We start from the raw sequence: 56979 nt of genomic DNA on the forward strand, positions 1-56979 counted from the left end.
CTCGACAAGATCGACGTCCTGGTGCCCCGCCTGCGCCGCCTCCGCTCCACGGGCTGCGCCCGCATCGTCCGTACGCCGTCCCTGCCGGCCCCGTCGTACGTCACCGGCGTCCCGGTCGCCCCCGTCCCCCGCGCCCTCGCCGACGCCGTCGCGGAGTTGTCGGACGCGAACGCCGTACGCCGTCTGCTGACGGAGGCGGTACGCGGCGGGCACTGCGAACCGGCCGCGGTCGTACGGGAGTTGACCCAGGCCAAGCTGCTCTCGCGCCCCCATGTGGTGGACGCGGTGGACTCGCTCCTCGCGGAGGGCCGCTCGATCGCGGAGGACCGGCTGTACCGGATGGTCGAGGAGTTCGGCCTGCCCGACCCGGTCTGGAACGTGGACCTCCGTCTCCCCGGCGGCCCCCACCTCGGCGGTCTCGACGCCTACTGGCCGGAGCAGGCGGTGGCCGTCGAGCTCGACACCCGCGCCCCCCGCCAGGACGAGGACGCCCTCTGGTCGGAGTACGCCCGCAAACGCGAGCACCTGGAGCGCCTCGGCATCACCGTCGTGTACATCACCCCGAAGAAGCTGCGCGACACGATGGAGCAACAGGCGACGGTCGTCCGCACGGCGCTGATGGCGTCGAACGACCGCGATCCGGCGGCCTATGTCGTGGTGCTGCCCCGGTAGTGACGGACCGCGGCCGCATCAGGAGGGGAGAGGAGGGACCGCCGGGGTGCCGGGGGTCCCTCCTCACATGCGGTGCAGCAAGGTGGCAGTTTGAGTTCGTTCAGGGCTACTTGTCGCAGTACTCTCCCTCGATCAGCGGCACGACGTCTCCCGACCAGTCGCCGTTGAAGTTGAAGGAGAGGGCGTGGCTGCCGTCGGGGGTGGTCAGGGCGACGGAGGACGAGCCGTGGATGCCTCCGTCGTGGCCCCAGAGTTCGACTCCGCAGCTGAGTTCCAGGCCGACGATGCCGAGGCCGTAGCCGGTGTTCGTGCTCTCGTCGATCAAAATGGTGGTCTTCATCTCCTTGAGCTGCTGCGGCGGGAGGAGCTTGCCGCGGAGGAGGGCCGTGTAGAAGCGGTTCAGGTCGGAGGAGTTGGAGATCAACTCGCCCGCGGCGGAGGCCAGGGAGGGGTTGAGCTCCGTGACGTCGTACGTGGGTCCTGTCGTCGTCTCGGCCAGCTTCCCGTAGGCGCGACTGCTCGGCTGGGGCATCTTGGGATTCGTGCCCGGGAGGAGCGTGGCGTGCAGGCCCAGGGGCTTGATGATGCGGTCGGTGATCTCCGAGCCGTAGGAGTTGCCGGTGACCTGCTTGATCACCATGCCGGCCAGGACGTAGTTCGTGTTGGAGTAGTTCCACGAGGTGCCCGGGGCGAAGTCCGGCTTGTGGGTCATGGCGACCGCGACCAGCTGGGCCGGGGTCAAGGTGTCGTAGCGGTGCTCGAAGAAGCCGTCCTTGAAGAGGTACGTACGGGCGAAGTCCTCGTCGTCCGTGTAGTTGCTGATACCGCTGGTGTGGTTGAGGAGTTGGCGGATCGTGATCAGGCGTCCGTCGTGACCGTTGCCCCGCACCACGCCCGGAAGCCACTCCTCCACCTTGTCGTCCAGCGACAACCGCCCCTCCGCCTCCAGTTGGAGCAGGACGGTGGAGACGAAGGTCTTGGTGATGCTGCCCACGCGGTAGCGGTCGGCCGTGCTGCGGGGCTCCTTCGTCTTCAGGTTGCCCACACCTGACGTGGCGGACCAGGTGCCGTTCTTGTCCTTCACCGCCGCTGTGACGCCCGGTACGCCGTCCTTCACGACGGCGTCCATGGCCGCACGGGTCGCGGCATGGTCCCCTCTCACGGGAGCCGCCACCGCGGGTCCCGCCAGAGTCACCGCCACCGCCACCGCGGTCGCTCCCACCAGTCCCGTACGCACTGACATGTCTTCCCCCTTCGTCGACGAACACGATCGAGGAGAGGGACCCGGCGGGCGGGCGCGAAGGTTGCCCGGCCGTACGCCAGTTGGGCCTGTTTCAGCCCTTCTGGCCGCCCGCGTCCTCGTGGTGGATGTGGATGTCGCCGTTCGTGACGCCGTAGAGCGTGCCGTTTCCCTTCGCCGTGTTGGTCTGGGTCGTCTCGGCGGGCTGAGTCACCTTGACCTGATTGTTGTCGCCGACCACGACGGGGGCGGAGACATCGCCTCCGATGTGGATCTCGTTGTGGCTGGGACGCTTGCGTGCCATGGGTAGAACTCCTCGGGTGAACTCGGGTGAAGAGGAAGGCGTCGGCTACAACTCGCGGGTCAGGGTGAACGACCCGCAGGAGTAGCACTCCGCCACCTGGCCGGTGTCCGACGTCAGTTCAATGGTGAGGTCGGCGGTGTCTCCGTCCGGGTTGAGCGTGACGGAGACGAGGACGTCCCCGAGCGGGGCCGCGCCGCACGAGTTGTCGTCGGCGTCGTAGAGCGGCTCCGTGGCGGAGTAGGTGCCGCCGCTGCCGGTGTATTCCGAGGTGTAGGAGCCGCCGCAGTTGTCCTCCCACTCCACTGTGTAGGTCTCGTATCCCGCCTCGACGAATTCGTACGTCCCTCCCTCGCTGCTCCACCACACCCCCGCGAGGCCGGTCGGCGTCGGTGTGGGCGTGGGCGTGGGTTCCTCCTCGTAGAGACCCGTGTCCGGCGGATACGGGTCCACCGGATCTGTGTCGTACAGTCCCGTGTCCGCCGTGTCCGCCGTGGAAATGTCGAGGGCCGAGCTCTCCGCACGGTTCTGCTCGTCCTGGTACTGGTTGACGGCGACTCCGCCGATGGCGACGGCGATGATGACCGCGGCCACCTTGAGGGCCGCGGCCACCCCGGTGGATGCCGGTGCTGCTCCCGCGGCGCCCACACCCGTGGAGGCCGCGTGGGTGCCGCCCGCCGCCGAGTGCGCGGTTGCGCTGCCGACCTCCCCCACTCCGGGCGGGGGCGTCGCGACCACGTGATGGGCGGCCGTCACGGGATCGGCGGGGACGCTGGTCCCCTGTGTCGCCGCGCTTTGCGCAGAGGACAGGTCCGGCGGGGAACTCCCGCTCTGAAGAGACGACGGATCGACACTCGGGGAACCCGCGCCCTGCACGGACGACGGATCCGGACCTGAACTGGTCAGCGCATTCCCGCCACCGTCCGTGTGCGGCGTCGCGGCCGACGCCGGGTCGGCGGGCGATGGCTGCGGCACGTACTGCTGTGCCGTCGACGCGGCATCCACTCCGTGCATGTCGCCCAACTGCCGCCAGAGAATCGCTGCTTCGGCGAGCAGCACCCCGGCGAGGACGCGGTTGCCGACCAGGAAGTTGCGGATGCCCCGCTCATGCGTGAAGTACGCGACGGCTTGCCGGTCGCCCGCGTGCTGAGCGGCGGGGAGCCCCTGGTCGAGGAGGCGGCCCCAGATCCCGAAGCGGAGGGAGCGGGCGAGGGCGGGTGACGCGGCCCGTACGACCTGGACGGCGAGGTCCGCCCGCCCGGCCCGCTCGGCGAGCTCGGCGACCACCTCCAGGGCCCTGGCGTGGCCCGCGATCTCGGCCGGAGTGGTCGTCGGGCGGGTGATCCACGTGGTGAAGTGATGACAGAGCCGGTCGACGGGTACCGGCTCGGAGCCGCCGCGCCGCCGCAGCTCCGGTACGACGTCGGAGACGACGCGGTAGCCCAGTTCCGTCTCCTCGGCCAAGCCGAGTTCGGTCAGGTTCGCGCACAGCTCGGACGCGTCCGACGCGTCACTGAGGGCGCCGATGTGCTCCGGGGCGAGTTCGGCGTCACCGAGGGTGGCCAGGAGATGCAGTGCGCGGATCGACGCGCCGTCGAGGCTGTCGAACAGCAGGGGGAGCAGCTCCGCGACAGCGCCGGGCCTGGGCAGTACGGACTCGCCCGACGGGTCGAGACGGGTGAGGGCCGCCGCGCGGAGCAGCAGCAGGGGGCGGCCGTGCGCGGTCTCCCAGAGGGTGGACGCGGTGTCCTGCTCGTCGGGTGCCGTCACGGGCCGGCCCAGCTCCCGGGCCAGCAGCAGCATCGCGGCGGCCCGGTCGATCCCGTGGAGCCGCAGCGCCGTGCCGTCGCCCAGCAGCGCCCTGTCCCGCGCGGCGAAGACGAAGGTGGCCTTCGGAGCCGTGTCCATGAGGGTGCTGAGCTGTTCCCGGGTGAACGTGGCGTTGTCGACGTACACCGTGATCTTGAAGTCGGCCATCAGCCGGCACAGCTCAGTGCGCGAAGGGGCGTAGCCCCGGGACTCGTAGCAGGCTTCGAACATGTCCTGGGCGAGATCCTCAGGCTCGCGCCGGGCGGCGTCGAGGAAGAGCACGCCGTGCCGTCCAGGAGGAAGTTCGTGGGCCGCGTACCGCAGGAGTGCGCTCTTGCCGATTCCGGGCGGACCCCACAGCTGAACCGCGTTACCGGTCCGCACGGCGTCCTTGAGCGCCTGGAGGTCGGCTTCCCGGCCCAGCGGGGTGTCCTGTCGACGAGGAAACAGCTCGACGCGCTCGCGGGGCGTCGGCTGCGGCCGCTCGCCCTCCATGAGCAGGGTCAATGTGGACCCGTGGTCCACGCCGATGACCAGGTTGTTGGACCCTACGACCACGGGCGCGTTGGCGTCCCCGCCGACGTCCGCCCGGTTCTCGGTCCGCCCGTTGTCATCGCCGTCGTCGCTCGCCATGGCCACCCCGTATTCGTGCTCGTGCCGATCTGCCGAGGCGTCACGGTAGCCACCGGCGGTCACCGCACCACCATCAAATTACGGTTTTCTCTCGGGCCCATCCATCTTCAACACCGATTCCTCACAGCAGGCCTCAACTCCCTTTGAGAACAACGAACTTCACCGATTGGCGTAGGCGATCCCGTGGAGCCGGTCGAGGTCGTCGACGCGGATGGAGCGGTAGCCCGGGGTGACCGCTCCCGCCTTCTTGAGCCCGCGCAGGGCCTTCTGCACGCTGGGTTCCGACGCGCCCGCGAGGGTGGCGAGTTCGGGTTGGGTGATCGGCCAGCGGATCTCGGCGCCCGCGCCGACCGGATCCCCGTACGTCATCGCGAGATGGTGCAGCACCCGGGCCACCCGGGTAGCCGCGTCGCAGCCGGTGAAGGTGACACGGTGGGTGGTGGCGGCGCGCAGCTTGGCCACGACGGTCTGCTGGAGGGCGTGGGCGATCCGGGGCTCACGCCGGGTGCAGGCGACGAGGTCGGCCCGGGTCACGCTCCGTGCGAGGACCGGCCCGCAGGCGGTCACCGTGGCCGAACGGGGTTGTCCGTCCACCGCGGCGAGTTCACCGACCACATCTCCTCCCACCCGTACGGCCAGCAGGGCGTCACGGCCGTCGTCGGCGCGCCCGGTGACCTTGACCAGCCCGTCGAGCAGGATCAGCACGAAGTCCGTCCGGTCGCCCTCCCGCATGAGCACCCGCTCGGCCGGGTACCGCATCCGCGCCCCCAACATCAGCAGCCGGTTCCGTTCGGCCCGGCCAAGGCCGCCGAGCAGGCTCGACGACGGCCAGTCCCGCTCCTCACCCGGCCGCCGCCCGGTCTCCGCGCGGCTCGCGTCTGCGCCGTCCATGGCCCCAACCTCTCCCGAGGTACCGATCACGTCACCCGGACCCAGTGTGCGTCCCGGAACCCTGCTGCGTCAGGATCACGCACACCGGCGTACGCACGGTTCCCACCGAACCCTGTATTCCTACGAGTTGTGCGCAAGGAACCAGGGGAACAGTGGGGTACGGGGGATACGGCGCGGAGCTCGCACACCCGCGCTCCGCGCCGTGCGCCACCCGCAACCGATCCGGAGAAGGGCCGCATGGAAGCACAGTGGGAGTACCGGGCCGTCCTGGCCGTGGACATCGAGAAGTCGTCGGGGCGGGGAAACGTGGCACTGCTGCGGAACCGCGACGCGCTGCGGACGATGCTGGGCGAGGCGTTCCGGCGCAGCGGCATCGAGTGGGACGCGTGCGTACGTGACGATCTGGGCGACGGTCTGCGCGTGACCGCGCCCGCCCTGACGCAGAAGGCGAGTCTGGTCCACCCGCTCGTCCACGAGCTGGCGGATCTGCTGCGCGAGCACAACCGTGCCCAGTCCCACCCGCAGACCCGGATCCGTGTCCGCGTCGCACTCCACGCCGGAGAGGTCTGCCTCACGTCGTCCGACGGGGTCGCGGGAAGCCCGCTCGAAATCCTGGCCCGGCTCCTCGACGCCCCTCCGGCGCGCACGGCGCTTGCCCGGGCTCCGGAGTCGGTGCCCGTCTCGCTGCTGATGTCGCAGCACTTCCACGACGAGACGGTGCGGCACGGCTACCCGGGCATCGATCCGGCCGCCTTCCGCAAAGTGGGCTTCACCCTCAAGGAACTCACCGCCGACGCCTGGCTCCACACGCCCGGATGGACGCCCCCGCAGGAGCCGGAGGCCAAGGCCTCCGCCAAGAAGGACGCCGCCAAGAAGCGGGACAGGCGGCAGGGCAATACGAAGATGGTCAACAAGGCTTCGGGGAACGGCGTCATCTACGCCGCGCAGAACGGCGACCAGCACATCCGCATCACCCCAAGGCCGTGAAGGAGCCTCTGTGAACGAGGAATTGACCGTACTGGCGGAAGCGAGCGCCGCCGCGCTCGTCACGGCGATGGCCACGGATGTCTGGCAGGAGACGAGGAGCGCGTTCGTCGGGCTGTTCCACCGCTCCGACCGTGACCGCCGGGCCGCAGTGGCGGCCCAACTCGACGGCAACGCCGCGCTGGTGGGGGAGTCCGCGGCCCCGGACGACGTACGACGGACGCTGTTCGACTACTGGACCATGGAGTTGGCGGCACTGCTGGACCGTGATCCGTCCTGCCGGGATTCCCTCGCCCGGCTCGCGGCCGCCGCCGACGGCGCCCTGGTGGACGGCCTCCGGGCGTACGTACTCGTGCAGACGAACACGGCCCGGGATTCCGCGACCGTGTTCGCCGTGCAGCGCGGAACCCAGCACGCCCACGGCCGGGTCAGCCCTTCTTGAGGACCAGCTCCGTGTTGCGGTCCCGCGACGTGCCCGCCATGTTCGTGACGTCGCCCGGCCTGTTGAAGGACAGCTCCCGGTAGAGGGCGGCAAGGCCCGTCTGGGTGAGGTCGGTGAAGTCCGTGGCCTGCGGGGCGGCGGCCTCGATGAGGGTGGTGAACAGGGAGATCGTGCCGTCCTTGTTGTCCACCAGCTCGATGATGCGGGCGAGTTGGGGGAAGTCGACGTGCGAGGCGGTGGAGATCTCCCAGAAGGAGCGGCCGCCGGGCTCGGAGTGCGGGGTGATCTCGTTGCGGTGGATGTGGCCGTTCACCCAGGCCACCACATTGGCGTGGCCGGCGAGCGTCGCGAGGACGTCGTCGCCGCCGTGGCGCTTCTCGTCCGGGCGGGCCGGGTCGCGGAGGGTGTTGCTCATCGACCCGCTGGTGTGGTGGCTGAAGACGACCGCGTACGAGTCCTTGTTGTCGCCGAGCGTCCTGTCGAGCCACTTCAGCTGGGCCGACCCGAGGGAGCCCAGGTAGTGGCCGCCCGGGTCGGTGGTGTCGAGGCTGATGCCGATGACGTCGTCGGAGATGCGGAAGGAGTAGTACTGGGTGCCCGCGGTGAGGTTCGCCGACGAGTAGCCGTGTCCGACGGGGCCGACGCCCGCGTACGCCGGATCGAGGTGCGTCCTGAGGTAGTCGGCCGGGGTGAAGGGGGCGCGCTTCTCGTCCGGGGTGACCGAGCGCAGGTCACGCGCGTGCGCCTGGAGGAACTCCCGGTACCGCACACCCTTGGGGTCCGTGGCGTTCCTGATGGCGTCCTGGAGGGGCTTGCACTGCGCCGCCGACGCGTTCATCAGTTTCTTGCCGCCGACCGCGAAGTCGGCGAGGAAGGGGTCGCTGTGGGAGGCGTAGCAGCCGAGCGGCAGGGAGTCGTGGTTGCCGACCGTGGAGTACCAGGGGAGGTTGAGGCCGGGGCTCTGCAGTTCGGCGGTCGCGGCTTTCAGGAAGCCGTCGAGGTGCGGGAAGCCGCGCTGCTTGTCGGCGTCGCGGATGCTGGAGTCGGGCTGCCAGTACTGCGTGAGACCGCTGTTCTGGACGCCCTCGTAGGCACGCGGATCACCGCTGTTGGGGGTGATGCGGCCACCGCTCATCACCTTCATGAACCATTCCAGCTCGGACTTGGCGTTGTTGTCCGTGTTGTCGCCGGTGGTCATCGCGAAGTGCAGCGGGGAGCCTGTGACGGGGGCTCCCGGCAGTGAGTTGACCCGCTCGACGAGCGAGACCGCGCCCTGCACGGAGAGGATCTCGTGCGGTCGCCAGGCGTGGACGTCGGCCGAGCGCACGAACTCCAGGCGCAGCGGGTGCTGGGTGTCCATCAGGTGCAGGTCCGTGAGCTGCACGAACGCGGCGAGCGCGGTACGCCGTTCCGCCCGGCCCGACTTGGCCGAGGCCAGCTCGCTGCGCACGACCCGCTTCCAGCCGGGGCCGTCGCCGAGCCGCCGGTATCCGGTGGAGCTGTTGCGCGGGGTGGCGACGCTGCTCAGGGTGGTGCCGCGCTCGTAGGGGTCCAGCCGGCCGATGGGGGCCCGGCGGGACACCGCCACCGGCGCCTCGGCCGCATCGGCGGCGGCCTCCGTCGCGGCGTGCGCGTCGGGGCCGGGCCGCAGGGCGATGCCGATCCCCGCGGAGAGGGTCACCGCGCCGGTGGCTGCCAGCAGGGTGCGGCGGTTGAGGTCGGATGCGGCGGCGACAGAGCGTATGCGTGACATGGCGCGATCTCCCCGATTGCGAACGCGTCGACAGTGGTCGCGGGAGGCTCGCCTCGCGAACTCCCCGCTCATACTGGATCGTTGACACCAGGAATGACCTGCGCGTTAACTGTGCCACAACGGGCAACGCCGATCATCATACGTGGATCTTGGACCACCCCGTGCACCCACGGGCGTCCATGGAGCCCACCTCGAACGGCCTGGAGGCGGTCACTCCGTGTTCATCTTGCGGGGTAACACGGGTATGGGCGAGCGGTCATGGAGGAGCGGTCGCGAGCAAGCTGACGCGGATGAGCGGTCACAGGCAACCGGTCCCGGATGAGCTACTTCACCACGCGACCCACCGCCGGACGCTCCCGCCACAACGCCAGCCCGATATCAACCAGTCCGATCCGGTTCAGCCCGGATACGGCATCCAGTGGGTGCCAGGCCGCGAGATCGGTCGAGCCGTTCGTCTCGGGGCGCAGTTCGCCGCCGGTGATCCGTCCCTCGTAGACGAGCCGCAGGGCGTGATGGTCGGCGATGACCCCGAGGCGGCGCGGAATCTGTCGCCGGAACGAGTCCACGCCGAGCAGGCCGGTGGCCTCGAAGACGTACCCCGTCTCCTCCTCGACCTCGCGGACGACGGTGTCGTACGGGTCCTCCCCGTGGTCCATGCCGCCGCCGGGCAGCATCCACTCGGGCGTGCCGTCGTCGTCCCGGCCGCGGGCGAGCAGCAACTCCCCGTCCCTGACGCATATGGCGTAGGCCGCCACCCTCAATTCGTCGCGCACTCCGTGACGTTAACGCTCCAGGCCCGGATTGGCAGCCGAATACTCGGGGGCGGACCAGGTCAGCGGGCTGTGGGCGGGTGTCTCGACGACCTCGTCGACGAGGAAGCGGACCGTACGCTCACCGTCGCGGTCGAACTCGGTGCGCGCCGTGCCGGTGAGCTGGAGTACCGACCCCGACACCCAGTCCAGGAAGAGCAGCCCGGCCCGCGGGTCGACCGTCAGGTTGCCGAGGCTCAGGAACATGGCGTTGCCGGGATAGTCGGGCCAGCTCAACTCGCGGGGTGAGGTGGCGCGCACGAAGCCGGGGTTGCCGCCCCGATGGCTGGCGTCGGCGCCGTGCTCATGGACGGTGGAGAGGAAGAAGGTGTCGGAGGACTCGACGAACTCCCGCTGCCCCGGGGTGAGTTCGGGGCCGCGCAGAGCTGTCGCGGAGACGCGGTCGACCGTCTCGTACGACTCCCTGCGCTGGAGGTACTTCGGGCAGTTGGAGAAGACCTGGTCGGCCACGATCGCGAGGCCGCGGGAGGTGGGGCGCGCCCTGCCGTTGAGGCGCATACGTCGGCGGGTGCGCGGGTCGAGCGCGATGGTGCCGACCGGGGTGTCCGGTGCGGCGAGCGCGGTCGTGAGCGGGTCGCCCGCACGGACTCCGCCCACCACCGAGATCTGGTGAGGAGCCGTGGCCCGGACGAATCCGGGCTCGCCGGTGAGCAGCGAGGCCCATACGGCGCCGCTCCCCGGGTCCGCGGCGCCGAGAACCAGCATCGGCTGCTGCTCCAGGAAAGCCGCGGCCACCGGCCGGATGCCCTGCCCGACGGCCCGGTCCATGTGGTCGGCGGCCTCGCGGACGCCGACCCGGTCCTGCATGGCGCGCGAACCGGGGTGATACGTCACGGCACATCCCTCTCGTGGAAGTAACCTCTAGAAGAAACCGCAGGTCGGAGCGGACTCGGACGGTGCCGGCGCCCCTTCGGCGCCACTCTCCGCGTAGATCTCCAGGCGGATGCCGTCGGGGTCGTGGAAGAAGATGCCGCCGGAGGTCCCGCCCTCGTGGTGGGCGACCACACCCTCGTACGCGAACTCCACGCCGTACTCGCGCAGAGCCGTCTCGTACGTCCTCACCTGGTCGATCGAGTCCACTTCCAGCGCGAGGTGGTGCAGGCCGGCGCGGCCGCTGTCGTGCGAGCCCTGCGCCTGCTGCCACAGCGTGAGGACGAGGCCGCTGTCGCCTCCCAGGAACGCGTATCGCCGGTCCTCCTCCTTGCCCTCGCCCATCACGCCGAAGCCCAGCACGTCGCGGTAGAAGCCGAGTGAGCGATCGAGGTCCGTGACGTTCAGACCGATGTGGCCGGTGCGCGGAGTCATGACAGTCCCCTCTGTCGTTGGGCAGGCCCCCCAAAGAACCTAACCCCTGTAATGGAGATTAGAGGTTAGACTCACAGAGCGCAACCGGTCACCTACCCTTGAGCGGTTAGCAGTGAAGGGAGCCTCCGCCATGTCCGCCGCCCGTGACCCGCGCCCGCTCGCCGGGGAGCCGGTCTCACTCGACCTGCTCAACACCCGTTGGATGCATGAAGGGACCGCGCGGGATCTACTGACGGACACCGACGGGCTGGCGGTGTGGCTGGCGGCCAACCGGCTCGGCTTCCCGGCGAGCGGGGCCGTCCTGCGGCACACGCTCCAGGCGCGGGACGCCCTGACAGCCGTCGTCGACGGATCCCTCGCCTCGGGTGCCGCCGGCCTCGACGCCGTCCTCGCGCACGGGCGGGTGCGGCTCACGCTGACCGCCCAGGGGCAGGGCGAGAACCCCGAGTTCAGCGACCCGTCCTGGGGGCCGGCCTGGCTCGCCGCGCGCGACTACCTGGAGCTGCTGCGCACCGCCCCCGACCGGATCCGCGGATGCGCGCACGAGTCGTGCGTCCTGCACTTCTTCGACACCTCACGGAACGGCACCCGCCGCTGGTGCTCGATGGCGGGGTGCGGAAACCGCGCGAAGGCTTCACGCCATTACGCGCGCCACACGAAGGGCGACTGAAAAGGGGCAAGTCGCCGCCATTCGGGATTGATCCCCCTCGGTAGACAGGGGGTTTTCCCCACACCCCCATATCGATTCGGTCAACTCTCCCTAAACATCCTTCCCATGAGTAAAGCTGAGCGATCATCCGGGATCACCTCCCGGACGTCCGTGGCCGAAACAGATCGGCCCCGGTCGCTCCACGCTCGCTCCTTTACCTACAGGGATGCTGATGACCCCCGACTCTCAGCGCGCTCCGATATCGGGCGCGAGACGCGTGGCCCGGATAGCCGTGGCCGCGGGACTGGTGGCCGCGCTTTCCGCGGCCGGGCCGATACCCATGGCCTTCTCCGCTGGAACCGACACTCCGGTCGCGGACCCCGTCGTCAAGTCCGCGAGCGAGAAGCTCGGTTCGGACGACGCGGACCTCCTCGCCGACGCCAAGGCGGCCGGCGACAAGAACGTCACGATGATGATCGCCACCGCTCCCGGCCAGACCGAGCAGGTCGCCGGCCAGCTGGACGCGGTGAAGGGCGGCTCGGTAGGCGAGACCTACGACGAGCTCGGCTACGTCCGCGCCACCGTCCCGACGGCCAAGGCCGACTCCGCCATCGAGGCCGCGACGAAGCTGTCCTCCGTGCACGGGATCGACCTGCGCCAGGAGATCGCGCTCGACGACCCGACGCCGAGCGCCGACACCGCCAAGACCTCGGGCAACGTCTCGACGGCGGCCACCTACCCGGCCCCCTCCAAGACCACGCCCGCCGAGAACCCGTACAACCCGTCCTTCGAGACGGGCGCCGTCGACTTCGTGAAGAAGAACCCGAAGGCGGACGGCCGGGGCATCACCATCGGCATCCTCGACTCCGGTGTCGACCTCGGGCACCCGGCGCTGCAGAAGACCACCACCGGCGAGCGCAAGATCGTCGACTGGGTCACCGCGACCGACCCGATCCTGGACGCCGACGCGACCTGGCGCCCGCAGGTCACCCCGGTCTCCGGGCCCACCTTCACCTACAGCGGCAAGACCTGGACGGCGCCCGCGGGTTCGTACCAGGTCAGCCTCTTCCGGGAGTCCTCGACCGCGGGCGGCGACGCCGCGGGCGACGCGAACCGGGACGGCGACACCACCGACACGTGGGGCCTCCTGTACGACGCGGCGGCCGGCACGGTCCGCGTCGACCTGAACAACAACGGCGACTTCAGCGACGACACGCCGCTGAAGCCGTACAAGGACGGCTACCAGATCGGCTACTTCGGTACGGACAACCCGTCCACCGACGTCGTCGAGCGCCAGCCCTTCGTCGTGGAGATCCGCAAGGACGTCCCGATGGACCCGTACGGCGGGTCCTGGGTCGGCAAGAAGGCCGACTTCGTCAACATCGGCGTCATCGAGTCCGAGCACGGCACGCACGTGGCGGGCATCACCGCCGCGAACGGCCTGTTCGGCGGCAAGATGAACGGCGAGGCCCCCGGCGCGAAGATCGTCTCCTCGCGCGCCTGCACCTGGAGCGGCGGCTGCACCAACATCGCGCTCACCGAGGGCATGATCGATCTCGTCGCCAACCGTGGCGTCGACATCGTCAACATGTCGATCGGCGGTCTGCCCGCGCTGAACGACGGCAACAACGCGCGCGCCGAGCTCTACACGCGTCTCATCGACACCTACGGCGTCCAGCTGGTGATCTCCGCGGGCAACTCCGGCCCCGGTGCCAACACCATCGGCGACCCCGGCCTGGCCGACAAGGTCATCTCGGTCGCCGCGTCCATCTCCAAGGAGACCTGGGCCGCCAACTACGGCTCGCAGGTGGAGAAGGACTACGCGCTGCTGCCCTTCTCCTCGCGCGGACCGCGTGAGGACGGCGGCTTCACGCCGACGCTCACCGCGCCCGGCGCCGCGATCAACACCACGCAGACCTGGCTGCCCGGCAGCCCGGTCGCCGAGGCGGGCTACTCGCTGCCGGCCGGTTACTCGATGCTGCAGGGTACGTCGATGGCGTCCCCGCAGGCCGCGGGCGCCTCGGCGCTGCTGCTGAGCGCCGCCAAGCAGAAGGGCATCGCCCTCACCCCGGCGACCCTGCGCACGGCGCTGACCTCAACCGCCGATCACATCAAGGGTGTTCAGGCGTACGAGGAGGGTGCGGGCCTCATCAACATCGTGGACGCGTGGAGCTCCATCAAGGACGGCGCGACCGCCCACGACTACACGGTGAAGGCGCCGGTCGACACCGCGATCGACTACGCGCTGGCGACCCCGGGCTTCGGTACGGGTCTGTACGACCGTGAGGGCGGCCTCAAGGCGGGCCAGAAGAAGACGTACGACGTCACCATCACGCGTACGTCCGGCGCCGACAAGGCGCTCACCCACGAGCTGTACTTCGAGAACAACGCCGCCGGCACCTTCAAGATCGTCGGTTCCGACGTGGTGAAGCTGCCGCTGAACCAGCCGGTGACCGTCAAGGTCCAGGCCGCGCCGAAGTCGGCCGGTCTCAAGAGCGCGATCCTTGAGGTCGACGACCCGAAGACCGAGGGCGTCGACAAGCAGATCCTGTCGACCGTCGTCGTCTCCGCGCCGCTCAACTACACGTACGCGGCGTCGGGTTCGGTGCAGCGCAACAGCAGCACGTCGTACTTCGTCACCGTCCCCGAGGGCGCCAAGTCCCTCGAGGTGGCGATCAGCGGGCTGAAGGCGACGAGCCAGACCCGGTTCATCGCGATCCACCCGTACGGCGTTCCGGTCGACAACACCTCGACCCCGTACTGCTACAACAACTACCTCAACGGCAACGGCTGCAAGCCCGACGTGCGTTCGTACGCGGACCCGCAGGCCGGCGTCTGGGAGATCGAGGTCGAGTCGCGCCGTACGTCGCCGCTGCTCGACAACCCGTACAAGCTCGACGTCTCCGTGCTCGGCGTGGCCTTCGACCCGGCCGTCGTCACCGTCCCCGAGGCCAAGGTCGGCACCCCGGCCCCCGCCTCCTGGACCGTGCAGAACAACTACGCCGCGCTCGACGGCACCCTGAAGGGCGGCCCGCTCGGCTCCTCGCTGACCGCGCGGCCGACCATCGCCGACGCCGAGACGCAGACGACGACGGTCGAGGTGCCCGCGGGCGCCGCGTCCCTCGACGTCGCCATCGGCAATGTCTCGGACCAGGCGGCGGACCTTGACCTGGCGGTGTACGACGCTACTGGCAAGCAGGTCGGCCTGTCCGCGGACGGCGACTCGGAGGAGGCGGTCTCCATTCCCAAGCCCGCCGCCGGTACGTACACCGTCGAGGTCGTGGGCTACGCGATCCCGTCCGGCTCGACCGCGTACGACTACCAGGACGTGTTCTTCTCGTCCGCGCTCGGCACGGTCAACGTCGACGAGTCCACTCCGGTGAAGCTCGCCACCGGCGCCTCGGCCCCGGTGTCCGCGTCGGTCACCGCCGCGGCCGCGGCGCCCGAGGGACGCGAGTTCTTCGGCCAGGTGCAGCTGGTGAACGCCCGCGGCACGGTCGCGGGCCTCGGCAGCGTGAAGATCGAGAAGGTCACTCCGTAGCTTCTACGGTTCTGGGGCGGGCGTCCGGTTTCGGGCGCCCGCCCTTTCTCATGCGCCCGGGCAGACGCAGGCGAGTCTCCTGCGCCCGGTCATTCGCAGGCGAGGTCGCCGAGTTCGCGGGAGTCGGGCAGCGCGTCGAGGATCCAGGTCCGTTCCTGGGCGATCTCCTGCTCACTCGTCGACCAGGTGTCGGGCGAGGCCTCGCCCCGCGCGATGCCGACCAGGACGTGGTCGCCCTTGTGGAGCCCGGGCTCGATGTCCTCGTCCATCAGGAAGGTGATCTGGTCCTTCCCCTTGTCCGGCTTGTAGTAGCGGCTCACGTCGAGCGTGATGCGGTCCTGGGCGGCGGCGGGGAGCGGCTCGACCTGCGCGACCGTGCCCTCGACGATGAGGCGGGAGCAGGCGATGTAGCCCGGGGCGCTCAGCTTGGATCCTCCACTGGTGTCGTCCTGAGCACCGGCGGCCTTGTCCGCGCTCGACGACCCTGCGTCGCCCACGCCCTGCCCGGCCTGCACCACGAGCCAGCCCGTGCCTGCCAGCAGGGCGGCGGCGCACGTGACGGCGAGGGCGCCGAAGGCGATCCTCAGGGGGCGTCGTTTCCTGGGAGAGCGTACGTGCACCGGTTTGACCGCCGTGGCCGTCTTCGCTCCGTCCGCCAGCGCGTCGCCGATGAGCGTCAACTGCTCGCGCAACAGCGCCACATCGGCGAGCGCCGACCCGTGCTCCGCCATGAACTCGGCGTCGTCCTGGGCTCCTTCGGGCAGCGGTTCGTCCGTGATCGCGGCCAGGAGCGCGTCGACACCTTCGTACTCGGCCACGTCACACCACCTCGTCCTCATGCAGGCGGGCGCGCAGAGCCCGTACCGCCGTGTGCAGCCTGCTCTTGACCGTGCCCTCCGGGATGCCGAGCTCCTCGGCGATGCCTCGGACGGGCAGGTCGGCGTAGAAACGCAGGACGAGGACCTGCCGCTGGGAGTCGGGCAGTTCGTCCAGGCCCCGGGCGACGGCGAGCGAGAGCACGTTGGAGTCCTCGTCGGAGGAGTGCTCCGGCTGCCGCAGCGAGGCCAGGCGTTCGCCTATCCGCTCCTGGCGGCGCTTGGCCCGGTGCCAGTCCATCGCCAGGTTGGAGGCGACGACCGCCGCCCACGCGGACACGTCACGCGGCGCCTCGTCCCCCTTCGCCGCGCGCTCCAGCAACCGTAGGCGGACCTGCTGTACCCCGTCCGGCAGGTCCGCCTGCGGTACCCCGCCGAGTGCGAGCACCGCACGCACCCGCCGTTCCTGCGCCGCGTCCAGGGGATCGTCCACCTCGTGGCCGCCCCCCTGGCCGCGACGGGTCTTTCTGCGCAGCACAGCCACCCCTCCCCTCCCGCGTTTCCCCTACGACGCCGGGGCGGGCGGAAACGTTCGCCGGATCCGGCGTTCTTTTTTCCAGGTTTCCCTCCGGCGCCCTCCTTGGAGAGGTACGTCACACCGGTCCGGACCCGGCGTCCCACTCCTCGGGCGACCGGGCGAAAGAATTGGACACGCGGGCACCGGTCGGACGCATCATGGAGGCGCCGGACCACGTCATACGCAAGCAGAGGGAGTCGCCGTGAGGGTCGGAATCGTCGGAGCCACCGGTCAGGTCGGCACAGTCATGCGCAGGATCCTGGTCGAGCGGGACTTTCCGGTCGACGAGCTGCGCCTGTTCGCCTCGGCCCGCTCGGCCGGGTCGGTCCTGGACGGTGTGACGGTCGAGGACGCCGCCACGGCGGACTACTCGGGCCTGGACATCGTGCTGTTCTCGGCGGGCGGCGCGACCTCGAAGGCGCTGGCCGAGAAGGTCGCCTCACAGGGCGCCGTCGTGATCGACAACTCCTCGGCCTGGCGCAGGGACCCGGACGTACCCCTCGTGGTCTCCGAGGTGAACCCGCACGCGATCGCCGACCGCCCCAAGGGCATCATCGCGAACCCGAACTGCACGACGATGGCCGCGATGCCGGTCCTGAAGCCGCTGCACGCGGAGGCGGGCCTCGAAGCGCTCGTCGTCGCCACCTACCAGGCGGTCTCCGGTTCCGGCGTCGCGGGCGTGGCCGAACTGCACGGCCAGGCCGTCAAGGTCGTCGCGGAGGCCGACAAGCTGGCCCATGACGGTGATGCGGTCGACTTCCCCGAGCCGCAGGTCTACAAGCGGCCCATCGCCTTCAACGTGCTCCCCTTCGCGGGTTCGCTCGTCGACGACGGCCTGAACGAGACCGACGAGGAGCAGAAGCTCCGCAACGAATCCCGCAAGATCCTGGAGATCCCCGCCCTCAAGGTCTCCGGCACCTGTGTCCGCGTCCCGGTCTTCTCCGGGCACTCCCTCCAGGTGAACGCCCGCTTCGCGCGTCCGCTGAGTCCGGAGCGCGCCACGGAGCTGCTGGCCGGCGCCCCCGGCGTCGCCCTGTCCGACATCCCCACCCCCCTCCAGGCTGCCGGCAAGGACGTCTCGTACGTCGGCCGTATCCGCGCCGACGAGACCGTCGACCACGGCATCGCGCTGTTCGTCTCCGGCGACAACCTCCGCAAGGGCGCGGCCCTGAACGCGGTGCAGATCGCGGAGCTGGTGGCGGCGGAGCTGCGGGGCTGACTCCTCTGCCGAAGGGGCGGCCACCGTTTTCCGGTGGCCGCCCCCTCTCATGCGTCCCGTGCGGCGCGCCGCACGGCTTACAGGTCGAGCGCCGACTCCAGGGTGACCTCCGCGCAGAAGAGGCGCAGACCGTGCTGCTCCAGGGTCACCAGGACCCGTCGGCGGCCCTGCCCGTCGGAGGGCAGCGGGTCCGTCCGGACCAGGCAGGGCGTGTCGAACTCGGCGTAGCGGATGAACTCGGTGTCCATCGCGGCGACGGTCGTCGGGCGGGCGCTCGTGGCGTGGGCCGCCTGGCGGGCGGCTTCCAGCAGGAGCATGCCCGGGGCGTGGTCGACCGGGTGGTCGAAGAGCACCGGGTGCGTCGGGTCCACCCGCAGCCACCATCGGTCGGCCGTGTCGGTGGCGGACAGCACCACGTCCTCGGACCGGTCCCTGCCCACCAGCTTCGGGTCGACGGCGGGGCCGGGCGGCAGCGCCCGCTCCTGGGCGTGGGCGACGTCGGCGTACGGGCCGCGCAGGCGCTGGTACACGGCGGGCAGCTGGTTGTTGAAGCGGGTGTGCGCGGTGCCCAGCCGCTGGCCGCCCAGCGCGATGTCCACCGCCATGGTGAGCGCGGCCAGCCGTGTGCCCCGGCGGACGATGTCCGTGCAGGCTATGCGCAGTTCGAGCTCGGCGGTCGCCCTGGTGGCCACCAGGGCGACCGAGTTCAGGTCGAAGCGCAGCCGCTCCCAGGCCTGCCGGTGGCCGAACGGTACGCCGTAGGCGACGTGGGACAGCAGCGGCACCGCCTGGCGCACGGACTCGGCCACCAGGAGCGGGTCGTGGAGCCCGTGGAGCGGGCGGTAGAAGGGGTGTTCGCTCGGCCATCGCGCGCCGAGGACGAAGGAGTCGGCGCCACGGGCGCGCCAGGAAGAGAGCAGTACCTCTGCTCCGTTCGCCTTGTGCACATGGCTTTGCAGTACAACCATGACGGGCGCACCGGGCCCGGCAGACGCGGCTGTTCTGACGTGTTCTCGCTGAAGTACTCCGGACATACTGAATCCCCCAGTACAGAGGCCGAAGAGCGGTTGACCCACAACAACATAAAGAGCGTTCTGTTTTTCAAGACCAAGAAACAGTAAAGAATTCTTGTGTGTGCGGTAAATGATGGTGAAGGTTTCCCGCGTTCCTCCTGTCCGAAGGGTTGCCAGCCCCGGCTCGGCCATCGATAACATAAGGAGCGTTCTACTTTCTGGAGGTACAGCCGATGGCCGGTGCGAAGCAGGAGCGTGCAGTACAGACGCGGGAGTCGCTCCTGCGGGCGGCCGCGGAGGTCTTCGACGAGTTCGGCTACGCGGGAGCGAGCATCAACCGCATCCTCAAGCGCGCCAGGCTCACCGCCGGAGCCCTCTACTTCCACTTCGACTCCAAGGAGGACCTGGCGCGGGCCGTGATGAACAGTCAGCCCGACACCATCGTCCCGCGGCTGGAGTCGAGGGGCTTGCAGCGGCTCGTGGACATCACGCTCATGTGGGCCCATCAGCTCCAGGTGGATCCGATGCTGCGGGCGGGCGTCCGGCTGACCAACGAGCAGGCCTCCTTCGGACTTCAGGACGCCACCCCGTACCAGGAGTGGGCGGAAATCATGTCCGCCTGCCTGCGCGACGCGCACGAGCGTGGGGAACTCCAGGCCGGGGTGCAGCCCAGCGAGGTCGGCGAGTTCGTCGTCGAGGCGTGTACCGGCATGCAGATGTACTCGGCCGTGGCCAGTGGCCGCGCCGACCTGCCGGAGCGCACCACGAGGATGTGGCGGCTGCTCCTGCCCGGCATCGCGGTCCCCTCGATCGTCGCCCGCACGGAAGTGAGCCCGGAGCGCGTACGGACGCCGGTGGGCTGAGGCCGACGCCTGCCGGCACCGCCGAAGCGGGCGGTGCCGGCCATGACGTACGACCGGGCGCGGGCCGTGCCACGTGTGGTACGACCTGTGTTTCGCGCACCGCGGCAATGGCGCCGCCCTCTTTCGGTCACTCATCCCGCCGGAGGCGCCCGTCCAGTGCCCGCGGTCGCTCCGGCCGTTCACGGAGGTTCCATGTCCCACGCTCTCGAACATCTGCGGCTGGCCGCGCTCAACATCGACGGAGTGCTGCTGAACGACACGTTCAGCCCGGTGATCCACCACTTCATCGTGAGCCGGGGCGGCCGGTACACCGCTGAGCTGGAGCGCTCGGTCTTCTCGCAGCCGCAGCACATCGCGGGGCAGAACATGGCCCGGGCGGTGCCCGGCGAGCTGACCGGCCCCGAGGCGCTGGCGGCGTACTTCGAGGAACGCGACGCCTATGTCGCCCGCCACCCCGTCGCCATGACGGACGGCGCGATCGCGCTGGTGGAGCGGTTGCGGTCGCTGGGGCTGCGCACGGTCTGCTACGGCGGACTGTCCGCCGCGCACTTCGAGCGGTTCCTCGGCGACCACGCGGGCCTGTTCGACGGCCCCGGCTACGTCTGCACCAACGACTTCAGGCCCGGCATCCACGAGATCACCACCGAGGTCTTCGGCGTGCGCCACGACGAGGCTCTCTTCGTCGACGACGTCGCCCGGGTCGCCGAGGCCGCCAGGGAGCTCGGGGCGGCGTTCATCGGCCACCCGACCGACTTCGTCCACAGCCACCAGCCCCGGCTCATGCGGGAGGCGGGTGCGCGGTACCTGGTGGACTCCCTGGACGCGATCGACGAGCCGTTGCTGCGGGCCGTCGACGCGGAGGTCGCCCGCGGTACGTTCTGGGCGTCGCAGGACGACGCGCGCGTGGGCTCGCGGGTCCTGACGACCGGTCCGGTCAAGTAGCCGGTCCTGTCACGTAGTCCAGCCCAGCCAAGTACTTCGGTCCGGTCAAGTGCTTCGGTCCGGACGAGTACTTCGGTCCGGTCAAAGAGTTCGGTCCGGCCAAATGGTTCGGTCCGGTCGAGTAGTTCTGTCACGGGGGAGAACACAGCGCGATGAGCGATGGACAGCAGATGTTGAGAGACCGAGTGGCGATGATCACCGGTGCCTCCAGCGGTATAGGGGCGGCGGCCGCACGGCTGTTCGCCGAGGAGGGCGCGGCGGTCGTGCTGATGGCCCGGCGCGGAGAGCGGCTGAACGCCCTGGCCGCGGATATCGCCGCGGCCGGCGGGCGGGCCCTCGCGGTGTCCGGCGACGTGGCGTCGGACGAGGACGCCGAACGCGCCGTACAGGCGGCGCTCACGGAGTTCGGACGGCTCGACTGTGCCTTCAACAACGCCGGGTTCGCCACTGCGGGGACCCCGCTGCACGAGACGGGCGGCGACGTCTACGAGCGCACCATGGATGTCAACGTGCGCGGAGTGTGGAACTGCCTGCACCACCAGATACCCGCGATGCTGAAGCAGGGCGGCGGGGCGATCGTGAACACCTCCAGCGTCGCGGGGCTCAGAGCCACCGGTGCCTCCGCCGCGTACGTGGCCGCCAAGCACGCCGTCATCGGCCTGACCCGGGCCACCGCCGCCGAGTACGGGGAGCAGGGCATCCGCGTCAACGCCCTTGTCGTGGGCAGCACGCGCACGGAGATGATGGAGCAGGTGCTCGACGAGTCGCCGGAACTCGAGGAGCGCTTCGCGGCGGAAGCCATCCAGAAGCGCATGGCCGCGCCGACCGAGGTGGCACAGGCGGCGGTCTGGCTGTGCAGCGACCGCTCGTCCTTCGTGACCGGCGCGGCGATGCCGGTGGACGGCGGCGCGACGGCGGCCTGACCCGCCCGATCCCCGCACAGCGGACCACGGCCGCACGACGGACCACGGCCGCACAGGCGGACCACGGCCGCACAGGCGGACCACGGCCGCACAGGCGGACCACGGCCGCACAGGCGGGCATGGGCCCGCCGTGCGGCCGCGTCGTCGGCTCCCTCGCTGCGCTCTGCTCCGGGCGCTTCGACTCCCGGGAATTCGGGACTACTTGGGGCAGTCGGCGGCGACAGGCGGGCGCCCGTGCTGGTGTCCTTGCGGCGTATCCCATTGCCGTACGACCGCGAGGAGTCCGCCATGCCACGGGCCGTTGTGACCCGTCCGCCGACAGCCCGTCCGCCCGGGCGACGGGAGGCGCGCGCCCTCGCCGTCCTTGGACTGAGCGCGTTCGTGGTCGGCACCGCCGAGTTCGTCGTGGTCGGCGTGCTGGACCGGATCTCCACCGGGCTGCACGTGTCCGTGGGTACCGTCGGTCTGCTGGTCACCGCCTACGCGCTCGGCGTGTGTGTCGGCGGCCCCGCGCTGACCGCGCTGACGATCCGGCTCCCGCGCCGGTTCCTGCTCTGTGCCGCGCTGGCGCTGTACACACTGGCCAACGGCATGGCCGCGGTCGCGGACGGATTCACCGCGCTCCTCGTGGTGCGGGCGGTCGCGGGAGCGGTGCACGGGCTGTTCGTCGGTGTCGCGTCGGCGGCCGCCGCGAGCCTGGTCGGACCCGACCGCAAGGGGCGCGCGGTGGCCGTGGTCTTCGGCGGCATCGCCGCGGCCAACCTGCTGGGGGTGCCGCTGGCCACCTACGCGGGCCATGTGCTGCCGTGGCAGTGGGTGTTCGCGGGGATCGCCGTACTCGGATGCGTCGCCCTCGGTCTCACCCTCGCGGTGGTCCCGCAGGTGGCGAACAGCGGGCACGGTGCGCTGGGCGCGCAGACCCGGCATGTGCTGACCCGGCCCGCACTGCTGGCCCTGGGCACCGGAGTCCTGCTGTTCTGCGGCCAGTTCACCGTGTTCACCCTGCTCGGCACCTACCTCCAGCGCGTCACCGGAGTGTCCGGCGGCGCGGTCGGCGTCTTCCTCCTGGTGTTCGGCGCCGCCGGGTCGGTGGGCACGCTGGTGGGCGGCCGCTTCGCCGACCGGGACGCCGGTACGACACTGGTGGTGGCCGGCGTGGTGCTGACGGCCGACCTGGGTGTGCTGTTCCTGGTCGGCGGCCATCCCGTGCCGACCGCCCTCGCACTGGCCGTGTTCGGGCTGTTCGGCTTCGGCCTGGCGCCCGCGCTGCAACTGCGGACCATCGAACTGGCCGGCCCCGGCGGAGATCTCGCCTCGACACTGGGCGCCTCCGCGGGAAACGCGGGCATCGCGGCGGGGTCCGCCCTCGCCGGGTGGTTCGGTACGCGGTACGGGGTCGCGGGTCTGCCGCTGGCCGCGGCGGGGATCTGCGGGGCGACACTGCCCCTCGTATGGGCGCTGCGCCGTATGAAGCCGCCGCGGGGCGTCGCCGAGGTCTCCCCCGGTGCCCCGGATCCGTCCACGGAAGTGGCCGTCGTCGGCGGGTGACACCCGTGGAGCCACGGTCCGTACGCCCGTCTGCCCGCGCGCCCGTCGCAGGACGACAACGGCCTCGGCCGGCACCCCCCGCCGCACGGCGACAACGGCCTCGGCCGGCACCCCCGCCACACGGCGACAACGCGGTGCGGCCGCCAACCCCGGACGGGTGGCGGCCGCACCGTCGTGAACTCAGCGGAAGTCCTCCTCGCGGTACTCGGCGTCCGAGCCCGCGGCCGTCGCCTCGCGCAGCTCGATACGGCGGATCTTGCCGGACACGGTCTTGGGCAGTTCGCCGAACTCCAGGCGGCGGATGCGCTTGTACGGGGCGAGCACCGCACGCGAGTGCGCGAACAGCACCTTCGCGGTGTCGGGGCCCGGCTCCCAGCCCGCCGCCAGGACGACGTACGCCTTCGGCACCGCGAGGCGCAGCTCGTCCGGCGCGGGCACCACGCCCGTCTCGGCCACCGCCTCGTGCTCCAGGAGTGCGCTCTCCAGCTCGAACGGGGAGATCTTGTAGTCGGAGGCCTTGAACACGTCGTCGGAGCGGCCCACGTAGGTGATGTAGCCGTCGGCGTCACGGGAGCCGATGTCGCCGGTGCGGTAGTAGCCGCCCGCCATGGCCTCCGCCGTACGGTCCGCGTCGCCGTGGTAGCCGGTCATCAGGCCCACCGGGCGATCCGACAGGTCCAGCGCGATCTCGCCCTCCTGAGCACCCGGTGCACCGGAGACGGGGTCGAGCAGCTCGACCCGGTAGCCGGGGCTCGGCCGCCCCATCGAGCCCGTCTTCAGCGGCTGCCCGGGGCTGTTGGAGACCTGGACCGCGGTCTCCGTCTGCCCGAAACCGTCCCGGATGGTCACGCCCCAGGCGCGCCGTACCTGCTCGATGACCTCGGGGTTCAGGGGCTCCCCCGCGGCAACTGCCTCGCGCGGCGGTGTGCGCAGCTGGGTCAGGTCGGCCTGGATGAGCATGCGCCACACGGTGGGCGGCGCGCAGAAGGTCGTCACGCCCGCCCGGTCCATCTCCGCCATCAGCCGGCCCGCGTCGAAACGCGTGTAGTTGTGGATGAAGACGGTCGCCTCCGCGTTCCACGGCGCGAAGAGGTTCGACCAGGCGTGCTTGGCCCAGCCGGGCGAGGAGATGTTCAGGTGCACGTCACCGGGCTTGAGCCCGATCCAGTACATCGTCGCCAAGTGGCCCACCGGATACGACACATGGCTGTGCTCCACCAGTTTGGGCAGGTCCGTCGTACCGGAGGTGAAGTAGAGCAGCAGCGGGTCGCCGGACCGGGTGGGGCCGTCCGGGGCGAAGCCGGCGGGAGCTCCGTACGCGTCCTCGTACGTCTGCCAGCCCTTGGGCGCGCCACCGACGGCGATCCGCGTGTAGTCGCCGGGGACCTCGTCGAACTTCCCGGTGTCCCCGGCGCGCACGACGGCGTGCCGTACCCGGCCGCGCTCCACCCGGTCACGCAGGTCGGCCGCCCCGAGCAACGGGGTGGCCGGGACGAGAACGGCGCGCAGCTTCATCGCGGCCAGCGCCGTCTCCCACAGTTCCAGCTGATTGCCCAGCACCATCAGGATCCGGTCGCCGGCCCGGATCCCCTGCGCCCGCAGCCAGTTGGCGACCCGGTCGGAGCGTTCGGACAGCTCGGCGAAGGACAGGCGGGTCTCGGATCCGTCCTCCTCCGCAATGTGCAGGGCGGTGCGGTCGTTTCCGTCCGCGATGACGTCGAACCAGTCGAGCGCCCAGTTGAAGTGGTCCGGGCGGGGCCAGTCGAAGCCCGCGCAGGCCGTGGCGTAGTCCTCGCGGTGGGCCAGCAGGAAGTCCCGGGCCGCCCTGAACTCCGCGGTGGGGTCGGTTCCTGACACTGTGTCACCTCATCTCTCTCGGGTGCTGCCGGCCCGGCTCAGCCTGCCGCCCCGTCCACCGGGACGAGTTCGACGACCGGGATGTCGCGGTCCGTACGGCCGCGGAACTGGGCGAAGTTCGGGTCCTGCGCGGTCTGGAGCCGCCACAGCTCCTCCTGCTCGGCAGCGGGCACGGGTTCGGGCCTGACCACGAACCGGCGTCCCGGCAGCTCCACGGTGCCGGTGCCGGCCGCGATCAGGTTCTGGTACCAGGCGGGGTGCGACTCGGCGCCGCCGTTGGCCGCGAAGACGATGTGGCGGCCGCCCCGCTCCAGGTGGACCAGCGGGGTGGTCCGGGTCGCACCGCTGCGTCGCCCGGTGGTGCTGAGCAGCAGGAGGGGTACGTCCCCGAAGTCGGCCACCCGGCCGCCGCTCGCGCGGAATTCCTCGATCACCCGCCGGTTGAAGGGATTGCTGTTGACGCTTTCGTCCACGGCCGTCTCCGCTTCGTTCACTGCCTGTGCTTCTTTCACCGTCTGTGCTTCTTTCACTGCCTGCTTCTCATTCTGCGTCTGTGCCTGCGTCTGCGTCTGCGCCCGTGTGGATTCGTCGGCCGAATCCGTCCCGCTGTCGGCGCGGTAGGCGTCCCAGCTCTCCTCCGGAAGGTAGAGGCGGGTCGTGGTCGTTTCCTCGAACGGCATTCCCGCGGGCATGTTGATGAGTTCCATGTGCAGGCCCCAGGGAGTGGTGAAGTACACCCAGCGGTCCCCCGCGATCGGCCCGTCCGTGATGGTCTCCGGCTCGCCGAGAATGGTCACCCCCGGTACCTCACGCAGGTACGCGACCGCCTTGTCGACGTCGTCGACGTAGAGGGCGAAGTGGTGCCCGCCCCAGTCGCTGTTGAGCGGCCGGCCGTGGTCCTGGTCGGGCGCGGTGTACTCGAAGAGCTCCAGGTTGCCGACCGGCCCCAGCCGCAGCATCGCGATGTGCGCCGAGGCGCGCGGGTGGACACCGAGTTTACGGGTCATCCAGTCGCCCTCGGCGTCCTCCACCGGGCCCAGCCGGTAGGCGAGTTCGGCCCCGATGACGTCGACGAAGAAGCTCACCGCCTGTTCGAGGTCGGGCACCGTGTAGGCGATGTGGTGGACGGCCCGGGCTCCGGGAAGTGTGCTCAAGGTTCGCTCCGTTCGGCCTCGGTCCGCCGTGGGCGGACGCGTGTGCTCCGGGTTCTCGCACCCGGTCTCGCCTGGACCATGGGCCATGCGGCGGGCTCGGACAAGGGCAAGTCCAGGAAGTCGCCCGACATGCCGAAGTGGGCGCTATGGGTTGGCGTCCGGGGATCCCGTCCTGTTGAGATGGAGTCCGTCGAGGGCAGCGGCCGAATGCCGAGGACCGGCGAACAAGCACGGAGTAACGAAAGCGCGGAGTGCCGGACAGGACGGCACCGCGTCGAGAACGAATCCTCTCCGGCGTTGTTCATTCGTACCGGCCGCGCCTTTCTCCGAACCGCGTTGAGCGAATTCCAGGAAACGCGCGATTGTCCAGATAACGGGGGTCAACATGGGTGAGTTGAAAAGACGTAGGTTCGTGGGTCTGGGCTCCGGGCTCGCTTTCACGGCAGCGACCGGGGGCGGGCTGGCGACGGCGCCCTCCGCACGGGCGGCGGACGGTTCGACGGTGACGGCACCGGTGACCGGCGCGGCCTCGACGGGAGTCTCGGTGACCCCGGCCGACTCCCGGTACTCGGACCTGATATCGGGCAACAACCAGCGGTGGACGTCGAGTCCGGACAAGATAGCGCTGCCCCGCACCGCCGCCGACGTGGTCGCCACGGTGCAGGAGGCGGTCACCGGCGGCAAGCGGCTCTCCGTCTGTAGCGGCGGCCACTGCTTCGAGGACTTCGTGTTCAACGCGGACGTGAAGATCAACATCAACATGTCCCTGATGAACGCGGTCACCTTCGACACCGCGATGAACGCCTTCCGTGTCGGGGCCGGGGCCACCCTGCTGGACGTGTACGAGGCCCTGTACGAGGGCTGGGGTGTCACCCTCCCGGCCGGTATCTGCCACAGCGTGGGCGTCGGCGGCCATGTCACCGGCGGTGGCTACGGCAATCTCTCGCGCCAGTACGGACTCACCGTCGACCACCTCCACGCGGTCGAGGTCGTCGTGGTCGACGCGGCAGGCACGGCCCGCAGCGTCGTGGCCGCCCGCGACTCCACCGACGCCGCCCTGCGCGACCTGTTCTGGGCGCACACCGGCGGAGGCGGCGGCAGCTTCGGCGTCGTCACCGCCTTCTGGTTCCGTACGCCCGGGGCCACCGGCGCTCCCGAAGGCCTGCTGCCGAAGGCACCCGCCAAGATCTTCCTCACCCTCGCGGGCTGGCCGTGGGAGAAGGTCACCCCGGACGGGTTCGCGGCTCTCGTCGAGTACTGGGGCACCTGGTTCGAGACGCACAACACCGCGGGCACCACGGCCGGTTCGCTCTACTCGTGGCTGATGCTCAACCACCGCGACAGCGGTTCGCTCGGCGCCGTGGTCCAGCTGGACGCCTCGTTCGCGGACGCACCGAGCGTGCTGTCGGACTTCCTGGCCGGGATGGACCAGGCGCTCGGCCTGCACTCCGCGACCACCCGGCACGACGGCGTACTCGACTCGGAGTACACCTCGACCCGGCTCATGCCCTGGCTGCGCGGCACCCGCTACATCGGCGCGATCTCCCCGACGCAGCTCGACCCCACCACGCGTGGCTGCCACAAGTCGGCCCATCTGCGCACCCGGACACCCCAGCGGCAGATCGACGCCATGTACACCCACCTCACCAGCACGGACGGGCCGAGCACCATGACCGGCATCGTCCTGTCCGCCTCGGGCGGCAGGATCGCGAGCGTCTCGCCCACCGCGACCGCGGTCGCCCAGCGTGACGCGATCATGAAGGTGAACTTCGAGAGCCGCTGGTACGCCGCGGCGGACGACGCGAAGAACGTCGGCTGGATCCGCGAGGCCTTCGGCGCCGTGTACGCCGACACCGGCGGTGTGCCCGTGCCGAACAGCGTGTCCGACGGCTGCTACATCAACTACCCCGACGGCGACCTGTCCGACCCGGCGTTCAACACCTCGTCGGTCGCCTGGCACGACCTGTACTGGAAGCAGAACTATCCGCGCCTCCAGCAGGTCAAGAAGACCTGGGACCCGCGCGACGTGTTCCGGCACCGGCAGTCCGTGCGCCTCCCCTGACCAACCCGCACCCGCACACAACACCCCCACAGAGAACTGGAGACACCAAATGCGTACCACCACCCTGGGCAAGAACGGTCCGGTCGTAGGCCGCGTCGGCCTCGGCACCATGGGCATGTCCTTCGGCTACGACCCGCACGGCTGGGACGACGACGCCTCCGTCAAGGTGATCCACCGCGCCCTCGACCTCGGCGTCAACCTGATCGACACCGCCGACGTCTACGGCCCCTTCACCAACGAGGAACTCGTCGGCCGCGCCCTCAAGGGCCGCCGCGACGAGGTCGTGCTCTCCACCAAGGGCGGCCTGGTCGTCGACGAGAACGGGCTGAACCTCAACGGCAGCCCCGAGCACCTGTCGGCCGCCGTGGACGCCAGCCTGCAGCGCCTCGGTGTGGACCACATCGACCTGTACTTCCTGCACCGGGTGGACCCGACCGTCCCGCTGGAGGAGAGCTGGGGCGCCCTCGCCGAGCAGGTCGCGGCCGGCAAGATCCGCTCGCTGGGCCTGTCCGCGGTGACCCTTGAGCAGGTACGCGCGGCGGAGTCCGTGCACGAGGTCGCGGCGGTCGAGTCCGAGGCCTCCCTGTTCACCCGGGACGCCTTCGCCGACGTCCTCCCGTACACCGTCGAGCGGGGCATCGCCTTCCTGCCCTTCTCGCCGCTCGGCCGGGGCCTGCTCACCGGGGCCTTCGCCAAGGCCGCCGACCTGCCCAAGGACGACTGGCGCAGCACCCAGCCGCGCTTCACCGACGAGGCGTTCGCGCACAACAAGGCGATCGTCGACACGGTCGCGGCGGTGGCCGGACGGCACTCCGCCTCCACCGCGCAGGTGGCGCTGGCCTGGCTGCTGAGCAAGGGCGAGTACGTCGTGCCGATCCCCGGCACCAAGACCGAGCGCTACCTGGAGCAGAACGCCGGCGGTGCCGACCTCGATCTCACCGCCGAGGACATCGCCGAACTGAACGCGCTGCCCGAGCCCCTGGGTGCCGCCGAAGCCTGAGCCGGTGGTACGCAGCCGACTTCGGCGGGAGATCCCCGCCGACTCCGTCCCGTCGGCGCCGCGACAGGGTCAACCCCGGTCCGGCGCCGACGGGGCACGCCCCCCTGAGGGCTCCCCCCAACGCGATGCCCTTCCCCCCTCACGACGCCACACTGACGCCGACCCCGAAGTGGGAGAGATCCGCAATGACCGAGACCACGGCGGCAGCCCTGCCGTCGCGCCTCCCGTCGCGCCTGACGACCGCGTTCGACATACCCCGCCCGCCAGGGCTGACCTGGTACGTCCAGGCGCAGCAGCCCATCGGCTACGAAATCTCCCTCACCCGGGGGCTGCTCAGCCCCGCCAACCCCGCCCTGGCCAAGGCCGTGGGCGCCGACGGCCGTGGCGGAGTACGTGCCCTGGTGGTGGTCGACCGTGTCGTGGACGAGCTCTACGGCACAGCGCTGCGCGCGTATTTCGACGCCTGGCGGACCGACGCGACCTGGGTGGTGATGCCCGGCGACGAAGAGACCAAGTCGCTGGAACAGGTCGTGGAAGTGACCCGGGCCATGACCGAGATGGGCATCCTGCGCCGGACCGAGCGCGTGGTCGTGGTGGGCGGCGGCGTCCTGATGGACGTGGTGGGCATGGCGGCCAGCCTCTACCGCAGGGGCGCCCCCTACATACGGGTGCCCACCACCCTCATCGGCCAGGTGGACGCGGGCGTCGGTGTGAAGACGGGCGTCAACGACGGCACGCACAAGAACCGCCTCGGCACCTACTACGCGCCCGAAGTCACCCTGATCGACCCGGAGTTCCTGCGGACCGTGCCGGCACGGCACATCGCCAACGGTCTCGCGGAGATCATCAAGATGGCGCTGATCAAGGACGCGGACCTGTTCCGGCTTCTTGAGGAGACCGTCGCGCACATCTCCAGCGACACGCTGGCGGACTGCGGGGCGGCGATGAGCGAGGTGGTCTCACGGGCCATCGCGGGCATGCTCGACGAGCTGGAGCCCAACCTGTGGGAGGGCGTGCTGGAGCGGTCGGTCGACTACGGCCACACCTTCAGCCCCTCGCTGGAACTGCGCGCCGATCCGCCACTGCTGCACGGGGAAGCCGTCGGCGTCGACATGGCGGTGTGCGTCGCCCTCGCGGCGGGCCGGCAGTACGTGTCCACGGCCGACGCCCACCGGGCGCTCGCGCTGATCGCCGCCGCCGGACTGCCGCTGACTCACCCGGTGTTCACCCCGGAACTGCTCCAGGTGGGGCTGGCCGACGCCGTCAAGCACCGTGACGGTCTGCAGCGGCTGCCGCTCACCAACGGCATCGGGTCCTGCGTGTTCGTCAACGACATCACGGCCGCCGAGCTCTCCCGCGCGCTGGACTTCGTACACGCCTACGCGGACCAGACGGACGGGCCGGACCAGTGAGCGGGCGGGGTCCGATCGCCGTCCTCGACGTGGGCGGAACCCATGTGCGCCACGCCCTGTGGTCGCCCCGGGAGGGCCTTGCCGAGGTCGTGGACACGCCCTCGCCCAGTCGGCTGCGCCATCCCGAGTCGTCCGTCGAGGAGTTGAAGGGGCGGCTGCTGGCGGCCATCTGCGACGCGGTGCCCGCCGGGCCCGGGGCGGTGGCCGGCATCTCCTTCGGGGCGGCGCTCGACCAGCGCAGCGGAATGGTCTACGGCTCGGCACCGCTCTTCGGCGACGAGACGACCCCGCTGGACCTGCCGGGCGCGCTGCGGGAGCGGCGGCCCGACGTGGAGTGGCACGTGGTGAACGACGTCACGGCCGCACTGCTGCACTTCGTCTCGGCGCCCCGGCGCCAAGGGCACCGCAAGGTGCTGTTGATGACCGTCAGTTCGGGCATCGCCTGCCGCACGGTCGATCTGCGCACCGGGACGATCGCCACGGACGCCTGCGGGCTCCAGGGCGAGGTGGGTCATCTCCCCGCGGTCGCTCGGATCGCGGGCGCGCCGGCCGAACTGAACTGCGACTGCGGCCGTCCGGGCCATGTGGCCTCGTACTCCTCCGGGCCGGGTCTGCGGCGACTGGCGGACGTCCTGCGGGAGCGGGACGCCGACCGCTGGCGGACATCGGAGCTGGGCCGGCTGATGGCGCAGGGCACCGCATTCGAGGCGGCGCTGGGCGGAGCCCTCGACGCGGCCGACGAGCTGGCGGCCGAGTTGCTGGACGCGGCGACGGCCCCCGTCGCCGACGTACTGCGGACCGCGCTGTGCCTCGATCCGGAGCTGGACGAACTCGCCGTCACCGGCGGCGTCGCGACCGGCCTCGGCAAGCACTACGAGGCCTCCCTGCACCGGCACTTCACCCACCAGGGCCTCTACCTCACGGGTGAGCGCGCTCCTCAGTGGCTGACCGACCGCATCACCGTCTGCGCACCGGGAGACGCGAACGGACTGATCGGAGCGGGGATCGCAGCCCTGGGAGCAACAGCGGCCTTCACCCCCTCGGCCGCCGCCGGAAACCCCGTACCCGCAGGCTCCGCAGCCCCCACCCCCTCGGCCGCCCGCGTCCCCCGGCACCACGCCGTGGTCCGCGACGGTTCGGGGCTGCACCTCTCGCCGCTCCCCACCCCCGAACCGGGGCCCGGCGAGCTGCTCGTCGCCCCGACGGTGGCGGGTGTCTGCGGTACCGATCTACAGATGCTGCGCGGCCTGCGCGACGACGGCGCACCGGTGCTCGGTCACGAGGGCGTCGCCCGCATCGTGGCCGTCGGCGCCGGGATCGAGGACCCTCGGCTGACGCCGGGAACCCATGTCGTGGTCAACCCCACGCACCCCACCGACCCCTCGTTCCTGCTGGGACACAACGTGGACGGGCTGCTCCAGGAGCGTGCCCTGATCCCCGCCCCGGCGGTGCGCGGCGGACTGGTCCTCCCGCTGCCCGAGGTCCCACCGGGCGTGCTCGGCGCGCTGATCGAGCCGCTCGCGGTGGTCCGGTACGCCGCGCTGGCCATGGGCGAGCACCGCCCCCGCACGCTCCTCGTCATGGGCGACGGCACGGTCGGACACCTCGCCGTGCGCACCGCGCGGCGCTGGTACGGCCCCGACGTACGGACCGTGCACGTGCACCACACCGGCGGTGGCCTGGACTGGAGCGCCCGGACCCCGTACGCGGCCGATGTACGGCTGCGGTACGGCGACCTGTCCGCGGAGCGGCTCGGGGAAGCGCTCGGCGACGGCCCGGTCGCGGTACTGCTCGCCACCCCGTCGCCGGCGACCCTGCCCTGCCTGGAGCTGGCGCTCGACGCCACGGCCGGCACCGACACCGTGGTCGACCTGGTGGGCGGACTGCCCCGGCCCGCCGTCAGCCCACGGCTGCCCGGCATCGACCTGGCCGCACTGCGGGCCGCGAACTGCGGGGGTCTCCCGCAGCCGCCGTACACCGCCCGGCTGAAGACGGCGAACGGGCACAAGGTGCGTGTCCTGGGCCATCGCGGCGTGGCGGGCGAGCATCTGCTGTACGCGGCGGCCGAGTTGTGCCGCGCCCCCGAGCGCTACCGCGACCTGGTGACGCATGTGGTGGACCTGGCCGGCGCGGTACCGGTGCTGTCCCGGCTCGGCGCCGGCCAGGACCGGGTCGTCTCGGGGCGCCGGCTCATCAAGCTGGCCGTACGGATGGGCGAGCCGGCATGACCCGCGAACGGAAGCCGCAGGCCGAGCCGCTGACCGCTCTCGCCGACTGGCGGCTGCCCGGGCGAGGCGAGGCGGCGGTGGACCTCGCCTTCCGCCACCGGGTCAAGGGCGTGCAGTTCGACCTCGGCGGACCCGGGCGGGGCCCGTGGCTGGACGCGCCGGGACATCTGGCGCGGCTGGCCCGTACCGCCCGGTGCGCGGGGGTCCTGCCGCTGGGCCTCGCGGGCAACGTCCTCAACGACATCGGGCTCACGGCGGCCCAGGGCACGCTCGCCGCGGGGCGGGTGCGCGACGTTCTCGGCCGTCTGCTGGACGCGGCCGGGGAGTTGGGGGCGCCGCTCGTGTTCGTCCCCAGTTTCCGGCAGAGCGCGATCGACGGCGAGGCCGCGCTGCACCGCACCGCCGAGGTGCTGCGCGCCGCCGCCGAGCAGGCCGGGGCCGTGGGCATCCGGCTGGCCAGCGAGAACACGCTGGCGCCCGAAGCCGCGCTGTGGCTGGCGGAGCAGGTCGCCTCGCCCGCCTTCCGACTGTTGCTGGACACCTACAACCCGAGGCAGGCGGGCGTGGACCCGGCGGCACTGGTGGCCGCGACCGGAGCACACCTGGCCGACCAGATCCACGTCAAGGACGGCCCGGCGGACAGCGACACCACACCCCTGCTCGGGGACGGCGACGGTTCGATCGGCGACACGCTCGACGCGGTGGCCCGGTACGGGCGGCCGGTGCGTGCGCTGGTGCTGGAGAACGACCACCGCGGCGGTGACACCGCCCGCCTCACCGAGGACCTGGACAGGCTCCGGGTGCTCGCCACGCGGCTGCACGGCAGGACGGCGGCGACGGGAACGGCCGAAGCGGCCGGAACAACGGAAACGGCGGGAACATGGGCATCGTATTGACCGCGCAGGCGCTGCTGTTCGACATGGACGGCACGCTCATCGACTCGACCGAGGCGGTGGAGCGCACCTGGCGGCGGTTCGCCGCACGCCACGGGCTCGACCCGGCGGCGATCCTGGCCGGCGCACACGGACAGCGCACCGCCGAGACGGTGGCAGAGCACGCCCCGCCCGGCACGGACGTCGACGCGGAGACGGCCTGGCTGGTCTCCCAGGACGTCGCCGACACCCGTGGCACGGTCGCCCTGCCGGGCGCCGCCGAGCTGCTGGCCAAGCTGCCCGCGGGCCGCTGGGCCCTGGTCACGTCGGCAGGACGGGAGCTCGCCGTGCGGCGCATGGCCGCCGCCGGGCTGCCCCTGCCGGACGTCGTCGTCACCGCCGACGACGTCCGGCGAGGCAAGCCCGACCCGGAGGGCTACCTCGCGGCGGCCGGCCGGCTCGGCGTCGATCCCAGGGCGACGATCGTCTTCGAGGACGCCGAACTGGGCCTGGTCGCAGGGCGGGCCGCGGGCGGCTACACCGTGGTGGTCGGCCCGCACGGCGGCAGCGCGGCCGAGGGCCGCCCACGCATCACCGACTACCGGGACGCCACCGTCGCCGACAGCGGCGACGGCCTGCGGCTGGCGCTCCCCACACACGCGGGCGTGACCCTGTGACCCCCGCCGCCGACAGGTTCTGACGCGTCGTCAACGACCGTCCGCACCCTCGGCGTCGGCGTCAGCGTCAGCGTCAGCGTCAGCGTCAGCGTCAGCGTCAGCGTCAGCGTCAGCGTCAGCGTCAGCGTCAGCGTCAGCTCCACCCTCCACTGCGGGCTGTCGCCCGTCTCAACTCACCTCAACACCGATCGGAGTGCGATCGCCATGCTCACATCGAAGGAAGCCGTCATCTCCGGCCACGTGGCACCGGGATTCGAAGCCGTACGCGAGGAGTTCGCGCGCAACTTCGCCGAGCGGGACGAGCAGGGCGCCGCCCTCGCCGTGACGCTGGGCGGGGAGCTGGTCGTGGACCTGTGGGGCGGCCCCGCCGATCCCACCACCGGCCGGCCCTGGGACGCCGACACCCTCCAGCTGATCTTCTCCGGCAGCAAGGGCGTCCTGGCCACCGCCCTGCTGCTGCTCGTCGACCGGGGAGCCGTCGAGCTGGACAAGCCGGTCGCGCACTACTGGCCGGAGTTCGCGGCCAAGGGCAAGGGCGCCATCACCGTGCGCGAGGTGGTGACCTTCACCGCCCGGATGCCCGCCGTGGCCGTACGGCTCTCGCAGGACGACCTCGGCGACCCGGAGGCGATGGCCAAGCTGCTCGCCGACCAGGAGCCGGAGAGCGACCCACGCGCCGAGGGCATCCTGTACGGGCCATGGGCGACCGGGTGGATCATCGCCGAGGTGATCCGCCGCGTCGACGGGCGGCGGCTGAACCGATTCTTCGCCGAGGAGATCGCGGTCCCGCTCGGGATCGACGTCTCCTTCGGCATCACCCCGGAGCAGGAGGGCCGGGTCGCCCGCACCGAGTACGGGATCGGCTTCCGCGAGCAGTTCGGCGGCTACTTCACCAGCGAGGACCCGCTCACCCAGCGGATCTGGCAGAACCCCGTCCCGTTCCCCGAGGACGAGGACATCTGGAACCGCCCGGGCCGCCGCTTCACCCTCGTCCCGGCCGCCAACGTCTTCGGCTCGGCCCGCGGCTTCGCCAAGCTGTACGGCATCCTCGCCTCCGACGCCGCCCGGCCGGCCGAGGAGCAGCCCGTGCTGCTCTCGCGCACGCTGCTCGACGAGGCCCGGGCGCCCCGGGTCAGCAAGGTCGACCAGCTCATCGACGTGCCGATGGTGTACGGGGGAGGCGGCTACCGGCTGCGCACCAACCCGCGTCCCACCGTCGACGGCGATTCCTTCGGCCACGACGGCGCCGGCGGCTCCGCCAACCAGGCATGGCCGCGCGCGGCGGCCGGCGTCTCGTACGTCATGAACCGGCTCATCGCCCTCGGTCCGGACGACAAGCGGGCCTCCTCCCTGGTCAAGGCCGTGGCCGGCGCGATGACAGAACTGGGCATCGGCGGCGACCGATGAGCAGCGACGGCATACGGCTGCTCACCCCGCAGGGCAAGCGGGTGTCGCATCCCGAGTACCAGTGCGAGCTCGGGCCGGAGGAACTGCGCTCGCTGTACCGGGACATGGCCGTCGCCCGCCGCTTCGACGCCGAAGGGGTCACCCTGCAGCGCCAGGGCGAGCTGGGCCTGTGGCCCTCCCTGCTCGGCCAGGAGGCGGCCCAGGTCGGGTCGGTGCGGGCGCTGCGCGAGGGGGACCAGGTCTTCCCCAGCTACCGCGAACACGCGGTGGCGCTGGGCCGCGGAGTGGATCCGCTGGCCCTGCTGCGGCTCTTCCGCGGGGTCGACCACGGGGCCTGGGATCCGGACGAGCACGGCTTCCACCTCTACACGCTGGTCATCGGCTCGCAGACCCTGCACGCCACCGGATACGCCTGTGGAGTGACCAAGGACGGCGCGGACTCGGCGGTCGTCGCGTACTTCGGCGACGGGGCCACCAGCCAGGGAGACGTGGCGGAGGCGTTCAACTTCGCCGCCGTGTACGACGCACCCGTCGTGTTCTTCTGCCAGAACAACCAGTGGGCGATCTCCGAACCGAACGAGCGGCAGACCCGGGTGCCCCTGTACCAGCGCGCCCAGGGTTACGGCTTCCCCGGCGTGCGCGTCGACGGCAACGACGTCCTGGCCGTGCTGGCGGTGACCCGCGCCGCGCTGGAGCACGCGCGGTCCGGCCGGGGGCCGTTCCTCATCGAGGCGTTCACGTACCGGATGGGCGCCCACACCACCTCCGACGACCCGTCCCGGTACCGGGACGCCGCGGAGGTGGAGAGCTGGCGGGCCAAGGATCCGCTGCACCGGCTCGAACGGCTGCTGCGCCGCGAGGGCCTGGCCGACGACGCCTTCTTCGCCGAGGTGGCGGTGGCGGGTGAGGTGCTGGCCGCCCAAGTCCGGGAGGGCGTACGGACCATGGGCGCCCCGGGCCACGAGGAACTGTTCGCCCACGTCTACGCCGAGCCCCACTCCGGGGTGGACCGGGACCGTGCCGCGTTCGCGGCCTACCAGGCGTCCTTCGCCGAGGAGGTGTGAGGCCGTGGCAGCCACCCGCATGACCCTCGTGACGGCCCTCAACACATCACTGCGCACCGCGCTGGCGTCCGATCCCCGGACGCTGGTCATGGGCGAGGACGTCGGCAGGCTCGGCGGCGTGTTCCGGGTGACCGACGGGCTACAGAAGGACTTCGGCGAGGACCGCGTGATGGACTCGCCGCTCGCCGAGTCGGGCATCGTCGGCACGGCCATCGGCCTGGCCCTGCGCGGCTACCGGCCGATCGTGGAAATCCAGTTCGACGGCTTCGTCTTCCCCGGCTACGACCAGATCGTCACCCAGCTCGCCAAGATGCACGCCCGCTCACGCGGCCTGGTGCGCCTGCCGGTCGTCATCCGCATTCCGTACGGCGGCGGCATCGGCGCGGTCGAGCACCACTCGGAGTCCCCCGAAGCCTTGTTCGCGCATGTGGCGGGCCTGCGCGTGATGTCTCCCTCGAACCCCTCGGACGCGTACTGGATGCTCCAGGAGGCGATCCGCAGCAACGACCCGGTCGTCTTCTTCGAGCCCAAGCGGCGGTACTACGAGAAGGGCGAGGTGGACCCCGAACCGGCCGCCGGCACGCAACTGCCCGCGCACACCGCACGGGTGGTACGCCCGGGTGCCGACCTCACGCTGGCCGCCTACGGACCGATGGTGGCGACCTGCCTGAACGCGGCGGCCGCGGCGGCCGAGGAGGGGCGGGACCTGGAGGTCGTCGACCTCCGCTCGATCTCGCCGATCGACTTCGACACCGTCCAGGACTCGGTGCGCAGGACCGGGCGACTGGTGGTCGCCCACGAGGCGCCGGTCTTCTTCGGCGCGGGCGCGGAGATCGCCGCCCATGTCACCGAGCACTGCTTCTACCACCTGTCGGCCCCGGTCCTGAGGGTCGGCGCGTACCACAGCCCCTATCCGCCCTCCCGGCTGGAGGACGAGTACCTCCCCGGGATCGACCGCGTGCTCGACGCCGTCGACCGTGCGCTCGCCCACTGAGGAGTTGTGCTGACGATGACGGAAACCCCCCAGCGCTACCGGGAGTTCCGGATGCCCGACGTGGGCGAGGGGCTCCAGGACGCGGAGATCATCCGCTGGCTGGTCAGGCCCGGCGACACGGTCGCGGACGGCCAGACCGTCTGCGAGGTCGAGACGGCCAAGGCCGCCGTCGAACTGCCCGTGCCCTTCGCGGGCGTGGTCCGCGAGCTGTGCTTCCCCGAAGGGAGCACCGTCGACGTCGGCGCGCCCATCATCACGGTGGACACCCAGCCGACGGCGCCGGCGGCGGAATCCGAGGCCGGGGAGGCGGCTCCGGCCGAACGTACGCCCGTGCTGGTCGGTTACGGCGCCGCGCCCGCGACCCCGGCCAGGCGGACCCGCCGGCGCAACGGCACCGCGACCCCGGCCGTCGGCTCCACCCCGCCGGCGACCCCCGCGCCCGTGCCCAGCGGGTCGCCGGCCTCCGCCCTGCCGGCCGCGAAGCCGCCGGTGCGCAAGCTCGCGAAGGACCTGGGCGTGGATCTGAGGGCGGTCGTGCCCACCGGGCCTCGCGGGGACGTCACCCGCGAGGACGTGCAGGCGGCCGCCGCGCCACGGCAACCAGCGCCGACGGCACCCGCCCCCGCCGGGGCACCGCCCGCCGAACCCTCGCCGGCGTCGCCCGACGAGACCCGCGTACCGGTCACCGGAGTGCGCCGGGCCACCGCCCGGGCGATGGTGGCCAGTGCCTTCACCGCGCCGCACGTCACGGAGTTCGTCACCGTCGACGTCACCCGCACGATGAAGCTGGTCCGCAAGCTCAAGGGGCACCCCGACATGGCGGGGCTGCGGGTCGGGCCGCTGTTGCTGGCGGCCAAGGCGTTCCTGGTCGCGGTGCGGCGCAACCCGGAGATCAACGCCTCCTGGGACGAGGAGCGCCAGGAGATCGTGCTGAAGCACCGGGTCGGCCTCGGCGTCGCCGCCGCCACCCCGCGCGGTCTGCTGGTTCCCACGATCGAGGACGCCGACCGGATGACGCTGCCGGAACTCGCCGCAGCCCTGGGGGAGTTGGTGGCCACCGCGAAGGAGGGCCGGACGGCGCCCGCCGCCCTGCGGGGCGGGACCGTGACGCTCACCAACATCGGGGTGTTCGGCATCGACACCGGAACGCCGATCCTCAACCCCGGGGAGTCGGCCATCCTCGCCCTCGGCGCCATCGGCCCCCGGCCGTGGGTGCACCGCGGCAAGGTCGTCCCGCGCCAGGTCACCACGCTGGCCCTCTCCTTCGACCACCGACTCGTCGACGGCGAACTGGGTTCCCGAGTCCTCGCCGACACCGCGGCCCTCCTCCACGACCCCGAGCTACTACTCACCCGCGCCTGACCACCCGGTCCCCACGGCCCACCCGCCGACCGCTCCCACCACTCCACGCACCCCCAGCCCCCCTCACCCGCACCCGCACCCGCACCCGTGCCAGACCACCCACGCCCCACCCCTCGAGCCCGAACCGACCCCACTGCTCCACGCACCCCCAGAGCACCCCTCACCCGCGCCAGACCACCGACACCGAACCGACCCCACCCATTCCCACCACTCCCACCACTCCCACCACTCCCACCGACAGAACCAGCCCGGCCGCCTGACGGCCGCACCCATCCCCCCGCTCGGACGCCCTTCTCCGCCGGGACCTCGTGACAGGAAGAGGACGATGATGCTCGACGTTCCCCGCCCACCGTCCGGGCCGCTCTCCCCCGGCGCGGGCCAAGCGCCCTCCCCCGCCCGGCTGGGACTGTTCACCGGGGTGGTGGCGCTGGGCGGACTGCTGTTCGGCTTCGACACCGGGGTGATCTCCGGAGCCCTGCTGTTCATCAGGACCGACTTCGGCCTCAACTCCTTCCAGGAGGGCTCCGTCATCTCGGCGCTGCTGCTGGGCGCCGCCGTGGGCGCGCTGGGCAGCGCGGGCCCCGCGGACCGGTTCGGTCGCAAGAAGGTGCTCGTGGCGATCTCGCTGACCTTCACCCTGGGTCTGCTCGCCGCCGTGCTGGCCGGCGGCTTCGCCACGCTCCTCGCGGCGCGCGCGGTGCTCGGGCTCGCGGTGGGCGGCGCGTCGACCGTCGTACCGCTGTACCTCACCGAGATCGCCCCGCCGCGGCTGCGCGGGCGCCTGGTGACGGCCAACCAGATCCTGCTCACCGTCGGGATCCTGATCTCGTTCCTGATCAACCTGTGGTACGCCGACAGCGCCGACTGGCGGGCCATGTTCGCCGTCGGGCTCGTGCCGTCCATCGCCATGCTGCTGGGCACCCTGGCGATCCCCGAGAGCCCGGAATGGCTGCGCGGGCGCACCGCGACCGATCGCGCCCCGCGCCCGACCGCCGCCGTGCTCAGCTCCCCGGCAGCGCGGTCGGCGCTGGTCGTCGGGGTGACGCTCGCCGCCGTCCAGCAGTTCGGCGGCATCAACAGCATCATTTACTACGCCCCGAGCATCATGGCCCGCGCCGGTCTGCCCGCGGCCAACTCGATCACGTACTCGGTCGTCATCGGTGTCGTGAACGTGGTCATGACGATCGCGGCGGTCCCGCTGATCGACCGGGCCGGCCGCCGCCCGCTGCTGCTGTTCTCCCTCGGCGGCATGGCCCTCTCACTCGTCGCCCTGGGTGTGGTGCTCGGCCTGCCCACGAGCCCGGTGACCAACGTGACGGCGCTGATCTTCATGGTCACCTACGTGGCGGCGTTCGCGATCGGGCTCGGCCCGGTCTTCTGGATCCTGGCCGCCGAGCTGTTCCCGCCCGAGGCCCGGGCCCGCGGCGGTGCGGTGTGCGCGCTGGTCAACTGGTCCGCCAACTTCGTCGTGGGGCAGATGTTCCTGCCTGCCGCGGACCTCCTCGGGGAGAGCTGGGTGTTCTGGTTCTTCGCCACGGTTTCCGCCGGCGCCGTGGTGTTCGTGCTCCGGACGGTCCCCGAGACCAAGAACCGGTCCCTGGCGGAGGTCCAGAGGGAGTTGGCGGCGCGGTCCGGCCACCGCACCGCGGACCTCGCACCCACGGGAACACCGGCCGCCCAGTCGGTCCGGAGCTGACGACCGGACGGATTCGTGTGCGGGGCCCTCGTTCGTGGCGAGGGCCCCGCACACGTCGTCATCCGGCACCCGGGCGCCCCGGGGGCTGCTGCACGGCGCTCACCCCGTGCAGCACCAACTCCCAGACGCTGTCCGGCGCGACGCCCCGGAACGGGCCTCCGCGCCCGGGCCGCTCCGGCCCGCCCCGGGCGCTCTCCGCGCAACTGCCCTCGACCAGCCAGGCGAGCAGGACCGCGACGGTGTCCGGCAGCACCCCCGGCCGCAGTTCGTCCGCGTCGGCCGCGCGTTCCAGCAGGATCCGCAGCGCCCGCGTCCACTCCAGGGCGAGTTCCGCGTCCGGTCCGCCGTACGGTGTGTCGCGCTCCAGCCGTACCGCCGCCCGGGCGACCACGTCGCTCTCCAGGATCCGCACCAGGGTGCAGGTCAGGTCCGCGAGCGCCACCAGCGGGGCCCGCGCCTCGCTCACGACACCCCGCGCCACCGGAGCGACGGTCTGATGACCCGCGGCCCGCACGGCGTCGGCCAGCGCTCCCTTCGTCGGAAAGTGAAAGGTCAGTGCCCCCATCGAGGTGCGCGCTCTCTTGCTGATCCGGGCGAGCGAGGCACCCTCGTACCCTCTGCGGTCGAACTCGGCTGCCGCTGCCTGGATCAGGGCTTGCTGTGTCTGTGCGGCTCTTTCCTGCATGGACTGGCTCTCTTTCCGCCCGGCGTCCACCGGGCCCGAAGCCCCCGACTCGCCAAAGTAGTCGAATCTTGACCCAAAACAAAGAGAACGTTCTCTATGATTCTCTCGTTCGTCGGGATCGCACCGCACGAAGGGGGATGAAGTGTCGGCGATTCGAGAGACACGGCGTCAGCGGAACAGTCCCGCGGCATTCGCAGCGTTCAGCCAGCAGCTGTTCGGGCATCTGCCGCGAGTGGACCAGCAGAGGTGGGGGCGCGTTTATGTGCACGGCCTGCTCGCGACACCGGGCAAGAAGTCGGTGCGCCGCATGGCGGAAACGGTGACCTCGTCGCCCACGGCGTCGCAGTCGCTGCAACAGTTCGTCAACGCGAGCCCCTGGGAGTGGGAGGCGACCAGACAGGAACTGGTCCGGTGGGTCGACCAACGGCTGCTCCGGCCCCGGGCGTGGACCATCGCCCCGACGGTGCTGCCCAAGCGCGGCGCCCACTCGGTCGGCGTACACCGCCGCTTCATCCGGGAACAGGGCCGCACCGTCAACTGCCAGCTCGGCGTGGCGATCTTCCTCGCCGGCAGCGGCGAGCAGATACCCGTCGACTGGCGGCTGCACCTGCCCGAGCGGTGGGCGGGCGACGAGGAGGCCCGCCGGCGGGCCCGCGTTCCGGACCAGGTAAAGCCGCAGCCACTGTGGTCGCACGCCCTGGGGCTCGTCGAGGCGCTGGCCGCGCAGCCCGGGCTCACCCCGTCGCCGGTCGTCGCCGACATGGCCACGGTGACGGATGTGCGCCCGCTGATCGAGCGGCTGCACGGCCGGGGACACGGCTTCGTACTGGCCGTCGGCGGCCAGCTGCCCCTCGTCCGTGAGCCGCGCACCGGACGGCCGAGCCGTGAGCCCGTCTCTCCGGTGTCGGCCCGCCAACTGCTGCTCCAGGGCGGCACCCGGCACCCGGACGTGGCGATGACGACCGGGCCGGACGGCCTGCCCCGGCGGCTTCAGGTCATCTCCAGCCCGGCGGAGATAGCGGGCCTGCGCCCCGACGGCGGCCGGGTCTCCTCCGTGGGCCGGGTCTTCGCGGAGTGGGACGCCGCCCGGCAGCGGCTGGGACAGATCTGGCTCACCAACCTGCCCGACCGCAGGATGACGGACCTGCTGGCTCTTGCCGGACTGCACGGCGGTGCGCTGGAGACGGTGGAAACCCTGGGCGAGCACTACGGCCTGCTCGACTTCGAGGGGCGCTCCTACCCGGGCTGGCACCGCCATATGACACTCGTCTCGGCCGCCTACGCCTACGGCCTGCTGTCCGGCGCCCCGGCCACCCGGACGCCCCACATGCAGGCCGCCTGAGACTCCGCCGCCCCCAGCACCCCACAGCGTTCGAACAAATGGACGGCGCTACAGAACCCACGCGCTCAACGCGATGCTCCCGTGGAAGGATGGCGCAACCCACCCATAACGAGGAGATGACCGCGTGCCTGGCACAAACCTGACCCGCGAAGAGGCGCAGCAGCGGGCGCAGCTGCTCACCGTTGACTCGTACGAGATCGATCTCGACCTCTCCGGCGCGCAGGAGGGCGGCACCTACCGGTCCGTGACCACGGTGCGGTTCGACGTCGCCGAAGGCGGCGCCGAGTCCTTCATCGACCTCGTGGCCCCCACGGTCCACGAGGTCACCCTCAACGGCGACCCGCTGGATGTCGCCGCGGTCTTCAAGGACTCGCGGATCGCGCTCCCGGGTCTGCTGGCGGGGCGCAACATCCTGCGCGTGGTCGCGGACTGCGCCTACACCAACACCGGCGAAGGTCTGCACCGGTTCGTCGACCCCGTCGACCAACAGGCCTATCTCTACACCCAGTTCGAGGTGCCGGACGCCCGCCGTGTCTTCGCCTCGTTCGAGCAGCCCGACCTCAAGGCCACCTTCCGGTTCACCGTGAAGGCACCCTCCGGCTGGACCGTCATTTCCAACTCGCCGACGCCCGAGCCCAAGGACGACATCTGGGCCTTCGAGCCGACGCCGCGGATCTCGACGTACATCACGGCCCTGATCGTCGGCCCGTACCACAGCGTCCACAGCGTGTACGAGAAGGACGGGCAGTCCGTCCCGCTCGGTATCTACTGCCGTCCCTCGCTCGCCGAGTTCCTGGACTCGGACGCGATCTTCGAGGTCACCCGGCAGGGCTTCGACTGGTTCCAGGAGAAGTTCGCCTACGCGTACCCGTTCAAGAAGTACGACCAGCTCTTCGTGCCGGAGTTCAACGCGGGCGCGATGGAGAACGCGGGCGCGGTGACGATCCGGGACCAGTACGTGTTCCGGTCCAAGGTGACCGACGCGGCGTACGAGGTGCGTGCGGAGACGATCCTGCACGAGCTGGCGCACATGTGGTTCGGCGACCTCGTCACCATGGAGTGGTGGAACGACCTGTGGCTGAACGAGTCGTTCGCCACCTACACCTCCATCGCCTGCCAGGCGTACTCCCCCGACTCGCGCTGGCCGCACTCCTGGACCACCTTCGCCAACTCCATGAAGACGTGGGCCTACCGGCAGGACCAGCTTCCGTCGACGCACCCGATCATGGCGGAGATCCGCGACCTGGACGACGTGCTCGTCAACTTCGACGGGATCACCTACGCCAAGGGCGCGAGCGTGCTCAAGCAGCTCGTCGCGTACGTCGGCATGGACGAGTTCTTCAGCGGTGTGCAGGCGTACTTCAAGGCGCACGCGTACGGCAACACGCGGCTCAGCGATCTGCTGGGCAAGCTGGAGGAGACCAGCGGGCGTGACCTGAAGACCTGGTCGCAGAAGTGGCTACAGACCGCGGGCATCAACATCCTGCGCCCGGAGGTCGAGACGGACGCGAACGGTGTCATCACGTCGTTCGCGATCCGCCAGGAGGCCCCGGCGCTGCCCGCCGGCGCCAAGGGCGAACCGACGCTCCGCCCGCACCGCATCGCCGTCGGCCTCTACAGCCTCGACGAGGACAGCGGCAAGCTGCTCCGCGACGAGCGCGTCGAGCTGGACGTCGACGGCGACCTGACGGCCGTACCGGAACTGATCGGCAAGCGCCGCCCGGACGTCTTCCTGCTCAACGACGACGACCTGTCGTACGCCAAGGTCCGCCTCGACGAGGACTCCCTCGCCTTCGTCACCGAGCACCTGGGCGACTTCGAGTCCTCCCTCCCGCGCGCCCTGTGCTGGGCCTCGGCCTGGGACATGACACGCGACGCGGAGCTCGCGACCCGCGACTACTTGTCCCTGGTGCTCTCCGGCATCGGCAAGGAGTCCGACATCGGCGTCGTGCAGTCGCTGCACCGCCAGGTGAAGCTGGCGATCGAGCTGTACGCCGACCCGAACGCCCGCGAGGCCCTGCTGACCCGCTGGACGGACGCGACGCTGGCCCATCTGCGGGCAGCCGCGGCCGGCAGCGACCACCAGCTGGCCTGGGCGCGCGCCTTCGCGGCGACCGCCCGTACGCCGGAGCAGCTCGACCTCCTGGAGGGGCTGCTCGAAGAGCGCGAGACCATCGAGGGCCTCGCCGTCGACACCGAACTGCGCTGGGCGTTCGTGGGCTGCCTCGCGGCGGTCGGCCGCTACGACGAGGCGGAGATCACCGCCGAGTACGAGCGGGACAAGACGGCGGCGGGTGAGCGGCACGCGGCCACCGCCCGTGCCGCGCGTCCCACCGAGGAGGCGAAGGCGGAGGCCTGGGCCGAGGTCGTCGAGTCCGACAAGCTCCCGAACGCCGTGCAGGAAGCGGTGATCGGCGGCTTCGTGCAGACCGGCCAGCGCGAGCTGCTCGCCCCGTACACGGACAAGTTCTTCGCCGTGGTCAAGGACATCTGGGAGGCCCGCTCGCACGAGATCGCCCAGCAGATCGCGGTCGGCCTCTACCCGTCGATCCAGGTCTCCGAGGAGACCCTCGCCAAGACGGACGCGTGGCTGGCCTCCGCCGAGCCCAACGCGGCCCTGCGGCGGTTGATCTCGGAGTCCCGCTCGGGCGTCGAGCGGGCGCTGCGGGCACAGGCGGCGGACGCGGCGGCGTCGTAGTAGTCGTAGGCGTAGTCGGTTGTACGTGGAGGGGGGCGCCCGGCGTTGTGCCGGGTGCCCCCCTTTTTTGTTGACGACTCTCTGTTGACGACTCTCTGTTGACGACTCTCTGTTGACGACTGTCTGTTGACGGCTGTCAGTTGACGGGTCTCTGTTGACGGGTCAGCCGGGGAAGATCCCGCCGGTGACGTTGACGAACGTGCCGGTGATGCCGCCGGCGTGGTCGGAGGCGAGGAACGTGGCCGTGGCGGCGATCTCGGGGAGGGTGGGGTTGCGGCGGGTCATGCGCATACCCGCCAGGTTGGCCAACAGGCCCTGGACGGCGTTCTCGTCGAACTGCATCCCGCTGTCGACCGCCTTGAGCTTCTCGACGGTCAGGGTCTCGGGCACCCCGGCCGCCCACAGGCCCACGGCCCGCACCCCGCGCGGTCCCAGCTCCATTGCCAGATTGCGCACCAGCGTGTCGATCGCCGCGTCCGCCGGGCCCGTACCGCCCATCATCGGACTGCCGTGCGCCGAACCGCTGTTGAGGGTGAGGACCACGCCACAACCGCGCTCCGCCATGTGCCGGGCGGCGGCGCGCGCGGTGATGAAGTTGGCGCGGACGCCGGTCACCACGGGCCGTACGAAGTCGTCGACGGGCATGTCGAGGAGCGAGGCGCCCTGCACGTCGCCGCGCGTGACGAGGTTGAACGATACGTCGATACCGCCACCGTCGGCTCCGTCTCCGCCGGCCACCGACGCCGCGTGCGCCTCGACCGCCACCTCGTCCAGCGCGTCGATCACAGCCGTCTCGGCGTGCCCGCCCGCCGCCGTGATGTCCTTGGCCACCGTGTCGAGCGTCTCCGCCGTACGCCCCACGAGGTGTACACGGGCACCCTCGCGGGCGAAGGCACGGGCGACGGCGCCGCCGATACTTCCACCGGCGCCGTAGACGATCGCGGTCTTGTCGCTGAGCAGCATGCTGATCTCTCCTCGGGATGCCCGTCGTACGCGTCGGTTGTACAGACCTGCGACGGCCTCAATACTCATCGCCAGGCGTCGCGGTCATCACCGGTCGTGGCTGCTTGTCGCTTGCGCGCCGAGAGAAGCGGCTGAAAGAAGCCGCTGCTCTCCGGTGCCGCCCACTCGGGCTCGATGAAGCCCGTCTCGGCGACGAAGCCGGTCAGCCTGCGCCGGGTGAGGGCCCAGTAGGTGGTGCGCCGCACTTTGACGCGCCAGTCGTCACCGTCGGGAAGGAGCTGGAAGAACTCCAGGTCGTAGCGTTCGCCGTCGTCGTGCCAGTCCCAGAGCTGGAAGGTGACGGCTCGGCCGCCCGGCGTCCGCGCCAGCTGCGGAGGGGTCGAAACGGGCCGGGCCGCGAGGATCTCGTCGTAGGGGCGGGTGCTGATCATCAGCAGTCCCCCGCCGCGGAGGACGCGGCGCATCTCGGCGAGTGCAGCGAGGACGTCCTCCTCGGTGAGCAGGTGGGGAAGGGCGTTGTCGGCGCACACGACGACGTCGAACGAGGCGTCGGCGAAAGGCAGTTGCCGCATGTCGGCCGCCACCGTGGGCAGTCGCACCTCGCGGAGAGCCGCCTCCCGCGCCGCGCGGCCGACCGCCACCGGACTGATGTCGGAACCCGTGACCCGGTGACCGCACCGGCCGAGCCCGATCGCCTGGGTACCGATCCCGCAGGAGCAGTCGAGCACCGACACGGGCCCCGCGCCGAGCCCCGCCTGGATCATCGCGTCCAGGGCCTCCCCCTGCCGGGCCATACTCGCGTCCCAGTCGGCATAGGTGAGGTGATAGTCAACCGCGAGCTGATCGTAGAAACGTGCCACCGAATCATCGTCGCCCATACCGCTCAGGCTAGGACCTGTCCGGCCGATCATGCCGCAGACGCGGGGTGTGGCACGCACATCTGCGGCGTTCACAAGGCCCCGACCATTTCCTGCGACTTGATCGGCCGGACAGGTCCTAATCGGCAGGGCTCGTCCTCGATGGCGGACATGCAGGCCAACCGGCCACCCCGCTGCGGCAGTTACTAACGGGGTTGGGCGGCCAGGACCTGGCTGCCCAGCGCCGCGGTGAGCGCCGCCTCGACGGTGTCCGTGTCCGGCGACTCCGCGGCCCAGGCCACATATCCATCGGGCCGCACCAGCAAGGTCGTACGCCGCCCACTGGCCCAACTCTCCACGGCGAGGCGGTCCTTGCGACCCTCGCGCTCCCCGGCCTCGTACGCCCGCGCAGTCGCCCCCGGGGTGACGAGGACGAACCTGCCGCCGCGCAGGACCTCGTAGAGACGGCCGCTCCGCAGAGCGACGTCCGGTACGCGCGTGCCGACGAGGGGGTGGGAGCCGCGCGGCGCCTCGTACCGGTACCCGATGCCCGTGATCTGGCCGGCGGCCTTGCGGCCGACGGGGCCGACGTGGTTGAAGAACGTGGTGAGGACGGCACGGAGCGCCAGGGTCCAGGGGTGCTTGGCCATCGCGAGCCGTACGATTCCGCCACTGCTGCGCAGCACCGACCGGCCGACGGGGTGACGCTCGGCCTGGTAGGTGTCCAACAGGCCGGTGTCCGCATGGCCGTTGACGACCGACGCCAGTTTCCAGCTCAGGTTTGCCGCGTCCTGAAGGCCGGTGTTCATGCCCTGACCGCCGGCCGGGGTGTGGACGTGTGCGGCGTCCCCGGCGAGGAACACCCGGCCCACCCGGTAGGCCGGCGCCTGACGCTCGTCGCTGTGGAAACGTGACACCCAGCGGGCGTCACGCATCCCGTAGTCGCGGCCGAGGGTGAGCCGGACGATCTCCCTGATCTCGTCGAGCTCGACCGGCTCGCTGTCGGGCACGTCGCGGTCGCGTTGCCAGCCGATCACCCGGTGGTAGCCGTCGCCGAAGGGCGCGATGAAGGAGAAGGCGTCTCCGACGGCGTTGGCGGTCAGGATCTTCTCGGGCTGCTCGTCGAGCAGCACGTCCGCGAGGACGACGGACCGGATGACCGACTTACCGGGGAACGGCAGCCCGATCGCGTCACGTACCACGCTGCGCATCCCGTCCGCCCCCACGACGTACGCGGCCCGCAACCCCGCCAACTCGCCATCGGCGCGCCGGACTTGGAGGTTCACCCCGTCCGCGTCCTGGCTCAGCCCGGTCACCTCGGTCTCGTACACGAACCGCACCCCTGCCTCCTCCGCCCGCCGCCGCAGCGCCTTTTCCACTTCGTACTGCGGGATGACGAGGAGGTGGTTGAAACGGGAGGGGAGGGAACCGAGCTGGACGGTGAGCCGCCCGAAGAGCCGGATACGGTCGAGGGTCTGCCCCTTGGCCTCCAGTTCGTCGGCGAGGCCGCGGGCGTCGAGCTGCTCCAGGCTGCGGGCGTGCAGAACGAAGGCGCGCGAGAGATTGCTGATCTTCTGCGAGCGCTTCTCGACGAGGGTGACGGGGACGTGGGCGGTCGCGAGGTCCCCGGCCAGCAGAAGGCCGGTGGGACCGGAGCCGACGACGATGACGGCGCTGGGCGCGGGGGACTCGGCGGAGCCCGCGGACTCCGCAGGCTGGGCGGAAGCGGCCGAAGCAGGCGGCTGCGTGGACGCGATGCGCTCGGCGGACCCGGCGGACCCGGTGGGCGCGGAGGGCGCGGAGGGCGCGGCGGACCCGGCTGACCCGGCTGACCCGGTTGATGCGGTTGATGCGGTTGATGCGGTCGACCCGGTGGACGTGGCGAACTCGGTGGATGCGGCGGATGCGGTGGAGCGGGTCTTGCCGTTCATGGCGGCCTCCTGAATGCCAACGCTTGTTGGACAACGCTTGTTGGTTAATACCCGTCCGCCAACACCTGATGGCCAACGCTTGTTTGCCAACGCTTGTTTGCCAACATAAGGCGACCTCCACTGGACTGTCAACGACTGTTGGCCTACGGTTGTTGGCATGGCCGTAAAGGAACCCCTCGCGAGCGCGGGCACCCCCCGCCGCTCCGACGCCACCCGCACCGCGATCCTCGCGTCCGCCCGCGAACGCTTCGCGGCCGACGGCTACGAGCGCGCCACGATCCGCGCCATCGCCAAGGACGCGCGGATCGACCCCTCCATGGTGATGCGCTACTACGGCTCGAAGGACGGACTGTTCGCCGCCGTCCTCGACGTCGACCTGCGGCTGCCGGATCCGCAGGGAATGGACCCGCACGACGTGGGCCGCGTCCTGGTGGGCCACTTCCTCGACCTCTGGGAGCGGAGCGAGGTGTTCACCGCGATGCTCCGCGTCGGCGTCACCAACGAGGCCGGCGCCGAGCGGATGCAGAGCGTCTTCAGGGACCAGCTCGCGCCGGTCGCCCTGCGCACCTGTCCCGATCCCGAGCAGGCGCCGACCCGGGCCGCGCTCTGCGCCTCACAGCTGCTCGGACTGGCGCTCACCCGCTATGTCCTGCGGTTCCCGCCGGCCGTGGCGCTGTCCCGCGAGGAGATCGTGGTGTGGCTGGGACCGACGGTGCAGCGCTATCTGACGGCGCCGAACCCTTAAGCGAGCATCAGCGGGGCCCACCACCGGGCCCGTTGTGTCGGCAGAGACCGTGCCCCCTCAGACATCGCGTCCCCGAAGCCATCTGACGTGTGGTGAGGCTGGACTTGCTGTACGGGCAAGCCTCTACGAGCAGGTTGCCGCGCAGAGGCAACAAGCGTCGACGAAGACTCGTACGGCTTCGCGGTGGTCTCTTGTGCGCCAGACAACGGCGAGCTCACTGGAAGAAAGACCCGTGACCGGCCGACAGGTGACGTTTTCTCGCTTGTAGATCTCGGCGTTACCCGCGGAGAGGAGGACTATCCCGAGTCCTGAAGCGACCGCTTCGAAGGCCTCGTCGGCGGTTTCGGCCGTGGCGGCGATGCGCGCCGGTGTCCGGCGACGATCGTTGCCGAGCCAGAACTCGCGGAGCGCTCCGGCCGTCGTCGGAAGGGCGATGAAAGGCTCATCGGCGAGATCCTCGAACGAGACGGCCGGGCGGTTGGCCAGATGGTGACCGGCTGGAAGAGCGACCCAACGATCTTCTCTGGTAATCACCTTCTGCGAGAAGTCGCCACTCGTCGGGATGGGCAGCCAGGCGATGGCGACATCGACATCGCTGCCGGCAAGTCCCACCGTCGGGTCGGCCCAGGTGATCTGGCGGAACTGGAGCCGCCAACCGGGAAGCAGCTTCTCCATCGTGGCGGTGACGGCCGGGATGAGCCCGCGACCGATGCCCGTTTGGAAACCGACCGTAAGTGTCGTGTCCTGGGTCGCCACGGCGTCGACCACCGCACGCTGAGCCGCCTCCCATTGCTCGATCAGCTGCCGGGCATGGGGCAGGAGGGCTCTGCCCGCGGCGGTGAGGGTGACCGTCCGCCGGTCACGCTCGAAGAGTGCGGCCCGGAAGGAGAGCTCCAGTTGGCGGATCTGTTTGCTCAGTGTCGGCTGTGAGACGAAGAGCCGATCGCTCGCGGCTCGGGTGAAGTTGAGTTCCTCTGCGACCGCGACAAAGTAGCGCAGGTCCCGGACGTGGACATCCATAGCCAAAGGCTATAACAACAGCTCTTGGACAGATGGCGCGCGTGATTCCACGATTGATCGCGTGGGTGGAAGCAGGGCACCGGCGTTGTCGCCGCCCGGAGCGGAAGGAGGTGGGCGCCGGTGGAACTGGGCGTCAACGGGCTGAGCGCCAAGGCCACGCTGGGTTCTGTCGAGACGGTCCGGCTGGCCCGGCTGGCGGAGGAGTTGGGGTACCGGTCGTGGTGGGCGGGTGAGCACGTCGTGCTGCCCAGCCCTCGGGTGCCGGCCGCGCCGATGGAGCCGACGGATCCGATTCTCGACCCGCTGGTGCATCTGGCCTATGTCGCGGCCGTCACTGACCGGCTGGAGCTCGGCACCGGGATCGTCATCCTGCCGCAGCGCAATCCGCTGGTGCTCGCCAAGCAGGTCGCGAGCCTCGACGTGCTCAGCGGTGGCCGACTGCTTCTGGGGGTCGGAGCCGGATACCTCGAACCGGAGATGACTGCCGTCGGAGTGCCGTACTCGGAGCGTGGCCGGCGCACCGACGAGTACCTGGACGCGATGAGGGCGCTGTGGACCCAGCCCGCGCCGTCCTATCACGGCCGGTACGTAGCCTTCGACGGCGTCGACGCACACCCGCGGCCCGTGCGGGACGACGGACCGCGGATCGTGATCGGTGGTCACAGCCCGGCCGCCTTCCGTCGGGCGGTCGCCCGGGGCCACGGATGGCTCGGCAATGGTGACAGCCCGGATGATCTCGCCGAGCATCTGGCCGAGCTGAGAAAGGCGGCCACCGAGGTCGAACGCCCGGAGCGGCTGGGCCGACTGGAGATCAACTTCATGCAGCTCTCTCCGGTGGACGCCGACACGGCCCGGCGCTACGCCGACCTCGGCGTCGACCGGCTCGTGGTCTACCCACTTCCGCTGGAGCATCCGGCGGAAGTCGCCGCGTTCCTCGAACGTCACGCCGAACTGCCGCACTGACGTCGTTCGACATCTCCATGAGGAGCAGAATGCAAGCTTTGATCTATGACCCGGAGGCACCCTCAGGCCTCCGTCTCGGCACGGTTCCCGAGCCCGTACCGCATGACTCGCAAGTCTTGGTCGAGGTGCACGCGGTCTCGCTCAACTTCGCGGAACTCGCCTTCAAGGCTGATCGAACGAGACCAGGCACCGTCCTGGGACTGGACGCGGCAGGCATCATCATCCAGGCCGCAGCCGATGGCTCCGGGCCACCGCAAGGCGCACGCGTCGTGAGCTTCGGGTGGGCGTCGGGCGCCGGGGCCGAGCGCCGCGCCGCGGACACCGCGGAGCTCGCTGTCGTTCCCGATTCCGTCGACCTCGCCTCCGCGAGCGCCCTTCCGGCAGCGGGTGTCACCGCGCTGCGGGCGCTGCGGCAACTCGGTTCCGTGGTGGGCCGACGCGTCCTCATCACCGGGGCCTCAGGCGGTGTCGGACGCTTCGCGGTGCAGCTCGCCGCCCACGCCGGCGCACATGTCATCGCGTCCGTGGGCAGCCACGCCCGGGGCGAAGGGCTCCGCGAGCTTGGGGCCGACGAGATCGTCATTGGCCCGCAGAACGTCACCGCACCTGTTTTCGGGGTGCTGGACAACGTGGGCGGCACTCAACTGGCCACAGCGTTCAGCCTCCTGGAGGACGGGGGCTGCGTCCAGAGCATCGGGATGGCCTCCCGCGAGCCGACCACCATCGACTTCGAGCAGGAGCGTCTGAACGGCGGGCGCAAGCGGCTCGAATCATTCATGGTCGGCCATCCCGGCTTCGGCCCCGGCTTCGGTTCAGACCTCGCCTACCTCGTGGACCTCCTCGAAAACGAGGCACTCGATCCTCAGATCGGCTGGCGCGGCTCCTGGGAACGCGCTCCGGAAGCGGCCGAGGCACTCCTTGCCCGCCGTGTCCTGGGTAAGGCCGTCCTCGACGTGGAAGCAAAGCGGTGAAGTCCCGCCCTGGTTCAGGCACCACTCGCGGCAGGCCCGTTCCGTAGGGACGAAACCCTGCCGGCCCGGAACCGGGTACAGGACATCGATCGGCCACAGCCTCCCTCCTCACCGTCGCCCCGGCGCCCGCGTCACCCGGCCCTGAGAGCCGCCTGACCATTGGCCGGCACACACACGTCGAGGGAGTCCGCGGACCCTATGGGTGCGCGGACTCCCTCGACGGGAACGGAGTGAGGTGGAAGCGGGCCTGGCCCTGCTCTTGGCCCTGCTCTTGGCCCTGCTCCTAGCTCTGCTTCTGGCCCAAGTTCTTGTCGGACTTGTCGAGAACCATCACCAGGCCGGCGATGACCGCGAACAGCAGGAGCGGAGCGGCGACGAAGAGCCCCAGCGTGTCGATCACGCTCAGGCCCGTGCCGGGGTTGTCGCCGTCGTCGCGGGTCAGCGCGAGCGCGGGAGACGTCATGAGCAGCATCATCAGCGTCGTACCGGCAGCCAGGGCGCCGGCGCGCAGGGCGTTCTTCTTGTCCACGGTGCCAACGTAGCGAACGCCTGAGCGGGCCGCGCGCCCGGGGGTGCCGTACGAGGTCTCAGTGACTCCCGCCCGCGTGCCCGCCGTCTCCCGCGCGGCCCCGCAGCACATCGATCAGCGCATGCAGCCGGGGCGAGGCGGCCAACTCCTCCAGCGTCACCGGCTGCCCCTCGGCGTCGGCGATGGGCAGCCGCCAGTTCGGGTACTGGTCCCAGGTGCCCGGCAGGTTCTGCGGGCGGCGGTCGCCGACCGTGTCCGGGAGCCAGACGCCGATCATGCGGGCCGGGGTGCGCAGCAGAAACCGGTGCACGGCCTGGATCTCGGCCTCCTCCGACTCCGCGGAGAGCCCGCCGGTCACGCCCTGGAGCAGCCCGAGCCGGGCCAGCAGCGCCAGCCACTCCCCCGTGTCGGCGGCCGCGGCGGCCCGCTCCTCCTCCAAGGTGCCCAACAACAGGCCGAGCCGGTCGCGGAGTTCGACGTGTTCGCCGGTGAGCCGGGCGGCGGTGGACGGGAGGTCGTGGGTGGTGGCGGTGGCCAGGCAGTCGGCGCGCCAGCGTTCGGGTGGTAGGGGCAGTCCGTCGCCGTCCCAGTCCCGTTCGAACCACAGGACCGAGGTGCCGAGCACCCCGTGCTCGTGAAGCGTCTCGCGCACCCCGGGTTCGACGGTGCCGAGGTCCTCGCCGATCACCAGTGTCCCGGCGCGTGAGGCCTCCAGGGTCAGTATCGCGAGCATCGCCTCGGCGTCGTAACGGACGTACGTCCCCTCCGTGGGCGGCTGCCCCTGCGGGACCCACCAGAGCCGGAACAGGCCCATGACGTGGTCGATGCGCAGGGCGCCCGCGGAGCGGAAGAGGGCGCGCAGGAGGCGGCGGTAGGGGGCGTAGCCGGACTCGGCCAGCCGGTCAGGTCTCCAGGGCGGCAGGCCCCAGTCCTGGCCGCGCGCGTTGAAGGCGTCCGGGGGTGCGCCGACCGACATGCCCGCCGCGAAGTACTCCTGCTGGGCCCAGGCGTCGGCCCCGTCCGGATGCACCCCGACGGCGAGGTCGTGGACGAGTCCGACGGCCATGCCCGCGTCGCGTGCGGAGCGCTGGGCGGTGGCGAGTTGGGCGTCCGTGAGCCAGGCGAGGCGGCTGTGGAAGTCGACGCGGTCCATCAACTCGCCCCGGGCGCGGGCGGTTTCGGGTGAGCGCGGGTCGCGCAGGCCGATCGGCCACTGCTGCCACCGGGAGCCGTACACCTCGGCGAGTGCGCACCAGGTGGCGTGGTCCTCCAGCGCCTGGCCCTCCTCGGCGAGGAAGTCGACGTACGCGGCCCGCCGTCCGGGCCCGAGCGGCACCTCGCGTACCAGTTCCAGCGCCTCGCGCTTGAGCTCCCACACGGCGTCGCGGTCGATCAACGCGCCCTTGTGCAGCACGGATTCGCGGAGTCGGTCGGCGCGTTCCAGCAGCGTACGGACCTGGTCGCGGTCGTCGACGTAACCGAACTCCGGGATGTCCTCGACGCGCAGATGCACCGGGTCCGGAAAGCGCCGGGAGGAGGGCCGGTACGGCGAGGGGTCGGTGGGGGCGCCGGGTACGGCCGCGTGCAAGGGGTTGACCTGCACGAATCCGGCGCCGAGTGCCCGGCCCGCCCAGGCGGTGAGCTCGGCGAGGTCGCCCAGGTCGCCCATGCCCCAGGAGCGGCGGGAGAGGAGGGAGTAGAGCTGGACGAGGAGTCCGTACGTGCGTCCGGGCGGCGCGGGCAGCCGGGCGGGGGCCACCACGAGGTGGACGTCGGCGGTGCGGCCGTCGGGGGCGGTGACGTGCAACGCGTGGACGCCGAGCGGGAGTTGCTCGGCCGATGCGCGGGTCTCGCCCTGTTCGGTGCCGATGCGCAGGCGCGTGCCGTCCGGCAGGCCTGACAGTTCCTCGGGCACTCGGCCGCCCCAGCACACCACGGTCGGCGGCAGCAGCCGGTCGCGCGCCTCGGCCTCCCGGGACGCGAGGGCGGCGGCGATGGCCGCCGGCGTGCTCGCGTCGACGCCGAGCGCCGCAAGGGCCGCGACGACCGCGGTGTCCGAGGCCGCGACCGTACGGTCCGGGGACGGGCTGTAGGAGGCGGCGACACCGTGCAGTCCGGCGAGCCGGGACAGCGGCGTCGGTGGCGGGTCCGCGGGCCGTGCCATCTAGATCCCCGACGCGGCGCCGGTGGAGGTGGGCTCGCTCGTCAGATGCGCCGCGTCGGCGAGCGGCGGCTCGCTGGTGAGGGGCTCGGCGTCGGGGAGCGGGGGTTCGCTGGTCAGCGGCGTCTCCGCGCAGGCGCCTTCCGCGCCGAGGACCCACGGATGCGGGTCCTCACGCAGGCCCTGAAGGCCGGCCGACGGCTCCGCTCCGCGTTTGGAGAGGGCCGAGAGCAGAAGGTGTGCCGAAGCGGCCACGAGGGCTCCTTGTCGTCGTACGGCGGCCCAGGACCTCCCGGGCTCTGTGCGGGTTCACCGCAGCCCTACCCAGCGGGCGCGACGGCAGACGTACACGGACGAACAACGTGCTACTGGTCACATCCCGCTTCCTCGCAACCCTTCCAGGTTGGTGCAAACACGTTGTTTCGGCCACTCACCCGGCCGCAGTCCACAGAAGCTCCCGCCGCTCAGCTATTCACTCACTACATATACCGAGTGCATAATGGTCGCCATGAGCACCCGCCACATCCTGCTGGGGCTGCTCGCCGGAGGTCCCAGCCACGGTTACGACCTCAAGCGACGCCACGACGAACGCTTCCCGCAGGCCCGCCCGTTGGCCTACGGGCAGGTCTACACGACCCTGCAGCGCCTGGTCCGCGACGGTCTCGCCGAGGTCAAAGGCACCGGCTCGGACGGCGGCCCGGAACGGACGCTGTACCGCTCCACCGATGACGGATCACGTGAACTGGCCAAGTGGACAGGGGAGATCACGCCACCGGCGCCCTTCGTGACGAACGAGATCTTCGCGAAGGTCGTCGTCGCGATCCTCGCCTCGGCGGACCCGGCCGGCTATCTGGGGGCGCAGCGCGCCGCGCACATGGCGCGGATGCGTGAGCTCACGGCGGTGAAGACCGGGCCGGGCGCCGATCTCGCGACCGTCCTCTCGGCCGACTACGCCCTCAACCACCTTGACGCCGACCTCCGTTGGATGACCACGACGGCGGCCCGGCTCACCACTCTGACCGCGGAGGTCGACGCAGCATGAGCAATCCACTCCTGATGGCCAGGAGCCTGTTCAAGGCGCACGGTTCCACCCCGGCGCTGCGCGGCGCCTCGGTGGAACTGCACGCGGGCGAGATCCTGGCCGTCACCGGGGCCAGCGGCAGTGGCAAGTCCACGCTGCTGCACTGTCTGGCCGGCATCGTCCGGCCGGACGAAGGCACGGTGGACTACGGCGGTGAGCGCCTGGACCGCCTTCCCGAGAAACGGCTCAGCGAGCTGCGGCGCACCGACTTCGGGGTGGTGTTCCAGTTCGGGCAGCTGATCCCCGAGCTGACCGCCCTCGACAACGTGGCACTGCCGCTGCTGCTCGCGGGCCTCTC

At 71.0% G+C, this 56979-nt stretch carries 47 protein-coding genes and 2 pseudogenes (2 of these 49 only partly in view); 28 read left to right on the forward strand and 21 right to left on the reverse strand.

What is annotated here, in order from left to right:
• A protein-coding gene (locus ACIPC1_RS04345; RefSeq protein ID WP_402513076.1) for a hypothetical protein crosses the window boundary here: on the forward strand, positions 1–672 show its 3' portion. It extends 393 nt beyond the left edge of the window; the window shows 672 of its 1065 coding nt (coding positions 394–1065); its start codon lies off the left edge, out of view; its stop codon occupies positions 670–672.
• A gap of 106 nt (positions 673–778) precedes the next feature.
• Here ACIPC1_RS04345 and ACIPC1_RS04350 read toward each other — a convergent pair whose 3' ends face one another.
• The 4 genes from ACIPC1_RS04350 to ACIPC1_RS04365 all read right to left on the reverse strand — a co-directional run bounded on the left by ACIPC1_RS04350 (position 779) and on the right by ACIPC1_RS04365 (position 5546).
• The gene (locus ACIPC1_RS04350) at positions 779–1915 is read right to left on the reverse strand and encodes a serine hydrolase domain-containing protein (protein WP_402513078.1); all 1137 of its coding nucleotides are present in this window, start codon (positions 1913–1915) and stop codon (positions 779–781) included.
• Between the two features lie 91 nt (positions 1916–2006).
• On the reverse strand, positions 2007–2216 hold the full coding sequence (locus ACIPC1_RS04355) for a hypothetical protein (RefSeq protein WP_402513079.1): 210 nt from the start codon (positions 2214–2216) through the stop codon (positions 2007–2009).
• A gap of 45 nt (positions 2217–2261) precedes the next feature.
• Positions 2262–4718, reverse strand: coding sequence for an ATP-binding protein (locus ACIPC1_RS04360; protein ID WP_402513081.1), 2457 nt, complete (start codon positions 4716–4718; stop codon positions 2262–2264).
• Between the two features lie 96 nt (positions 4719–4814).
• Positions 4815–5546 carry a Crp/Fnr family transcriptional regulator gene (locus ACIPC1_RS04365; protein ID WP_402513082.1) on the reverse strand — a complete coding sequence of 244 codons (732 nt, stop codon included), beginning with the start codon at positions 5544–5546 and terminating at the stop codon, positions 4815–4817.
• Positions 5547–5783: 237 nt separating this feature from the next.
• On the opposite strand from ACIPC1_RS04365, the gene ACIPC1_RS04370 reads away from it, so the two are divergent.
• Together ACIPC1_RS04370 and ACIPC1_RS04375 are read left to right on the forward strand one after the other, a co-directional pair.
• Positions 5784–6533, forward strand: a complete 750-nt coding sequence (locus ACIPC1_RS04370; RefSeq protein WP_402513084.1) for a hypothetical protein — start codon at positions 5784–5786, stop codon at positions 6531–6533.
• Positions 6534–6543: 10 nt separating this feature from the next.
• A complete protein-coding gene (locus ACIPC1_RS04375) occupies positions 6544–6972 on the forward strand; it encodes a hypothetical protein (protein WP_402513086.1) in 429 nt (142 codons plus the stop codon).
• Here ACIPC1_RS04375 and ACIPC1_RS04380 read toward each other — a convergent pair.
• The 4 genes from ACIPC1_RS04380 to ACIPC1_RS04395 all read right to left on the reverse strand — a co-directional run bounded on the left by ACIPC1_RS04380 (position 6959) and on the right by ACIPC1_RS04395 (position 10860).
• Entirely contained in the window at positions 6959–8725 is a 1767-nt protein-coding gene (locus ACIPC1_RS04380; protein ID WP_402513087.1) for a TIGR03767 family metallophosphoesterase, read from the reverse strand. The two genes, ACIPC1_RS04375 and ACIPC1_RS04380, sit on opposite strands and share 14 nt — an antisense overlap.
• Before the next feature lie 323 nt (positions 8726–9048).
• The gene (locus ACIPC1_RS04385; RefSeq protein ID WP_402513089.1) at positions 9049–9498 is read right to left on the reverse strand and encodes an NUDIX hydrolase; all 450 of its coding nucleotides are present in this window, start codon (positions 9496–9498) and stop codon (positions 9049–9051) included.
• A gap of 9 nt (positions 9499–9507) precedes the next feature.
• Positions 9508–10362 carry a pyridoxamine 5'-phosphate oxidase family protein gene (locus ACIPC1_RS04390; RefSeq protein WP_402513412.1) on the reverse strand — a complete coding sequence of 285 codons (855 nt, stop codon included), beginning with the start codon at positions 10360–10362 and terminating at the stop codon, positions 9508–9510.
• 54 nt (positions 10363–10416) lie between these two features.
• Entirely contained in the window at positions 10417–10860 is a 444-nt protein-coding gene (locus ACIPC1_RS04395) for a VOC family protein (RefSeq protein ID WP_402513091.1), read from the reverse strand.
• Positions 10861–10990: 130 nt separating this feature from the next.
• Between ACIPC1_RS04395 and ACIPC1_RS04400 the strand changes: the two genes are divergently transcribed.
• Positions 10991–11530, forward strand: coding sequence for a CGNR zinc finger domain-containing protein (locus ACIPC1_RS04400; protein ID WP_402513092.1), 540 nt, complete (start codon positions 10991–10993; stop codon positions 11528–11530).
• 211 nt (positions 11531–11741) lie between these two features.
• Positions 11742–15050, forward strand: coding sequence for a S8 family serine peptidase (locus ACIPC1_RS04405; RefSeq protein WP_402513093.1), 3309 nt, complete (start codon positions 11742–11744; stop codon positions 15048–15050).
• 89 nt (positions 15051–15139) lie between these two features.
• On the opposite strand, the gene ACIPC1_RS04410 is transcribed toward ACIPC1_RS04405, so the two are convergent.
• On the reverse strand, positions 15140–15868 hold the full coding sequence (locus tag ACIPC1_RS04410) for a hypothetical protein (RefSeq protein WP_402513094.1): 729 nt from the start codon (positions 15866–15868) through the stop codon (positions 15140–15142).
• 1 nt (position 15869) lies between these two features.
• On the reverse strand, positions 15870–16409 hold the full coding sequence (locus tag ACIPC1_RS04415) for a sigma-70 family RNA polymerase sigma factor (RefSeq protein ID WP_384373930.1): 540 nt from the start codon (positions 16407–16409) through the stop codon (positions 15870–15872).
• A gap of 235 nt (positions 16410–16644) precedes the next feature.
• Between ACIPC1_RS04415 and ACIPC1_RS04420 the strand changes: the two genes are divergently transcribed.
• Positions 16645–17661 (forward strand): aspartate-semialdehyde dehydrogenase, encoded by a 1017-nt coding sequence (locus ACIPC1_RS04420; RefSeq protein ID WP_402513096.1) that lies wholly within the window; start codon positions 16645–16647, stop codon positions 17659–17661.
• A 77-nt stretch (positions 17662–17738) separates the two neighbouring features.
• Here ACIPC1_RS04420 and ACIPC1_RS04425 read toward each other — a convergent pair whose 3' ends face one another.
• Positions 17739–18629, reverse strand: coding sequence for a ScbA/BarX family gamma-butyrolactone biosynthesis protein (locus tag ACIPC1_RS04425; protein ID WP_402513097.1), 891 nt, complete (start codon positions 18627–18629; stop codon positions 17739–17741).
• A 278-nt stretch (positions 18630–18907) separates the two neighbouring features.
• Here ACIPC1_RS04425 and ACIPC1_RS04430 point away from each other — a divergent pair, with 278 nt between their 5' ends.
• The 4 genes from ACIPC1_RS04430 to ACIPC1_RS04445 all read left to right on the forward strand — a co-directional run bounded on the left by ACIPC1_RS04430 (position 18908) and on the right by ACIPC1_RS04445 (position 22950).
• Positions 18908–19537, forward strand: coding sequence for a ScbR family autoregulator-binding transcription factor (locus tag ACIPC1_RS04430; protein ID WP_402513098.1), 630 nt, complete (start codon positions 18908–18910; stop codon positions 19535–19537).
• Between the two features lie 192 nt (positions 19538–19729).
• Positions 19730–20479 carry an HAD family phosphatase gene (locus ACIPC1_RS04435; protein WP_402513099.1) on the forward strand — a complete coding sequence of 250 codons (750 nt, stop codon included), beginning with the start codon at positions 19730–19732 and terminating at the stop codon, positions 20477–20479.
• Positions 20480–20631: 152 nt separating this feature from the next.
• The gene (locus ACIPC1_RS04440) at positions 20632–21402 is read left to right on the forward strand and encodes an SDR family NAD(P)-dependent oxidoreductase (protein ID WP_384373915.1); all 771 of its coding nucleotides are present in this window, start codon (positions 20632–20634) and stop codon (positions 21400–21402) included.
• Between the two features lie 288 nt (positions 21403–21690).
• Positions 21691–22950, forward strand: a complete 1260-nt coding sequence (locus ACIPC1_RS04445; RefSeq protein WP_402513101.1) for an MFS transporter — start codon at positions 21691–21693, stop codon at positions 22948–22950.
• Between the two features lie 180 nt (positions 22951–23130).
• Here the strand turns inward: ACIPC1_RS04445 and ACIPC1_RS04450 are convergent, their stop codons facing one another.
• Both ACIPC1_RS04450 and ACIPC1_RS04455 read right to left on the reverse strand, forming a co-directional pair.
• Complete coding sequence (locus ACIPC1_RS04450; protein ID WP_402513103.1) at positions 23131–24807, reverse strand: AMP-binding protein; 1677 nt, start codon at positions 24805–24807, stop codon at positions 23131–23133.
• Positions 24808–24845: 38 nt separating this feature from the next.
• A complete protein-coding gene (locus ACIPC1_RS04455; protein WP_402513105.1) occupies positions 24846–25961 on the reverse strand; it encodes a nitroreductase/quinone reductase family protein in 1116 nt (371 codons plus the stop codon).
• A gap of 394 nt (positions 25962–26355) precedes the next feature.
• Here ACIPC1_RS04455 and ACIPC1_RS04460 point away from each other — a divergent pair, with 394 nt between their 5' ends.
• From ACIPC1_RS04460 to ACIPC1_RS04510, 11 genes and pseudogenes are all read left to right on the forward strand, one after another.
• On the forward strand, positions 26356–28023 hold the full coding sequence (locus ACIPC1_RS04460) for an FAD-binding protein (RefSeq protein ID WP_402513107.1): 1668 nt from the start codon (positions 26356–26358) through the stop codon (positions 28021–28023).
• Positions 28024–28072: 49 nt separating this feature from the next.
• Positions 28073–29023 (forward strand): aldo/keto reductase, encoded by a 951-nt coding sequence (locus ACIPC1_RS04465; protein ID WP_402513109.1) that lies wholly within the window; start codon positions 28073–28075, stop codon positions 29021–29023.
• 185 nt (positions 29024–29208) lie between these two features.
• Positions 29209–30435 (forward strand): sedoheptulose 7-phosphate cyclase, encoded by a 1227-nt coding sequence (locus ACIPC1_RS04470; protein ID WP_402513110.1) that lies wholly within the window; start codon positions 29209–29211, stop codon positions 30433–30435.
• The gene (locus ACIPC1_RS04475) at positions 30432–32663 is read left to right on the forward strand and encodes an ROK family protein (RefSeq protein ID WP_402513112.1); all 2232 of its coding nucleotides are present in this window, start codon (positions 30432–30434) and stop codon (positions 32661–32663) included. Before ACIPC1_RS04470 ends, ACIPC1_RS04475 begins: the two co-directional genes overlap by 4 nt.
• On the forward strand, positions 32660–33559 hold the full coding sequence (locus ACIPC1_RS04480) for a sugar phosphate isomerase/epimerase family protein (protein ID WP_402513114.1): 900 nt from the start codon (positions 32660–32662) through the stop codon (positions 33557–33559). The genes ACIPC1_RS04475 and ACIPC1_RS04480 overlap by 4 nt, the downstream gene beginning before the upstream one ends.
• Entirely contained in the window at positions 33544–34212 is a 669-nt protein-coding gene (locus tag ACIPC1_RS04485) for an HAD-IA family hydrolase (protein WP_402513116.1), read from the forward strand. The genes ACIPC1_RS04480 and ACIPC1_RS04485 overlap by 16 nt, the downstream gene beginning before the upstream one ends.
• A 204-nt stretch (positions 34213–34416) precedes the next feature.
• Positions 34417–35496: pseudogene (locus tag ACIPC1_RS04490) on the forward strand (serine hydrolase domain-containing protein); the annotation flags it as partial.
• Complete coding sequence (pdhA, locus tag ACIPC1_RS04495) at positions 35481–36683, forward strand: pyruvate dehydrogenase (acetyl-transferring) E1 component subunit alpha (RefSeq protein ID WP_402513118.1); 1203 nt, start codon at positions 35481–35483, stop codon at positions 36681–36683. The pseudogene ACIPC1_RS04490 and the gene pdhA, both read left to right, overlap by 16 nt.
• Before the next feature lie 19 nt (positions 36684–36702).
• Positions 36703–37677, forward strand: coding sequence for an alpha-ketoacid dehydrogenase subunit beta (locus ACIPC1_RS04500; RefSeq protein WP_384374129.1), 975 nt, complete (start codon positions 36703–36705; stop codon positions 37675–37677).
• Positions 37678–37692: 15 nt separating this feature from the next.
• On the forward strand, positions 37693–39039 hold the full coding sequence (locus tag ACIPC1_RS04505; RefSeq protein ID WP_402513119.1) for a dihydrolipoamide acetyltransferase family protein: 1347 nt from the start codon (positions 37693–37695) through the stop codon (positions 39037–39039).
• A gap of 325 nt (positions 39040–39364) precedes the next feature.
• Positions 39365–40735 carry an MFS transporter gene (locus ACIPC1_RS04510; RefSeq protein WP_402513121.1) on the forward strand — a complete coding sequence of 457 codons (1371 nt, stop codon included), beginning with the start codon at positions 39365–39367 and terminating at the stop codon, positions 40733–40735.
• Positions 40736–40793: 58 nt separating this feature from the next.
• Here the strand turns inward: ACIPC1_RS04510 and ACIPC1_RS04515 are convergent, their stop codons facing one another.
• Positions 40794–41420, reverse strand: coding sequence for a TetR family transcriptional regulator (locus ACIPC1_RS04515; RefSeq protein WP_402513122.1), 627 nt, complete (start codon positions 41418–41420; stop codon positions 40794–40796).
• Positions 41421–41562: 142 nt separating this feature from the next.
• On the opposite strand from ACIPC1_RS04515, the gene ACIPC1_RS04520 reads away from it, so the two are divergent.
• The gene (locus ACIPC1_RS04520) at positions 41563–42762 is read left to right on the forward strand and encodes an IS701 family transposase (RefSeq protein ID WP_402513123.1); all 1200 of its coding nucleotides are present in this window, start codon (positions 41563–41565) and stop codon (positions 42760–42762) included.
• A gap of 124 nt (positions 42763–42886) precedes the next feature.
• Positions 42887–45460: an aminopeptidase N gene (pepN, locus tag ACIPC1_RS04525; protein WP_402513125.1), complete on the forward strand. Its 2574-nt coding sequence runs from the start codon at positions 42887–42889 to the stop codon at positions 45458–45460.
• 162 nt (positions 45461–45622) lie between these two features.
• On the opposite strand, the gene ACIPC1_RS04530 is transcribed toward pepN, so the two are convergent.
• The 3 genes from ACIPC1_RS04530 to ACIPC1_RS04540 form a co-directional block, all read right to left on the reverse strand.
• A complete protein-coding gene (locus ACIPC1_RS04530) occupies positions 45623–46423 on the reverse strand; it encodes an SDR family NAD(P)-dependent oxidoreductase (protein ID WP_402513127.1) in 801 nt (266 codons plus the stop codon).
• 65 nt (positions 46424–46488) lie between these two features.
• Positions 46489–47301: a class I SAM-dependent methyltransferase gene (locus tag ACIPC1_RS04535; RefSeq protein WP_402513129.1), complete on the reverse strand. Its 813-nt coding sequence runs from the start codon at positions 47299–47301 to the stop codon at positions 46489–46491.
• A 185-nt stretch (positions 47302–47486) separates the two neighbouring features.
• Positions 47487–49211, reverse strand: coding sequence for an FAD-dependent monooxygenase (locus ACIPC1_RS04540; RefSeq protein ID WP_402513130.1), 1725 nt, complete (start codon positions 49209–49211; stop codon positions 47487–47489).
• A gap of 157 nt (positions 49212–49368) precedes the next feature.
• Between ACIPC1_RS04540 and ACIPC1_RS04545 the strand changes: the two genes are divergently transcribed.
• Positions 49369–49956: a TetR family transcriptional regulator gene (locus tag ACIPC1_RS04545; protein ID WP_402513132.1), complete on the forward strand. Its 588-nt coding sequence runs from the start codon at positions 49369–49371 to the stop codon at positions 49954–49956.
• Between the two features lie 123 nt (positions 49957–50079).
• Here the strand turns inward: ACIPC1_RS04545 and ACIPC1_RS04550 are convergent, their stop codons facing one another.
• Positions 50080–50976 carry a LysR family transcriptional regulator gene (locus tag ACIPC1_RS04550; protein WP_402513134.1) on the reverse strand — a complete coding sequence of 299 codons (897 nt, stop codon included), beginning with the start codon at positions 50974–50976 and terminating at the stop codon, positions 50080–50082.
• Between the two features lie 120 nt (positions 50977–51096).
• On the opposite strand from ACIPC1_RS04550, the gene ACIPC1_RS04555 reads away from it, so the two are divergent.
• Together ACIPC1_RS04555 and ACIPC1_RS04560 are read left to right on the forward strand one after the other, a co-directional pair.
• A complete protein-coding gene (locus tag ACIPC1_RS04555; protein ID WP_402513135.1) occupies positions 51097–51939 on the forward strand; it encodes an LLM class F420-dependent oxidoreductase in 843 nt (280 codons plus the stop codon).
• 29 nt (positions 51940–51968) lie between these two features.
• Positions 51969–52910, forward strand: coding sequence for a zinc-binding dehydrogenase (locus ACIPC1_RS04560; protein ID WP_402513137.1), 942 nt, complete (start codon positions 51969–51971; stop codon positions 52908–52910).
• 283 nt (positions 52911–53193) lie between these two features.
• Here ACIPC1_RS04560 and ACIPC1_RS04565 read toward each other — a convergent pair whose 3' ends face one another.
• The 3 genes from ACIPC1_RS04565 to ACIPC1_RS04575 are packed head-to-tail and all read right to left on the reverse strand — an operon-like array spanning position 53194 to position 55855.
• The gene (locus ACIPC1_RS04565) at positions 53194–53439 is read right to left on the reverse strand and encodes a hypothetical protein (protein ID WP_384373845.1); all 246 of its coding nucleotides are present in this window, start codon (positions 53437–53439) and stop codon (positions 53194–53196) included.
• Positions 53440–53497: 58 nt separating this feature from the next.
• A complete protein-coding gene (gene malQ / locus ACIPC1_RS04570; RefSeq protein ID WP_402513138.1) occupies positions 53498–55603 on the reverse strand; it encodes a 4-alpha-glucanotransferase in 2106 nt (701 codons plus the stop codon).
• The gene (locus ACIPC1_RS04575; protein ID WP_402513139.1) at positions 55604–55855 is read right to left on the reverse strand and encodes a hypothetical protein; all 252 of its coding nucleotides are present in this window, start codon (positions 55853–55855) and stop codon (positions 55604–55606) included.
• 253 nt (positions 55856–56108) lie between these two features.
• Between ACIPC1_RS04575 and ACIPC1_RS04580 the strand changes: the two genes are divergently transcribed.
• Entirely contained in the window at positions 56109–56642 is a 534-nt protein-coding gene (locus tag ACIPC1_RS04580) for a PadR family transcriptional regulator (protein WP_402513141.1), read from the forward strand.
• Positions 56639–56979, forward strand: a pseudogene (locus ACIPC1_RS04585) (ABC transporter ATP-binding protein) (its annotated part continues 319 nt past the right edge of the window); the annotation flags it as partial. The gene ACIPC1_RS04580 and the pseudogene ACIPC1_RS04585, both read left to right, overlap by 4 nt.

The sequence above is a fragment of the Streptomyces sp. NPDC087263 genome (genome assembly GCF_044744645.1).
Lineage (GTDB): Bacteria > Actinomycetota > Actinomycetes > Streptomycetales > Streptomycetaceae > Streptomyces.

Excerpts from the sequence above, each read along its gene's own strand:
- ACIPC1_RS04350 (WP_402513078.1), bottom strand. The coding sequence starts at position 1,915 with ATGTCAGTGCGTACGGGACTGGTGGGAGCGACCGCGGTGGCGGTGGCG.
- ACIPC1_RS04355 (WP_402513079.1), bottom strand. The coding sequence starts at position 2,216 with ATGGCACGCAAGCGTCCCAGCCACAACGAGATCCACATCGGAGGCGAT.
- ACIPC1_RS04365 (WP_402513082.1), bottom strand. The coding sequence starts at position 5,546 with ATGGACGGCGCAGACGCGAGCCGCGCGGAGACCGGGCGGCGGCCGGGT.
- ACIPC1_RS04370 (WP_402513084.1), top strand. The coding sequence starts at position 5,784 with ATGGAAGCACAGTGGGAGTACCGGGCCGTCCTGGCCGTGGACATCGAG.
- ACIPC1_RS04380 (WP_402513087.1), bottom strand. The coding sequence starts at position 8,725 with ATGTCACGCATACGCTCTGTCGCCGCCGCATCCGACCTCAACCGCCGC.
- ACIPC1_RS04390 (WP_402513412.1), bottom strand. The coding sequence starts at position 10,362 with ATGCAGGACCGGGTCGGCGTCCGCGAGGCCGCCGACCACATGGACCGG.
- ACIPC1_RS04395 (WP_402513091.1), bottom strand. The coding sequence starts at position 10,860 with ATGACTCCGCGCACCGGCCACATCGGTCTGAACGTCACGGACCTCGAT.
- ACIPC1_RS04400 (WP_402513092.1), top strand. The coding sequence starts at position 10,991 with ATGTCCGCCGCCCGTGACCCGCGCCCGCTCGCCGGGGAGCCGGTCTCA.
- ACIPC1_RS04405 (WP_402513093.1), top strand. The coding sequence starts at position 11,742 with ATGACCCCCGACTCTCAGCGCGCTCCGATATCGGGCGCGAGACGCGTG.
- ACIPC1_RS04425 (WP_402513097.1), bottom strand. The coding sequence starts at position 18,629 with ATGGTTGTACTGCAAAGCCATGTGCACAAGGCGAACGGAGCAGAGGTA.
- ACIPC1_RS04430 (WP_402513098.1), top strand. The coding sequence starts at position 18,908 with ATGGCCGGTGCGAAGCAGGAGCGTGCAGTACAGACGCGGGAGTCGCTC.
- ACIPC1_RS04435 (WP_402513099.1), top strand. The coding sequence starts at position 19,730 with ATGTCCCACGCTCTCGAACATCTGCGGCTGGCCGCGCTCAACATCGAC.
- ACIPC1_RS04440 (WP_384373915.1), top strand. The coding sequence starts at position 20,632 with ATGAGCGATGGACAGCAGATGTTGAGAGACCGAGTGGCGATGATCACC.
- ACIPC1_RS04445 (WP_402513101.1), top strand. The coding sequence starts at position 21,691 with ATGCCACGGGCCGTTGTGACCCGTCCGCCGACAGCCCGTCCGCCCGGG.
- ACIPC1_RS04465 (WP_402513109.1), top strand. The coding sequence starts at position 28,073 with ATGCGTACCACCACCCTGGGCAAGAACGGTCCGGTCGTAGGCCGCGTC.
- ACIPC1_RS04470 (WP_402513110.1), top strand. The coding sequence starts at position 29,209 with ATGACCGAGACCACGGCGGCAGCCCTGCCGTCGCGCCTCCCGTCGCGC.
- ACIPC1_RS04480 (WP_402513114.1), top strand. The coding sequence starts at position 32,660 with ATGACCCGCGAACGGAAGCCGCAGGCCGAGCCGCTGACCGCTCTCGCC.
- ACIPC1_RS04485 (WP_402513116.1), top strand. The coding sequence starts at position 33,544 with ATGGGCATCGTATTGACCGCGCAGGCGCTGCTGTTCGACATGGACGGC.
- pdhA (WP_402513118.1), top strand. The coding sequence starts at position 35,481 with ATGGCCGCGCGCGGCGGCCGGCGTCTCGTACGTCATGAACCGGCTCAT.
- ACIPC1_RS04500 (WP_384374129.1), top strand. The coding sequence starts at position 36,703 with ATGACCCTCGTGACGGCCCTCAACACATCACTGCGCACCGCGCTGGCG.
- ACIPC1_RS04505 (WP_402513119.1), top strand. The coding sequence starts at position 37,693 with ATGACGGAAACCCCCCAGCGCTACCGGGAGTTCCGGATGCCCGACGTG.
- ACIPC1_RS04510 (WP_402513121.1), top strand. The coding sequence starts at position 39,365 with ATGATGCTCGACGTTCCCCGCCCACCGTCCGGGCCGCTCTCCCCCGGC.
- ACIPC1_RS04515 (WP_402513122.1), bottom strand. The coding sequence starts at position 41,420 with ATGCAGGAAAGAGCCGCACAGACACAGCAAGCCCTGATCCAGGCAGCG.
- ACIPC1_RS04530 (WP_402513127.1), bottom strand. The coding sequence starts at position 46,423 with ATGCTGCTCAGCGACAAGACCGCGATCGTCTACGGCGCCGGTGGAAGT.
- ACIPC1_RS04535 (WP_402513129.1), bottom strand. The coding sequence starts at position 47,301 with ATGGGCGACGATGATTCGGTGGCACGTTTCTACGATCAGCTCGCGGTT.
- ACIPC1_RS04540 (WP_402513130.1), bottom strand. The coding sequence starts at position 49,211 with ATGAACGGCAAGACCCGCTCCACCGCATCCGCCGCATCCACCGAGTTC.
- ACIPC1_RS04545 (WP_402513132.1), top strand. The coding sequence starts at position 49,369 with ATGGCCGTAAAGGAACCCCTCGCGAGCGCGGGCACCCCCCGCCGCTCC.
- ACIPC1_RS04550 (WP_402513134.1), bottom strand. The coding sequence starts at position 50,976 with ATGGATGTCCACGTCCGGGACCTGCGCTACTTTGTCGCGGTCGCAGAG.
- ACIPC1_RS04560 (WP_402513137.1), top strand. The coding sequence starts at position 51,969 with ATGCAAGCTTTGATCTATGACCCGGAGGCACCCTCAGGCCTCCGTCTC.
- malQ (WP_402513138.1), bottom strand. The coding sequence starts at position 55,603 with ATGGCACGGCCCGCGGACCCGCCACCGACGCCGCTGTCCCGGCTCGCC.
- ACIPC1_RS04580 (WP_402513141.1), top strand. The coding sequence starts at position 56,109 with ATGAGCACCCGCCACATCCTGCTGGGGCTGCTCGCCGGAGGTCCCAGC.